This is a genomic window from Aurantiacibacter sp. KMU-128 (assembly GCF_056933515.1).
In genome coordinates, this window is the sequence record NZ_JBXORT010000001.1 from 1,748,857 (window position 1) to 1,804,450 (window position 55,594).

The following is a 55,594-nucleotide window of genomic DNA, read 5'->3' on the forward strand; positions in this document are numbered from 1 at the left end:
GGCGGGCGATCCGCACCGATCCTGCGCGGCCCGACAAGGTGGCCAATATCTGGCACCTCGCCACCCGCGATCCCACCGCGCTGGAAGGCCATGGCGGCGATGTGACGCGGCTCGAACGGCGGTTTTCCATGTTTGACGGGATTGCCGAGGATGGCAGCGCGGTGATCGAGAACGGGATCGCGCGGATCGGGCTCGATCTTTCACAGCCCGCAGCGACGCTCAACGAAGACACGCTGCGCCGCGCCTATGTCCGGCGCATTACTGCCGAAAGCTGGCAGCGTTCGCTTGGCGCAGGCACCGCGCGGGCGCAAACGCGCGAGGTTGCCGAAGTCAGCGGCGGCACCGGCAGCGCCAGCACCTACGTGCGCGGTACGATCCAATCCACCATGCTCGCCAGCATCGGCGGTGCGGTGATGACAGCGGGGCTGAGCGTGCGCGGGCTGACCGATCTGGGCACGGTCGCGGCGATCGGCGGCGGGGCGGGAATGCTCTACGCCCTGCCCGGCCTGTGGAACTCGGCGCGGCTATGGCTGCGCAACGGCACGCTGGAGCGGCGGCTGCGGCAAGTGGGCGAAGTGCTGGTGGAGGGCCTCGCGCAAGTAGGCGAGCTGTCGCGCGGCGCCGATGCCTACACGGTGCGGGTCGAGGAAAGCCTCAAGGGCAAGCACGCGGTCACCATAGAAGGCGGCACGCGCGCTGACGGGCACGCCTTTGTCGCAGCCTTTGCCGAATTGCTCGGCCCGGTGCAGAATCCGCGCTACATCCTGAAACGCGAGGACAAGGCGCTGGGCTTCCACCGTATCGATTACCACACGGTGCCGCAGGCGCTCGCCAAAAGGAAAGAGGATGCGGAGGATTTCCTCGCCCTGTGGCGCCGCCATATCGGCCCGGCGCGGGTAATCTTCACCCGCTCCAAACACGGCCGCCGCGTGCTGCTGCGCGCCCGCGCCAAATCGCTCGCGGCAGGGCTGCGCAGTCCGGTCGAGCGGCGCAGTATGTGGTTGTAAGGCAGCCACAACCGCGCCCGAATTGTATCACAGCGACATTCTGCCAACCGTGCACAAATCACGATTGCTTGCGGCGGAAATTTGTTCAATACCCTGCCCACCTAATTCTTGAGGGGACTACCAAAAATGAAAATCAAGGTCGCAGCCGCGCTTGCTATCGCATCCGTCGGCCTTTCGGGTTGTGCAACTGTTCTCAACGGCGTGAATATGCCGGTGGACTTCATGTCGGAGCCCGATGGCGCTTCGGTCGAAATCCTTGACGGACGCACCTGCACCGCTCCCTGCACGTTCGAGATGCGTCGTGGCAACGATACCATGGTCACCTTCACCGCCGCCGGATATGACCCGGTCACCATCTATATGCAAAGCCGCACCGGCGGCAGCGCGGCGGGTAACCTTATCGCAGGCGGCATTATCGGCGGTGTGGTGGATGCCAGCAACGGCGCATCCAACTTCCTCGCTCCGCGCCCGGTCTACATCCGCATGGCGCGCGCCGGTTCGGGCGAACCCGCGCTGCTGCTGGACGAGGACGGCGAAGTGATCTCGACGGTTTCGGAATTCAACGCCGAAGTGGCGGAAGACGTGCGCCAGGGTCTGGTCGGCCAGGGCCTCTACGCCACTGTGGACGATGTTCCGCCTGCTGACTGAGCCAACCGGACACAGGCAAAAGCCAGAGAGGGGCGCGACGGGCAACCGCCGCGCCCCTTTTTGCATCCGTGCCTCTCATTGCCCTCGCCCGCTGCCTGCTGTATAGGCTCAGCCAAACGCCCCGGCCCGTGCGCAGCTCTCCGCTACGCTCTGCCGGGGCGCGGTTTTTTCCGGAGGAGCGCGCTCCCCCTCGCTTGAAAGGTTTCGCCCATGTCCCGCCGTCGCCAAATCTATGAAGGCAAGGCCAAAATCCTGTATGAAGGCCCCGAACCGGGCACGATCATCCAGTATTTCAAGGACGATGCGACCGCGTTCAACGCGGAAAAGCGCGGCACGATCAACGGCAAGGGCGTGATCAACAACCGCATCAGCGAACACGTCTTCACCCGCCTTTCGCATATCGGCATCCCCACCCATTTCATTCGCCGCCTGAATATGCGCGAGCAGCTTGTGCGGCAGGTGGAAATCATTCCGCTGGAAGTCGTCGTGCGCAATGTCGCGGCGGGCTCGATTGCCAAGCGGCTCGGCATCGAAGAAGGCGAGATGCTGCCGCACACGCTGATCGAATATTACCTGAAGTCGGACGAACTGGGCGATCCGCTGGTCGCCGAGGAACACATCGCCGCGTTCAACTGGGCGAGCCATGAAGAAATGCAGGACATCGCCGCAATGGCGATCCGCATCAATGATTTCATGTGCGGAATGTTCGCCGCGATCGATATCCGGCTGGTCGATTTCAAGCTGGAATTCGGGCGCATTTACGATGGCGATTACAGTCGCGTGATCCTTGCCGACGAAATCAGCCCCGACAATTGCCGGTTGTGGGATTTCACCACCGGCGAAAAGCTCGACAAGGACCGCTTCCGCCGCGACATGGGGGGTGAGGAAGAGGCGTACCAAGAAGTCGCCCGCCGCCTCGGCCTGCTGCAAAAGGAAGAGGACAGCGGCCCCGGCGACGTGCTGGATATGAGCGCGCACCGGTCAAGACTGCGTCAGGCGCCGCCGAAGCCGAAGAAGTAGGGGTTAGCCGCCCAGCAGTTCCGCGACCCACGGGCCGGATTGCAGGCGGCGATCGGCGAGCGTTTCCTCGACCAAAGCTCGCATCTCTGCTGCGGTATTCGGGCAATATCCGCCGAACGGCGCGCCCGCTTCGTAGCGCGATGCCAGGGCGTTTTCGATTTCAGCGATGACGCTTGCGACCTGTCCATCGCTTTGCAGAAACGCCTCCAGACTGGCCCATTGCTCGGCCGCCAGTTGCTCCTGCGCCTCGCGCAGTAATTCGTGCTGTTGCGGTGGCCAGATGAGGTCGGGATCGCGCGATCCGCCCAAGGCCAGCCGGTATTCGCCCGAGGCATCGAACAGAAGCAACGAACCGCGCGTGGGTTGGAACGCGCCATGCGGGACGTAGCCGCGCTCGACGATGCCACCCAGCACCTCGCTAACCGCGCCGGTACCGGCATTCCGCAATAGCTCCGCAGCCACGAAATCGCGCGTCTCGGCATCGCACCGGCCAGCTACGGTGGCGTAGTCCAAGGCAAACCTATCACGCATAATACGGGAAGCAGACACCACGATGACCCCTTCGCTGTAATCCGCCACGGGTGGAGACGGAAGGGGCGGAGCATTGTCGATATGCTGCTGCAACTGTTGATACAGCCTGTCCGAACCCAAGGGATAGGGGCCGGTATAGCTGCAGGCGTGATAGCTCACGGGCGCCGGATTGGGCATCAGGCTGCTGACGAGCAATTGCGCTTGCCGGAACGGCTCATAGCCGCGCCATTCGGACGCATTCTCTGCCCATCTGGCCCTTTCCTGCGCCGGATAGGCGCGCAGCCATTCGCGGTAATGCACCATACGGCGCGCCCGCTCGCCCTCGTCTATGCCGCGCTCATACGGATCGCCATGTTCCAGCAGCAATTCGCTCGAGAAGGCGATCACGCACCTATCCTCCGCCATCGCCGGAGCGGGGAGCGCCAAAGCGGCTGCTGCAAGGAGAAAGGCTCGCATCATCAATCGCATCTCACGCCCCCAAACCTTGCTCCCCGATGAACGCCGCGCCGCATCGCTGCCACAGACCGGGAAATACCGCAAAAACAGCCACTCCGCCGCACGATACAGGCCTTTGCCCTGTTGCGCATAGCCGCCCTCCCTTGCATAGTCTTGTGCAACGAAGGCGCCGTGCATCCGCACGCGCCATTACCGTGATCGCTATTCGAGAGGACCTCCCCCCATGACCATCCGCCGCGCGCTTCGCGCCAGCATTTCGACCGCCGCGCTTGCCCTTACGCTTGGCCTCGCCGCGCCTGCTTTTGCGCAGTCGGCATGGGGCACCGAGCCGACCGATGTGGTGGAGGATGACAGCATCACCTATGGCGTGCTCGAAAACGGAATGCGCTACGCCATCCGCGCGAATGACGTGCCCGATGGCTCCGCCTCCTTCCGCCTGCATATCGACTTCGGCTCGCTCGCCGAAAGCGAGGCGGAACAGGGACTTGCGCACTTTATCGAACACATGGCCTTCAACGGCACCACCAACGTGCCCGAAGGCGAGATGATCCCGCTGCTCGAACGGCTGGGCGCCAGCTTCGGGGCTGACACCAATGCCTACACCAGCTTTGAAGAGACGGTGTATATGCTCGACATTCCCAACGCGAACGCGGAAGGTGTCGAGACCGCGCTGTTCCTGATGCGCGAAACGGCGAGCGAAATGCTGTTCACCCCCGAAGCGGTGGATCGCGAGCGCGAGATCATCGTCAGCGAACGCCGCGTGCGCGACAGCGCGGGCCTGCGCAACTTCCGCGACCTGTTCGATTTCCGCATCCCCGGCACGCGCTATGTCAGCCGCTTCCCTATCGGCACCGATGAAACCGTGCGCGCCGCCACGCCGGAAATGTTCCGCAGCCTCTACCAGCGCTTCTACCGCCCCGAAAACGCCACGCTGATCGTGGTCGGCGATGTCGATGTAGCAGCGATCGAGGCGGACATTATCGCGCGCTTTTCCGACTGGCAGGGCGTCGGCGAGCCTGGCGTCACCCCGCCGCTGGGCGATGTCGATTTCGACCGCGAAACGCAGTTTGACACCTTTGTCGATCCCGCCCTTGGCGAAAGCATCGCGATTTTCCAGCTGCGCCCCTACACCGATCCGGCGGACACCGTGGCGGAGCGTACCGAGGGCCAGCTGCGCGGCCTCGCCAGCATCATGTTCAACCGTCGTATCCAGCGCATCGCCAACCAGCCCGACAGCCCGATTTCGGGCGGCGGCTTTGGTGTGGGCAGCGATGAGGGCGTGGCCGATTACACCTCGCTCAGCATCAGCACGCGCGACGGAGCTTGGCAGCAGGGCCTCGCGATTGGCGAGCAGGAACTGCGCCGCGCGCTGGAGCACGGCTTCACCCAGGCCGAGCTCGATTATGCGCTGACGCAGACCGAAGCGGGCTATGAACGCGCCGCCGCGCAGGCCGATGCGCGGCAGAATCCGCAGCTGGCGATGGCGCTGGTGGGCGCAGCCACCGAGAATGACTTCATCACCACCCCCGCCTACCGGCTCGAACTGTTCCGCCAGATGCGCCCGCAATTGACGCTGGAGGCGGTCAACGCGACCTTCCGCGAGGCATGGAGCGAAGGCGCGCCGCTGGTGCGCGTTACCGCGAAGCTGGATTTTGGCGGCAACGAAGCGGTCGCCGCAGCCTATACGGCGAGCACGCAGGTTGCGGTTGCGCCGCCCGCCGATAGTGACGCGGTGATCTTCGCCTATGATGATTGGGGCACGCCGGGCACCGTGGTGTCCGATACCTTTATCGAGGATCTCGGCATCCGCACCGTGGTGTTCGACAACAATGTCCGCCTGAACATCAAGCAGACCGATTTCGAACCGGGGCGCGTCCGTTTCAACGTGGCGATGGATGGCGGCAGCTTCGCGCTGGGTGACACCAACGCCACGGCGGCGAGCATCTATCTGCAAATCGCCTCCGATGTCGGCGGCACGCAGGCGCATAGCGCGGACGATCTGCAGGAAGTGACGGCAGGGCGGCAGATTTCGACCGGCATTGGTTCGGGCACGGACACTTTCAATACCGGCGGCGTTACCACGCCAGCCGATCTGGACTTGCAGATGAAAGTGAGCGCAGCCTTCCTGACCGATCTCGGCCTGCGCCCCGAAGCCGACGCGCGCTTCAATGCGGTGATCGAACAAGTCTGGGGCTCGCTGCTCGCGCAGCCGTCCTCGGTGTTCGGCTTCAATTCCGATGCCCTTATCGCTGAAAGCCCCTACACCGCCTTTCCGACGCGCGAGGAACTGGCGGCAGTCGACCGTGAGGCGCTGCTCGCAGCGGTGCAGGCAGCGGCGGAGAACGGCGCGATCGAAATAGGCATTGTCGGCGATATCGATCCCGATGCGGCTATTGCTGCGGTGGCACAAAGCTTCGGCGCGCTGCCCGCCCGCGACGCCGAATTTGCCGAACGCGCCGAACAGCGCGTGCTCGCCTTCAACGATCTGTCCGACGATACGGTCGCCGATTTCACCCATACCGGGCAGGCAGATCAGGCGCTGGTCGGCAGCATATGGCGCACCACCGATGATAGCGATTTCCGCGAAGCCGTGGGCCTGAACCTGCTGGTTGGCCTGCTGCGGCTGAAGGGGATCGAGACGCTGCGCGAAGAAGTTGCCGCGACTTACAGCCCGCTCGTCAGCGGCTCGACCAGCAGCGACTTTACCGGTTTCGGGACGATCAGCATGGCGGCGGTGATTGACCCCGCGCTGACCGATGATGTGCTTGCGCTGATCCATCGGCTTGCGGGCGAATTGCGCGATACGCCGGTAAGCGAAGACTTCCTGCTGCGCGCGCGCCAGCCGCTGATCGAGAACATCCGTCAGGCGCAGGAAAACAACGGTTACTGGATGGGGCTGGTCAGCGATGCGCAGAGCAACCCCGAAGGGCTCGACCGCGCGCGCGCGCAGGTGGATGTGCTGATGAGCTTTACCCCGGAAGAGCTGCAAGCCCTCGCCCAGCGTTACATGACTCCCGAACGCCGCGCCGATGCACGGGTGTTGATGGAGAGCGAAGGGGGAAGCGGGGAGTAACACTCTCTCCCTAATTCCGATTGTCCTGAGCCTGTCGGAAGCGAAGCTGGCCAAAGGCCTACGACTGCTTTTCCTTTTTGCGAAGCACCAAGTTTCAAAGAAAAGGACAGCCCTTCGACAGGCTCAGGGTGATCGGTCGTTCAGGAAATCTCACTCCACCAGCGTAGAGTGGATGTGCAAATCGCCCTCTATCGTCCGGTGAACAGGGCATTTGTCGGCGATCTCCATCAACCGTGCGCGCTGTTCCGGCGTGAGATCGCCGGTCAATTCAATCGCGCGGTCAATCACCTGGATCGGCTCGCCATCCTTGTCGCAATCCATGCAATCCGTGTGGTGGTCGCGCGAGTGTTCGAGATCGATGCGCACCTTCTCCAGCGGAATGCCCTTGCGCTCGGCATACATCTGCATCGTCATCGCGGTGCATGATCCCAGCGCGCCGAGCAGCAAATCATAGGGCGTCGGCCCGTCATTGCGCCCGCCATAGCTCGCGGGCTCGTCGGCGATGAAAGCGTGGCTCGGCGTGCGCACCCATTGCGCGAATTTGCCGCCGGCGGTGGAGACTTCGACCGTGCCCGCCAGTTCGCCCCGCGGCTGCGCCATTTCAGCCAGATGCGGGCCCGCCCAGGCCGCGATCATGTCGGCAGCGAAGCGCGCGCGTTCGGGATCGGTGAGCAAATGATCGGCATGGTCGAGCGTGACGAAGCTCTTGGGATGCTTGGCCGCGCTGAAGATCGCCGTGGCGTTTTCGATCCCGACCGTGTCGTCAGCAGGCGCGTGCAGCACCAGCAGCGCCTTGCCCAGCTTTGCCAGCCGCTCGGCCTGCGGCTGTTCGCGCCCCTGCTCCAGAAAGTCGCGGCTGACGGTGAAATCGCGCCCGGCGATGGAGACATTGGCCTGCCCTTCCCGCTCGATTGCCTCCACCGCATCGCCGAAATGGTGAAAGACGTGCGTGGTATCGAAAGGCGCGCCGATGGTTGCCACCGCGCAGGCCGAAGCAATCCGCTCCGCCGCCGCGATCACCGCGGCACCGCCCAGCGAATGGCCGATGAGCAGTACAGGCGGAAGACCGGCTGCGGAAAGCGCATCCGCCGCCGCCACCAGATCATCGACATTGCTGGCAAAACCCGCATTGGCAAAATCACCCTCGCTGCCGCCAAGGCCGGTAAAGTCGAAGCGCAGCACCGCAATGCCCTTCGCCGCGAGCGCCGAGGCCACCAGCGTCGCCGCGCGGCTCTGCTTGGTGCAGGTGAAGCAATGCGCGAAAATCGCCGCACCGCGCGGCTGCGTGTAGAGCGGTTTTTCAAGGCGCCCGTCGAGCGTCTGCCCGTCTGCGCCGGTGAAGGTGAATGTCTCGGTTCCGATCATCTGTTCGCTTTCCTACAGGCTGCCCGATGGAGCAAGCCGCGTGTCATGCAGACCATTCGCCCCCTCTTCTCCCACGGTTTCGCCTCTCGCCCAATGCAGCGCGGAATCTTTGCCCCTGGACTGTGTAACAGGTGTAACAGGTTGGCGTTATTATAGGACGCATACCCAAGGGCGCTAAACCGATGTGGCTGTGGAAACTTTTGTAGCGCCGCCCTGTTGCGTTTTGCGGAGGCGGCGCTATATGTAAGAAATGGACAGTGATTCCCCCTCCCCCGCTATCGCTCTTCTTGAAGAGGCAATACATGACGCACAGTCTGTAATTGTCCAAAAAGAGCGCATGATCGCCGAATTTAAGAAGGCATTGGCAGCAATAAAGGGTGAGGCTGTGCCCGCGCCCAAACCTACGCAGCGCAGCCACACGATGAATGTGGGCGAGGGTATTGTGTATGCCGTTAATCAGGGCTGCACCACGCCGACAGAGGTTCTCGCCTATCTGGAACGCGAGCTAGGGATTAGCTCTACGCTCAATTCCGTTCGCGCCCGCCTTTCTCCTTTGAAAAAAGAAGGCAAGATTGGGCATGACGGGAAGGGGTGGGTTCCTGTGAATAAAGATATTTTGATTTGATGTGGGGGTGGGATGGCTCCAGCCGCTGGCTTCCTATCCGTGCGCTTCGGGTTCGATTCCCGACACCTCCACACCCCCAAGTTCACTGCTGGGTTGACCGCCAGCGCCCCTGTGCGAAATCCGTAGCAGCGAATTTCGTGCCAGCCATGACCATCCGTAAAGCCGGATGGGGGAGGTGGTGCATGAGGTAGGATAACCGCATGACCAGAGCTAGTTGGGTGGTCTCCAACTGGCTCTGGCATGGCCTAAATCACTGATGTTGTCAAGAGTCCTTGCCTTTTGGCGAGGCCTTTTTTTGTGATTCCAGCAGGGATTCCAAGGCTTTTTCGGCCTTTGCGGGGTTTAGAGCGCCAGCGGCGATTAGCTTTTCGGCCTCCGCCTTGAACCTTGCGCTCTGCTCGGATGCGGTCTCGCTTCGCTTTTTCTTCGGCATCACACCCTCGCACTAGCCCTTTCGTAGGTGAGGCGCTTACCTACCACACCTCGCAAGATCAGGTCACTACGCTCGGTATCTTCAATCCCAATCGCGCTACGATTGTTATAGCGAAACTCAAATTCTGCCAGATAGCGGTGCAGGTGCTGCTCGCCACAGTGCTGGTAAATGCCCTTCATGCCGCGCTTGAAGATCGAAAATGCGCCTTCGATTGTGTTGCTGTGGATGGTGGGGTCTTGCGGGTCAACGTATTGGTCTAGCGTGTGTTTCGTAGTGCCGTGCTCGGCAAATTCCTTGCCGATACCGGAATACATACGTGCTTCGTCAGTCATAAGGCGCGCTTCGCGGCTGATGTTGGCGCGGATAATCGGGTGAATTTCCTCTTTGCGATACTTGTCGAATACGAACGTCCGCATTTGCTTCGTATCGCGGTCAATAAGGCCGAGAACGCCATACATATGTGCGGTGCGGCGATAGCGGGGCGATTTAACCTTATTGCCAATGTAAGTTTCGTCAGCCTCTACGGCTCCACCGTTAATGCCGAACGGAACGTCCAGATCACCAGCGCGCATAGCTTCACGAATGCGGTGCGACATAAACCACGCGGTTTTGAGCGTGACACCAAGAATCCGGTGAAGCTGGTTGCTGGACATACCCTTTTTGCTGCCAGCGATAAGGTAAATCGCCTGCAACCAGACACGCATCGGAACCTTGCTGTCCTCAAAAATGGTGCCAATCTTTACGGTAAAGGGCTTGCGGCATTCGTAGCACTTCCAAAGGCCGGTGCGGGTGGTTTTACCCTTTAGCTTGCCTACACGCTCCATACCGCCACAGTGGGGGCATACAGCGCCCTGCGGCCAAAGACGCGCTTCGATATATTCGTAAGCAGCTTCTTCGTTGTGAAAGTGGGGGCTTGAAAAGCTCGACATTCTCTTAACTCCTTGAATCGGTTATGAATCATGGAAGTGGGTATGTCAAGTATAATAACGCCAACAGGTTGCGCGCCTTGCAACACGCTGACTCGCCGCCATTGGGCATTGCTGCCCTGGCACCTCTTGCCGTTGCAGGGCGGTTTCGCCATAGGCTGCGGCACGACTCCCACGCTTCAAAAGCGCGAAAGGCACCTTGCATGAAAGTCCGCATCCACGTCTCGCTCAAACCCGGCGTTCTCGATCCGCAGGGCCGCGCGGTGCATCACGCGCTGGAAGGTCTCGGTTTCGCAGGGGTCGCCGATGTGCGCATCGGACGCACCGTGGAACTCGACGTGGCCGACGACACCTCGGACGAAGCGCTCGCCGATATGTGCGAGAAGCTGCTCGCCAATACCGTGATCGAAAACTACGCGATCGAGAAGGTCGCATAATGAAGACCGCCGTCGTCACCTTCCCCGGCTCCAATTGCGACCGCGATATGTGGGTTGCGTTGCGCGATGTTTCGGGGCGCGATCCGGTCAAAGTCTGGCATGGCGATGCCGATCTACCCGATGGCTTGGACTTCATCGCCCTGCCCGGCGGCTTCTCCTATGGCGACTATCTGCGCAGCGGCGCGATGGCGGCGAATTCGCCGATCATGCGCAGCGTGATCGCGGCGGCAGAGCGCGGTGTGCCGGTGCTGGGCGTGTGCAACGGCTTTCAAGTGCTGACCGAAGCGCGGCTGCTGCCGGGCGCGCTGATGCGCAATGCCGGGCAGACCTTCATCTGCCGCACCGTGCCGCTGGTGGTGGAAAATGCGGACAGCGTGTTTACCCGCGCCTACGCTGCGGGCGAGACGATCCGCATTCCGGTCGCGCATCACGACGGCAACTTCTTCGCCGACGCCGAAACGCTCGACCGCCTCGAAGGCGAAGGCCGCGTGGCCTTCCGCTATGGCGAAGAGGTCAACGGCTCGCAGCGCCGGATTGCGGGCGTGCTGAACGCCAAAGGCAATGTGCTCGGCATGATGCCGCACCCGGAGCGTGCGATTGAAGAGGCACAGGGCGGCAGCGACGGACGGCGGTTGTTCGAGAGTGTGCTGGGAGTTCTCGCTAGCGCTTAGCCAACGTCCTTCGACAGGCTCAGGACGAGCGGAAGAGCGGGGGTTGGGATAAGCGCTGAAATCGGGAGCGCAGCGAACGACCGAGCGCACGCGTGCGACCCGCAGGTGCCGCGCAGCGGGAGCGAAGCCCCTGCGGAGCGAATAGCACCGAGGACGCTCGCCCGGATGGGCGAGCGAAACGAAAACTAGGCCGCGTGCCGCCGTTTCACGACCAGCGAATGCGCTTCGGTGGCGTTCATCGGGCGGCCGAAATAGAAGCCCTGGATCTTGGTGCAGCCCAGTTCGCGGATCAGGTCCGCCTGGTCCGCCGTCTCTACGCCCTCAGCCGTGGTCGACATTTCCAGCGACTGCGCCATGGCGACAACCGCGCGGATAATGGCAAGGCTTTCCGGACTGTCCTTCACCGCACCCTGCACAAAGCTGCGGTCAACCTTGATCGTCGAGAAGCGCAGATCGCGCAGGTAACCGAGCGAGGAGTAGCCCGTCCCGAAATCGTCAAGCGCAATCGAGCAGCCCAGCGCCATGATCTCTTCCAGGGTCTGGTTGGCAATCCGCGCATCACGCAGGAACACGCTTTCGGTCACTTCGACTTCGAGCCGGTGCGCCGGAAGGCCAGTGGCCGACAGCGCTTCGACAATGGTCTTGGCGAAGTCCGGTTCGAGCAACTGCTCGCCCGACACGTTGACCGCAACCTTGATATCTTCCGGCCAGCGCGCGGCCTGACGGCACGCTTCGTGCAGCACCCAGCGGCCGATGGGGACGATAAGGCGGGTTTCCTCGGCCAGCGGAATGAACTTGCCGGGGCTGACCGAACCGTGCTCTTCGCTGTTCCAGCGCAGCAAGGCTTCGAAACTCACCGCCTGTTCGGTCTTGGCGTTCACCACCGGCTGGAAGTTGAGCTCCAGCTCGCCATTGGCGATGGAATTGCGCAAGGAAAGTTCAAGCCTGCGGCGTTCCTCGGCATCGGCGTGCAACGATGGTTCGTAGGTGCGGTGCACCCCACCGCCCTCATCCTTGGAGCGATACAGCGCCAGATCGGCATTGCGCATGATCATCTCGACGCTCTGCCCGTCGCGCGGGCCGATGGCGGAGCCGACGCTGGCGCCGATGTACAACGTGTGATTGTCGACGACATAGGGATGCGAGAGGTGTTCGATGATCGTCTCGGCCACCCGGTCAACGCGGGTGTGATCGCTCGCTTCGCGGATGACCACGGCGAACTCGTCTCCGCCGAGACGGCCGCATTGCTCGTTGTCGGTACACACCTGTTGCAGGCGTTCGGCCACACGTTCCAGCAAGCGGTCGCCAATGAGATGGCCGAGCGAATCATTGACCTGCTTGAAGCGGTCGAGGTCGATCATCAGGAAGGCGCAGCGGGTGCGCCACTGCTCGGAGTAACGCATCGCTTCACCCAGCGCCTCGGTCAGCATCAGACGGTTGGGCAGGCCCGTCAGCGTGTCATAGCGCGCCAGATAGGCGATCTTCTCATCGCTCTCGCGCTGTTCGGTCACGTCCGAACCGACCCCGCGGAAGCCGACATAATTGCCCGAACCATCGCGCATCGGCGTGCCCGACAGCTCCCACCAGCGCATCTCTTCGGCGATATGCACCTGCACCAGCAGGTTGGAGAAACTTTCGCGCCGCTTCAGGCGCTCGGCGAGATCGTGCAGACTGCGCGGGACTTCGCCGGTGTCGAACGTCTTGCCAGCGAGCAGACGAATGAAGCGTTCGCCTTCCACATCGCTCGGCTCGCGGCCCAGGGCAAAGGCGAAACGCGGGCTGACCGAACGGAGGCGGCGGTTGTTATCGACCTGCCAAAGCCAGTCCGATTCCTTCTCCTCGAACTCGCGCAAAAGCAGCGAGACGACCTCGTCCTTTTCGGCGACGCCGGCTTCGGCGATACGCGCGGAAAGGTTCGTGCGTGCCGAACCCACTGCGCCTGCCACAATCGTCGCAACGAAGGCGAGGCTGGCGACAGCGAAGAGATATTCGCCCGTAATGATGAAGGAGGCTGCCCCAGCGACACCCACAACCAGATCGAACACCACTGTAGCGACCGGCGGAGAGGCATTGGTCGCCGCACTTCCGGCAATCAACATTGCTGCCAGCGTCCACAGTCCGAAATGCTGCGCAGGGCTGCCCTGCGGCACGAACAACAGCAGCGCGACAATCCATGGCACAGCGCACATCGCGATCGCGCCCGCATGCTGGCGGAACTCGATCTTGGTCATCGAACGCCGCTCGATTTCGGCAAAGCGGCGGTTCAGCCGTCCGACATTGAAAATGGTGCCAACGGTCGCCAGCAGCCAAGCCGCCAGCAGCCACGCCGGCAGAGTACCGAGATACAGCGTCACCGCCATAATCCCGGCAATACCGTGCGCCGCCAGCCGGATACGCGATGCCTTGTACAGTTCCGAATATTGCAGCGCGCGCAGCCGCGCCCAGTCGCCTTCGGCGGGGTCGCGCAATCCGATAACCTGCAATGCAGTCAAACGCAGCGGAAGTTTCGGGAGGCCGGTCTGGTTCTTGTTCACCCTGACGCCATAAGCGCAGAATGGTTGCCACGGGGTAAAGGCCGCACAAATCCGCCAGTTTTTACAATTCTCGCTACTCGACGGTCACCGATTTCGCGAGGTTGCGCGGCTGGTCGACATCGGTACCTTTGGCCACCGCCACATGGTAGGCAAGCAATTGCACCGGCACGGCGTAGACCAGCGGCGCGATCAGCGGGTGGACCTGCGGCATTTCGATGGTCGCCATGCAGCCTTCGCCCGCTTCGGCGATACCGGCTGCATCCGAAATCAGCACCACCTTGCCGCCGCGCGCGCGCACTTCTTCCATGTTGGATACGGTCTTTTCGAACAACGGTCCTGACGGCGCGAGGCAGATCACCGGCACCGCTTCGTCGATCAGCGCGATGGGGCCGTGCTTCATCTCGCCCGAAGCGTAGCCTTCGGCATGGATATAGCTGATTTCCTTCAATTTCAGCGCGCCTTCCAGTGCCAGCGGGAAGTCCGCACCGCGCCCGAGATAGAGTACGTCGCGCGCGGGCGCGATCAGATGCGCCATCCCGGCAATGTCCTGGTCATGCGCAAGCGCGGCGTTGAGCGCGGCGGGAGCCTCGATCAAATGGCGGACGATCTCGGCCTCCTCGGCCTTGTCGATCCGTCCGCGCTTTACCGCCATATGCGCTGCGAGCGCGGCCAGTACGGCGAGCTGGCAGGTGAAGGCCTTGGTCGAAGCGACGCCGATTTCAGGCCCGGCATGGGTGGGCAGGAGCAGATCGGCCTCACGCGCCATCGAACTGGTGGGGACGTTGACGACCACCGCAATGGTCTGTCCGTTTTCCTTGCAATGGCGCAAAGCCGCTAGCGTATCGGCGGTCTCGCCGCTCTGGCTGATGAACAGCGCGAGGCCGCCCGGCTCCAGCACCGGATCGCGGTAACGGAACTCGCTCGCCACATCGATATCGACCGGCAGGCGGGCGAATTGCTCGAACCAGTATTTGGCGACCATGCCCGCGTAGAACGATGTGCCGCAAGCGACGATGGTGACACGGTTGATGCCCGCCAGATCGAAGTCGATCTGCGGCAGCGCCACGGTGTTGTCCTCGCGCCGGATATAGGAGGAGAGCGTTTGCGCCACGACGGTGGGCTGCTCGAAAATCTCCTTCTGCATGAAGTGGCGGTACGGCCCCTTCTCGATGGCAGCGGCAGACGCGCCCGACGTGGTGACTTCGCGATCCACCGCATTGTTGTCGCGGTCAAAAATCTGCGCGCCTTCGGCGGTGACGACCACCCAGTCGCCTTCTTCGAGATAGGCGATCTTCTGCGTCAGCGGCGCGAGCGCCAGTGCATCGGAACCGAGATAGGTCTCGCCCTCGCCATAGCCGACCACGAGCGGAGAACCGAGCCGCGCGCCGATCAGCATATCGGGATGCTGGCGGAAGGTAATGGCAAGCGCGAAGGCACCGCGCAGGCGTGGCAGCACAGCTTTCACCGCCTCTTGCGGGGAAGCGCCTTTCTCGACCTCCTGCGACACAAGATGCGCCACCACTTCGGTATCGGTCTCGCTTTCGAAGACGCGGCCCTTCTCCTCAAGTTCGGCACGCAGCGTACGGAAATTCTCGATAATGCCATTGTGGACGAGCGCGATTTCGCTGGTGGCGTGCGGATGCGCGTTCTTCGCCGTGGGCGCGCCGTGCGTGGCCCAGCGGGTGTGGGCGATACCGATCGTGCCGGGCGCAGGGTTGCGCTCCAGCTCGGTGGCGAGGTTGAACAGCTTGCCCTCCGCCCGGCGGCGCACCAGTTCGCCTTCGTGCACAGTGCAGACGCCCGCGCTGTCATAGCCGCGATATTCCATCCGCCGCAGCCCCTCGACCAGCCGGTCTGCCACGGGTTGATTGCCGACGATTCCAATAATTCCGCACATTTGGGAGGGGTTCCTGTCAAAGAGTATAGGGGACGCGGATGCCCGGCATATTTGCCGGAAAATCCTTGGTATTTCGTGTAATCAGCACGCGCCCGCGGGTGAGCGCGGTGGCGAGGATAATGGCGTCGGGCGATTTCAGCCGCGGCCTCTCTCGGCGAAGGGCCGCAGCGCGCAGGGCGATCTCTTCGTCGATTTCGTCGACACCGAACCGCATCAGGAAGTTTTGCGTTTCCCGCACGATCTTGTCGTCGCCTTTCGAGAGCACTTCGACCCACGCCATGCGGCTGATCCATGGGCGCGCGCCTTGCGAGACCGCGCGCTGCAATTCGGCGCGCGCCGGCGGATGTCCCGCCAGCGCGTCGATCAGGATATTCGCATCAAAGCTGAAACCGCTCACTTCGGCTTGCCAGACTTGGGTTCAGGGTGTTTTCCGGCGAGCATATCGAGATAGATCTGCCGCTGGCGATCATCCTCCTCGTCAAACATATCGGGCGATTCGGCGCGGACTTCTTCGTAATCATCGTCCCAATAGCGCGTCCATTCGGCCCTCCGCTTGCGCTCGTATTCCTTCACATCAAACGTGCTTCCGTCGCGCGTCCAGAGGCCAAAGGCCGCATCGATCCAGTCGGTATCGGCAGACGGCTGCTCCGCCCGGTATGCGCTCACCGCCTCGCGCAGCAGCGACGCACGGCTCTTGCCTTGCTCCTTGGCGAGCTTGTCGAGCCATTCGATGTCGTCATCGGGTAAATCTGCGAGTACGCGTGCCATAGTGATATACTGATATCATATCATGATATCATTGCAAGCGCTAATGCGGGAATTTCTGGTCGACGAATGTCACCGCGAATTTCACCGGATCGGGCGCGTCCTGGCCAGCGGCGGCAAAGCGCGCCTTGCCGCTTTCCCACAGCTCGCGGATGGCATCCTGCATACCGGCGGGAAACTGCATCTGCGCTGCAACGATGTCCTGCCAACTCCCCTCGCCGCCATAGGTGGCGCGCAGATGCGGTTCCGACGCCGTGAGCCATTCGGAATTGGCATCGTCGAGCGCGCCGATGGCATCGAGTACGTAGGAATCGAGCAGCCGCAGGAAGGGCTTGCCATCGTAGCGGGTGCTCACTTGCCCGCCTTTTTCTTCTTCATCGCATCGTGGAAGCGGTCGGCCCAACCCGGCTTTACCAGCTGCTCCGCGCGCACCATGCGCAGTTCGCCCGCATCGACGTCGCGGCTGACCGCGCTGCCCGCCGCGACGATGGCGTCGGCGCCGATCTTCACCGGTGCAATCAGCGAAGAATTGGAGCCGATAAAGGCCCGCTCGCCGATCACGGTCTGGTATTTGAAATAGCCGTCATAATTGCAGGTGATCGTCCCCGCACCGATATTCGCGCCCGCGCCCACCGTCGCATCGCCGAGATAGGTGAGGTGGTTGGCCTTTGCCCCCTCGCCCAGCACGGCCTTCTTCATTTCGACGAAATTGCCGACCTTGCTGGCCTTCTCCATCACCGCGCCGGGGCGCAGGCGGGCATAGGGGCCGACTTCGCAGCCTTCGCCCACGCTCGCGCCTTCGAGATGGCTGAACGCCTTGATATGCGCGCCGCTGGCGACGGTTACGCCGGGGCCGAAGACGACATTGGGATCGATCGTCACATCGGGCGCGATTTGCGTGTCCCAGCTGAAGAACACCGTCTCCGGCGCGCGCAGGGTGACGCCCGCATCCATCGCTTCCTGCCGCTTGAGCGCCTGCCACTGCGCCTCTGCCGCCGCCAGCTCGGCGCGCGAATTGATGCCGGTGACTTCATCAGGCGTATCGGTGGTGACGACGGCGCAGCTATGCCCGTCGGTAATCGCGATATTGACGATATCGGGGAGGTAATACTCGTCCTGCGCATTGTCGTTCGACACGCGATTGAGGAGCGCAAAGAGATTGTCCGACCGCGCCGCCAACAGGCCCGAATTGCACAAGGTACAGGCGCGCTCTTCCTCGCTCGCATCCTTCCACTCGACCATTTTCACGATCTGCCCCTGCTGCGCGATCACGCGGCCATAACGCAGCGGGTCTTCGGGCTCGAAGCCGAGCACTACGGCGGCGGGGGTGTCTGCTGCGTTCAGCCGTTCGATCATCGCCTGCATCGTCGCGGTGCTGACAAAGGGCACATCGCCGTAGAGCACCAGCACATCGCCTTCGAACCCCGCCAAGGCCTCCTCGGCCTGCTGCACCGCGTGGCCGGTGCCCAGCTGCGGCTCCTGCACCGCGAAAGCGCAGCGCTCACCCAAAGCCGCGTGCAATTGCTCGCGCGATTCGCCGACAATGGTGACGAGTTGTGCAGGCTCGAGCGCCTCGACACTGGCGAGCAGGTGGTCGATCATCGCCCGCCCTCCCACTTCGTGCAGCACCTTGTGGCGATGACTCTGCATCCGCGTGCCTTTTCCGGCGGCGAGGATGATGGCGGCGATGGGGCGTTTCTCACTCATGGCGTGCGCTTTGCCAGCAATTTGTTGCGGATTCCATATCGCTCTCTATTGCCCCGCCGCGATGAGCAAATTTCCTTTCGATATCGTCCTGTTCGACCTTGATGGCACGCTGGTCGATTCCGCGCGCGACCTGTGCCCTGCGGTCAATCACGCCCTCAGCACGATAGGGCGCGGCCCGGTGAGCGAGGATGCGACGCGCAACATGATCGGCGGCGGCACCGACATGATGCTGACCCGCGCGCTGGAAGCGACCGGCGGTATGGTGGCCAAACCCGATTATGTCCGCATCATGGACGCGCTGCTGGAGCATTACTGGGCGAATATCACCACCAATACGGTGCCCTTTGAGGGCTGTCTGGAAATGCTCGACGCGCTGATTGCCGAGGGCGTGAAGCTGGCGATCTGCACCAACAAGTCGGAGGCTCCGGCGCGGCAGCTGCTCGATGCGCTCGACATGACGCGGCGGTTCAGCGCGATCTATGGCGGCGACACTCTGGGGCGCGAGAACGCCAAGCCCAAGCCCGATATGCTGCACGCGGCGGCCAGGGATTGCGGCGGTGGTCGCGCGGCGATGGTGGGCGATTCGACCTACGATATGCGCGCCGGACGCGCGGCGGGCGTTCCCGCCATCGCCTGCTCTTTCGGCTATCACGATGTGCCCGTGGCCGAACTGGGCGCAGATGCGGTGATCGACAGCCTTGGCGAGCTGGTGGCGGCGCTGGAGCGCCTCGGCTAAGCGTCCACCACCTTCACCAAGCGCCGTTCTATCGGTGCCAATACGCTCGCGAGCTCGTGCCCGCGTTTGAGCACTTGTCCCTGCTCGCCGAACAGCGCCCACATCCCTTGCCGGTTGCGCAGCGCGGGGCGTTTTTCCAGCCGCATTTGCGGGACTTCGGCGGTGCGCCGGAAGGCGGCGAAGGTCGCGCAGTCCTTGTCGAACTCCATCGCGTAATCGCGCCATTCGCCAGCGGCGACCATACGGCCATAAAGATCAAGAATGCGCGCCAGCTCGCGCCGGTCGAAACCTGTTTGCGCAGGCGGGCGCTGGCCGGGAAAACTGACGATGTTGGAGCCTATGGGAGGCAGCCCCATTATGCCTTGCCGCCCGTCTTGCGTTCGGCGAACAGATCGGGCGTCACCGCTTCCTTGGCCGGCGCGGCGAGCGATTTGCGCATCGCCTCCAGCTCTGCGCGCAGCTCGGTAATGTCACGCTCCAGCTTCTCAACACAGTCGCGCCCAGGCCCTTCCTCGCACGGATCGTCGCAGGGCGTGCCATAGGGGATGAACTCGCGCATCCATTCCTCGGCAGGCATTAGCGTAGAGCGCGCCTTGAGCCCGATCATCGTTGCGCCATCGGGCACATTGTCGGTCACCACCGCATTGGCCCCCACACGCGCGCGCTCGCCCACGGTGATAGGGCCGATAATCTGCGCGCCAGAGCCGATGATGACATTGTCCAGCAGCGTCGGATGGCGCTTGCCCCCCACGCCATTGGTCGGGTTCGTCCCGCCCAGCGTGACGCATTGGTAGATGGTGACATTGTCGCCAATCTCCGCCGTCTCCCCGATCACGGTAAAGCCGTGGTCGATGAAGAAATTCTTCCCGATCTTGGCGCCCGGATGGATGTCGATCGCGGTGAGGAAGCGGCTGAAATGGTTCACCATGCGGGCGAGGAAGAACATATCGGCTTCGAACAGCCAGTGCGCGACCCGGTGCAGGCCCAGCGCCAGCACGCCGGGATAGAAGAGGATCTCCCAGCGCGAACGCGGCGCGGGATCGCGGGCATGGATCGAGTCCAGATAGCTGATCAACCGATCAAACATGGCAAACTCCGGTTTTCCATCAAAACCCGCTCAAAGCAAGGTCGGCTCGTCCGGCCCGTGGACCGCTTCCAGCGCGGCGCGCCAGATTCCCTGGTGAGGTGGGGCCTTTCTTTCCAGAGACAAGCGGTCGATTGTCGCCACCAGCTTTTCCAGGTCCGCCTGCGAGCGGGTGGCGCGCGGGATCAGATAATCGGCGGCATCATGCGGCAGCGGCAGGCCGCGCTCTGCGGCCAACGAAAACAGCAGGTCACGCGCCATCTCGTCATCGGGCAGGCCGATATCGAGCTGGAGTGACCCGCCGAGGCGCGATCTGAGATCGGGCAGGCTGATATCCCACGGCGGTTCTCCACCGATAATCAGCAGCGGCGTGCCTTCTTCCTGCGCCCGGTTCCAGCGGTGGAACACCGCATCCTCTTCCATCGCCTGCGCATCGTCGAGCGCCGCGCCCTTGCCGCTTTCGGCGAACCAACGCGCGAAGAGCGATTTGCCCGAACGCGGCGGACCGGTGAGCACGGCGGTGCGGAACGGCCAGCTTTCGGGTGCGAGCAGCGCCTCGGCGACATGGCTATTGGCGTTGCCCAGCACGATCTGCGCTGGGCCTTTTCCGGCTGTCAGAGGAAGGGCAATCTGCTCCATGGCGCAAGACACCTTAGCGCGAAATGCCGAGCGCGTTGGCTCCCTGATTGACCGCCCAGCCGCGCGAGCGCAGCGCGCCTGCGAGGGCACCGATATCGCCCGCATAGGTCACTTGCAGCACCGAAACGCCGCCCAACGCGGTCGAACTGATCGAAACCCCGCTGACACCCGGCGTGCCGCGCAGATTGCCCAGCGCCGTGTCGAGCGAGGCCGCATCAGGCGTTGCAACTTGCACCACATAGGTCGCCGAAGTGGCCGCCGGTTGCTCGGTGGCAGTTGCCTGATCCGCTGGCGTTTCCGCCGCGGTTCCGGCCGCTGCGCCATTGTCCGGCGCCTGCGCGGCTTCGGCTTCCCCGCGCCGCGCCTGTTCCAGCAGTGCGCGGATTTCGGGGCTCAGCTCGACATTGCCCAGCGACAATGTCGGGTCAGGACGCAGGCGGCCATCGGCCAGTGCCCGCGTGTAGATAACGTCAAACCTCTCCACCGCTTCGGTCAACATTTCGTCCAGTGCCTCGGCATTCGGAGCACGCAGGGTGAAGCTATCGAGATAGATATTATCGGGGCCATAACGCGCGGTGAAGCGTCCGGTGACGGGGCCACCCGGATAATCCCAGCTGAGATTGGCAATCGGCACCACCACATCGGCGGCGCTGAACTGGTCGAGCACGGTGTTCCACCATGCGCGGCTGCGGCGCTGGGTCTGGCCGTAGGTGAGCAGCAGCGATTCGCCGCCCGCGCCCGAAGGCCGCACATAATCGATCGCGCTGCCGCCGAACTGGTATTCCGCCCAGGCGCGCTGCCACGGATTGCGCACTTCGAACATGGTCTGCGTACCGCCCGATATCAGCACCGGCAGCGTCAGCATGGGGGCAGAGCGCGCTCGCGCACCGGACGAACCCAGCAAAGCACCCGCGCGCTGCCGGTCAAAAATCACACCAAGGGTCGCCACATAGCGGCGCGGGCCGATGCTCTCACGTTCGACAACAATCGCCGATACCATCGAATCGAGCCGTGCATCGTCAATTGACGGCCCGCCTAACTGCTCCCACGCCATGCGTTGCGCCAAACGCCAGCCATTGGTGCGGGCGTCCTCCGCGCTGTCGCCCGTCACATTCACCTCGATACCGCTGACCTGGATATCGGTGCTGCTCGCGACGGGCGCGATACCGCGTTCGCCCGAAACCTGCGCCATCAGCGATGCAATCGCGACCAGCAGCAGACAGGCAAAGCCGAGGGCTCCGATCAGCGCGGGTGAAGGCTTGGCAAGCGGGCGAAAGGGGAGAGAAAGTGTGCTCATGGGGGAAATCGCCAGCCTTTTGCCCAAAGCCGAGTGGAAATCCAAGCCCGAAAGACTATGGCGGTGGGTATGAGTTCGAACGACACATCCTACACCTACGAACAGGCAGGTGTTTCCATCGATGCGGGCAACCGTCTGGTGAAGGCCATCGGGCCGCTGGTGAAGGCGACAATGCGCCCCGGCGCGGATGGCGAGATTGGCGGCTTTGGCGGCTTTTTCGACCCCAAGGCGGCGGGGTATAAAGACCCGCTACTGGTGGCGGGCAATGACGGCGTCGGCACCAAGCTGAAGCTCGCCATCGATAGCGGCCGGCACGATACGGTGGGCATCGATCTGGTCGCCATGTGTGTCAACGATCTGATTGTGCAGGGTGCGGAGCCGCTGTTCTTCCTCGACTATTTCGCCACTGGCAAGCTTGACAATGGCGTCGCCGAGCGGGTGATTGCAGGCATCGCAGAGGGCTGCAAACAGGCAGGCTGCGCGCTGATCGGCGGCGAGACGGCCGAAATGCCCGGAATGTATGCCGATGGCGATTACGACCTTGCCGGTTTCTGCGTCGGCGCGGTGGAGCGCGGCGAGCAATTGACAGGCGAGCGGGTTAAGCCGGGGGACTCACTGATCGGACTGGCCAGTTCAGGTGTCCATTCAAACGGTTTTTCGCTTGTGCGCAGGCTCGCCGCTGACAAAGGCTGGAAGCTGGATCGCCCGGCTCTGTTTGACCAAGAGCGCCTTTTGATCGACGTCCTGCTCGAGCCGACAACCATCTACGTGAACGCGTTGCTGCCGATCATTCGTGATAATCTGGTCAACGCTCTTGCGCACATAACCGGCGGCGGCTTGCTAGAGAACATCCCGCGCATTCTGCCGGAAGGTGCCCATGCCGAAATCGACGCAGAGGCTTGGGACCAGTCCGGCCTGATGGCGTTCTTGCAGGCGCAGGGAAATATCGAGCCGGAAGAAATGGCGCGCACGTTCAATTGCGATGTCGGCATGGTGCTTGCTGTATCGGAAGAGAATTATGCCGAGGTCATGGATCGCCTGCATGAGACCGGCATAGGCTATGGCGACATCGGGCTAGTCCAAGCCGGAAAGCGCGGCTGCACCGTGCGCGGCTGCCGTGGCACCTGGGCGGCCAAGGCCGATTGGGTGGCCACCCACAATGCCTGACACGCCGGTGCGGAAAGCCAGGGTCGCGTGCCTGCTTTCCGGCAATGGCACCACCATGTCCGCGCTTTTGTTCCAGTCGCGGCTGGAGGATTGCCCGTACGAAATCGTGCTCGTCGCCTCGAACAATCCCGATGCGCCGGGCCTCGCCATTGCGGAGTCCGAAGGCATCGCCACCTTCGCCCATTCGCACAAGGGGCTGGAGCGCGAGGAGCACGAGGCAATCATGGACGCCGCCCTGCGCGAAAGCGGCGCGGAGTACCTCGCCTTTTGCGGCTATATGCGCATCCTGACTGCGGACTTCGTCAATGGCTGGGAAGGCCGCATGGTCAATACCCACCCCTCCTTGCTGCCGAAATACAAAGGCCTCGACACGCACCAGCGCGCGATTGATGCTGGCGACCAATTCGGCGGCTGCTCGGTGCATATCGTCACATCAGAGCTCGATGCCGGGCCGTTGCTCGGCCAGATGCCGGTGGCGATCCTGCCCGATGATACGGCAGACAGCCTCGCCCGCCGCGTGATCCTTGCCGAATACCAGCTCTACCCGCGCTGCCTCGCCGATTATGTCGGTCGCGCATACCGCGCCGACTGGCTGTTCGAAAAAGTTCGAAAACTGGCGCTCGACCTGCCCGAAGCCGAAGAGCGCGAGAGCCACGGCTCGCCGGGTTTCCGCACCGGCGGCAAATCGGGCAAGTTTTTCGCCCATTTCAACGATCAGCACCACGGCAGCCGCCATATCGCGGTACTCGTCAAAACGAGCGGGGTGGACGAAGTGGTCGGCCTTACCGAAACCGCGCCGGACACCTATTTCAAGCCCGCCTATTACGGCGCGAGCGGTTGGGTCGGGATCATTCTCAACCGTCCGGGCGTTGATTGGGAGAATGTCGCCGAATGGCTGCAGCGCAGTTGGCGCAGCGTTGCTCCGAAGCGGCTGACGAAATTGCTCGATATCGCGGACGAATTCTAACCCCATGCCCCCGCCTCCCCGCCCGCATCCTCTGGCGCGCTCGCCGCACGTGGACAGGGCCATCGGCTGGCTCGAAGGAATGTGGGAGCGCGGGATTGCGACCAAGCCCTCGCTCGATCCGGCGGTGTTGTGGGAAAAGGCGCTGAAGGATTCGCCCGCTGCAGGCGAAGCTGGCGGGCGCAGTGAGGAGGACGTGGCCGATTTCCGCGAGCGGACGATCCGGCTGACACAATCGCTACAGGACGAGGCGCGGCTCAATTCGCTCGGCCTCACCATCGCCCACGGTCAGCTTGTGCGGGTGATCCGCCAGCGGCTGGAACTCGGCGCTTTGTGGCAGGACAAGCCGGAGATCGTCGATCACGCAATGGCGCCGCCGATCATCGTCGTCGGCCAGATGCGCAGCGGGACGACGCGGGTGCACCGCCTGCTCGCCGCCGATCCGGCGCACGCGGCGACGCGCTTTTGCGACAGCTGGCTGCCGGTGCCACGCAGGCCCGATACGCGCCCCGCTTGGTCGGCGCTTTCGCTGCTGTTCGCCCGCACGCTCGATCCGTGGCTCGATTCGATCCATCCTTTCGGCGTGACACGCGCGGATGAGGAGTTGGGCTGGCTCGCCTGCGCGCTCGACCATTGTGCGTATGAGGCGCAGTGGCGCATCCCGAGCTACTCGCACTGGTCGGAAGCGCGCGATCCCGCGCCGGTCTACCGCGAATTTGCCCGCATCCTGCGCACCGATGCGCATTTCCACGGCAATGCGATGAAACCCCGCGTGCTCAAAGTCCCGCAATTCGCCGAGGATGTGCCTGCACTACTCGAACAATTCCCCGATGCACGCCTGGTGATGACGAAGCGCTGCCCCGACGATCTCGCGGCAAGCTCTGCCTCGCTCGTGGCGAACCAGATGACGATCCAGTCGGACACGCCGTGCATCGACTGGATCCGCGGCGAAGTGCAGCGCAAGATCGCGCTGCGGCAGGAACGGATGGAAGAGGCGCGCGCGGCGTTCAACGGGCCGGTCGCCGAAGTCGATTTCCGCGATCTGGATGCGGATTGGGAGGCGGCGATGGCGAGAATCTATGCCGATCTGGGCCTGACTCTGACAGACGATGCGCGCGCTTCTATGCGTACCGAACAGAAGCGGGCGGGCCATTCACCGCACAAGGATCACGCCGCGCAGGTCGCCTGCTTCAACGCCGATTAAACAGCAAAAAGCGGCGCGCCCCGCTGGCGTTCCGGCAGCACCGGAAAGAGCCAGAGGACGCGCCGCTTTTTTTGGATTAGCGGACGCTATGCCAGCCGATTAGCCGACGATTTCGTCGTCGCTGAAGAAGAAAGCGATTTCGATGGCAGCGTTTTCTTCGCTGTCCGAACCGTGGACCGAGTTTTCGCCGATCGACAGCGCATATTCCTTGCGGATGGTGCCTTCGGCAGCTTCGGCGGGGTTGGTTGCACCCATCACGTCGCGGTTGCGCTTCACGGCATCTTCGCCTTCGAGCACCTGCACCACCACCGGCTCGCTCATCATGAATTCGACGAGTTCACCGAAGAAGGGGCGTTCCTTGTGCACGGCGTAGAAGCCTTCGGCCTGTTCCTGGCTCATGCGGATGCGCTTCGATGCGACAACGCGCAGGCCGGCCTCTTCCAGCTTCTTGGTAACTGCGCCCGTCAGGTTACGCTTGGTGGCGTCGGGCTTGATGATCGAGAACGTGCGGGTAACCGCCATGGGAGTTTCCTTCATTGTAAGGGGGGGCAATAATGTTGCGCGCGCCCTTAGCGCCCCGTTACGATGCGGGCAAGCCTGCTGCTTGCGTCAACGCCCTATTGGCTGCCGCGCCCTACCGTCAGCATAATGGTCGACTCGCCGTCTTCACCACTGACATTGACCATAAAAGTGAGCCCGTCCGTGCCCTCGCCCGCGATCATGCGGTTGCCATTGGTATTCATCTCGACGTTGACTTCGATGCCTGCCTCTTCCGCTTCGGCACGGTAATGCGCGATGATGTCCTCGGCCGGATCGGTGGACGTCATCATCACCATATTGCCCGAACCGTCGGCTGCATCGACCATGGTGTTGGAAACCACTGTGGCCCCTTCATACACGCTGAAGCCGTCGGGCAAATCCACCTCGCCGGCGCCCGCATTGCTGGTGACTGTCGCTTCGCTTCCTTCGCCATCCGTCGAGCGCATTTCGACCGTGCCGTCCTCGGTTTCCATGGTCTGCGTATCGCTGCCACCGCAGGCGGCAAGTGTCAGGCCGAGCGTTACAATGACAAGATTGCGCATGATTCCCCCTCGAATGGTTGTGCTGGCAAAGCATCACGTTCCGCGCTGGCGGTCAAGTCCCGCACCTTGCTACGCGGCGAGGCTGACCGCTCAATTTGCCGCCTATTCCCCGGCAACCCGCCCGATCGCAAGGCTGGCACGGGTTGATCCGTCCTCGTAGGTCGAAGCTGCAAAATCGAATTGCAACGCATCCTCGCGCTCCCCATGGATTTGCGCAAAGCCGTCTGCATTCTCGGCGACGGTTAGCGTAAAGCCGCGCTCTTCGGCTTGCCGACGGAAATGCGCCTCTAGCGCCTGTGGCGTCGCCGTGCTTTCCAGCAGGACGACCGTTCCGGCGCCCGCAGCGGTGCTGACCTCTTCCATCGAAGCGATTTGCGTGTCGGCGGGCAGAGTGAAGCCTTCGGGCAGCGACGCTTGCACTACTGCATCGGTTGTCGGCGGCGCAGTAAACGGATCATCGCCGCATCCGGCCAGGAGCATGGGGGCAAAAAGGCACAAAACTGCTCGCATTTACAAACTCCTTCTCATCCGGCCGGGTGCGCATGGCACGCGGACGTTACGGCCCCTCGACCCAGCGGCCGCCCTGCTGCTTCCAGAACTTGCGCTCCATCCCCTCGCGGTCTTGCAGCGCTTTCCACGTCTGGCGGGCATGGTCGCGGGTGGTGTCGTCGAACAGGAACAGCACGCGGGTGAAGCCTTCACCCGGCTCGCGCCATTGGCCGTCAGCGATCAGGAGGAATCGCGCGCCATTGGCGGCATCGACCTCGTTCGAGAGCAAAATCGGCTGGCGCGCATCGTGTTCGTCGCCTGCAATACCGTTGGCGAGGAAGGCTTCGGGCGCGCTTTCCCAGAGCGTTTGTGAGACGGTTTCGAGCAGGTCGAGATCATCGGCGACAACCAGCAACCGCTCCCCCGCCTCGCGCGTCTTGCGGGCCAGTAGCGCGATGGCGGCGGGTGCGGGGTCGGCGGAGAGTAGATAGAAATCCACGCGCATTGTCAGGTGCTACTCCCTTTGCTCCTTCGGCACCGTTCGGAGCAGTAGCGGACATTGTCCCAGTCGCGCTCCCACTTCTTGCGCCATGTGAAAGGCAGGCCGCAGGTCTCGCAGATCTTGCTGGGCAGATCGGACTTTTTCCTCATCCGACCCATTTGTCTGTCCTACCGCTTCGCTGCTTGAGGACGATCACCCCTCCACGCTATCGCGTACGAAGCGGTCGATCAGGCGCGCGCCGTATCCGGTTGCGCCCTTGTCCCAGGTTGCGCCCGGCTTGTCCGCCCACACCATGCCCGCAATATCGCAATGCGCCCAAGCGACGCCGTCTTCGATATAGCGTTGCAGGAACTGCGCCGCGGTGATCGAGCCTGCGCCGCGCGGGCCGACATTCTTCATGTCGGCAATCGGGCTGTCGATCAGCTTGTCATATTCGGGCGAGAGCGGGAAACGCCACAGCTTGTCGCCGCTCGCCTTGCCCGCGCTCAGCAGCTTGTCCGCCAGCGCATCGTCATTTGCGAAGACACCGCCGTGTTCATTACCGAGCGAAATGATCATCGCGCCGGTCAGCGTGGCGAAGTCGACCACGGTCTTGGGGCTGAATTCCTTCTGCACCCATGTCAGCGCGTCGCACAGCACCAGCCGTCCTTCGGCATCGGTATTGATGACTTCGACCGTCTGCCCGCTCATCGTGGTGACGATATCGCCGGGGCGCTGTGCATTGCCGTCGGGCATATTTTCAACGAGACCGCACACGCCGACGATATTGGCCTTCGCCTTGCGCCCCGCGATGGCGAGCATTGCGCCCGCCACAGCGCCCGCGCCGCCCATATCCCACTTCATGTCTTCCATGCCCGCAGGCGGTTTGAGCGAGATACCGCCCGTGTCGAAAGTAACGCCCTTGCCCACGAACACGGTCGGCGCTTCATCGCCGCCACCTTTCCATTCGACCACCAGCAATTGCCCTTCGCGCACCGAGCCCTGGCTGACACCGAGCAGCGCGCCCATGCCGAGCGCAGTCATCTCCGCCTCGTCCAGCACGCGGACGGTCAGACCGGTGCCTTCATAGCGTTCGCGGCACCGCGCGACGAAGCTTTCGGGGTAGATCACGTTTGGCGGTTCGGACACCAGCTCGCGGGTTAGTTCGACGCCTTTGGCGACTGCCTCGGAATCCGCCCACGCGGCATCACTGCCAGCAGGCGCGCCGATGACGTGGATCGTGCCAAGCGACTTCTTCTGTTCGTCGCGCAGCTTGGTGCGGTAGGCGTCCCAGCGCCAACCGCGCAGCCGCGCGCCGAGCAGAACCGATGCGGTTTCCTCTGCCGAAAGCCCGCTGGCACCTGCATCCAGCACCAACGCGGTTTCGCCGCTGGTGAGATATTTTGCGCTCAGCGCCGCGCCCGCTTTCTCCAGCGCCGCGCTGCGGTCTGCCGCGTCGGCCTTGCCCGCTCCGGCCAGCGCCAGCCGCACAACTGCGCCCTCGGCTTCGTAAAACCCTTCGAACAGCTGCCCGGCTTTACCGCTGAAGCGCGAGCTTTCCGCGCCTTCCTTCACCGCAAGGGGCAGATCGGCAGGCAGGCTGTCCTGCGCAATGATCCGCGCGATCAGGCGGGTGGTGTTGGTATCATGGCTGTCACGGAAAAGGATGTTCATGAAGTCTCCCGGAAAACGGTTTGTCTTATGGTGTGACGGCAATGCTATGCCGCGCAAAGCTGTCGTTGCAGTTAGGAGCGGGTGGTGCGATAGGCAAGCCATGCTGCCCGGGTCGCCACAATTGCGATTGATGCCTTCGCTTGCCACTTTACGCCACACGACCGCCGCCGGGGCGCTGGCGTGGCTGGCTTGTGCGGCGCCTGCATGGGCACAGGAAACCGATCCGCCGCCCGCCGATCCGCCGGAGCGCGTTAACGGCACAATTCCTTCTGGCGTGACCAGCGTCCCCGAATTCAACGAGGACGGCCAGCGCCAGATCGGGTTCGAGGCCGATACGCTCGCTTATGACGAAGGCACCGATACGGTCACTGCCGAAGGCGATGTGATCCTGCGCTCGGGCGACCAGTCGCTGCGCGCAGACCGGGTGACCTGGAACCGCCTGACCGGCGAAATCGTCGCCAGCGGCATGGTGCGCGTGGTCGATCCCGACGGCAACCAGCTGTTTACCGACCGCGTGGTGCTGACCGACGAACTGGAAGCAGGCGCATTGCAGAACCTGCTCATCGCCTTCCGCCAGGGCGGGCGCATCGCGGCCGAACAAGCCACGCGTACCGAGGATGGCGACATCACGGCAGAGCGCGCGGTCTATTCTTCCTGCGCGGTGATCGATGCTGATGGCTGCGATCGCAGCCCCAGCTGGCGCATCACCGCCGAGCGCGTCTTTTTCGACAATGAAACGCAGCGCATCCGTTTTCGCGGAGCCTATTTGGAACTGTTCGGATCGCGCATCCTGCCGCTGCCGGGGCTGACCGTGCGCGCGGATGGCAGCGCGGAAACCGGATTTTTCATTCCCAATATCGCGCTCACCGCGTCGAACGGGATCGAAATCAGCGACAGCTATTACTGGCGGATTGCCGACAATCGCGATCTGACGGTGACCGGCTATCTCTACACCGCCGCCGCCCCGATGGCGTCCGCGCAATACCGGCAATTGACCGATAATGGCGCGTTTCAGGTGACCGCATACGGCACCTACAGCTCGCGCATTCCGCTCAACTCCACCACGCCGACGAGCGAAAACCGACTGCGCGGCTATGTCTACGCCAATGGCCGTTTCCAGCTCGACGAAAACTGGACCGCCACCGGATCGATCCGGCTGGCGAGCGACCGCACATTCCTGCGCCGCTACGACATCAGCCGCGAAGACCGCATCCGCTCGGTGGTCGAACTGCAACGGATTGACGACAATTCCTATATCTCGGTCGCCGGCTGGGCGACGCAGGCTTTGCTGGTCAGTAGCGACCAGGGGCAAGTGCCGCTTGCCCTGCCGCTGATCGATGCACGCTATCGGCTAGAAGACCCGTTGCTGCGCGGACAAGTCGAAGTGCAGGCAAACACGCTCGCAATCACCCGTTCCGAAGGGCAGGATACGCAGCGCGCCTTCGCCCGTGCACAATGGGACCGGCGGATGATTACCCCGCTGGGGCAGGAAGTGACGCTGACCGCTCTGGTGCGCGGCGATGTCTACCATTCGGACGAGAATCTGCTCACCAGCGTTGCGAGCTATCGCGGGCAGGAAGGCTGGCAAACGCGCGGCGTGGCCATTGCCGCTGTGGATGTGCAATGGCCCTTTATCGGCGAATTCATGGGCGGCACGCAGGTGCTGACCCCGCGCGTGCAAGTGGTTGCCGCGCCGCAAATCCGCAATCTCGACATTCCCAACGAAGATGCCCGCGCCATCGATCTGGAGGATTCGAACCTCTTCGCGCTCAACCGCTTCCCCGGCTATGACCGTGTGGAGGACGGGGTGCGTCTTACCTATGGTTTCGATTGGGAAGCCAATTTCCCCGGCTGGCGCATCAGCACGACGCTGGGGCAGTCCTACCGCCTGTCGGATGCGCCGAGCCTGTTCCCCAACGGCACCGGCCTGACCGATGAGTTCTCCGATATCGTGGGCCGGACGCAGGTGCGGTATCAGGACTTTATAAAATTCACCCACCGCTTCCGGCTGGACAAGGACAATCTCGCGGTGCGCCGGAACGAGATTGACGCAACCGTCGGCAACAACCGTACCTATGCTGAAATCGGCTATTTACGGCTCAACCGCGATATCGATTTCAGCCTGGAAGATTTGCAGGACCGCGAGGAATTGCGCGTTGCCGGACGCTGGGAGTTTGATGAGCACTGGTCGGTTTTCGGTTCCGCCGTCATCAATCTGACCGACCGTGAGGAAGACCCCTCTTTCACCGCCGACGGGTTCGAACCGCTTCGTACACGATTGGGTATCGCCTATGCCGATGACTGTCTTGAATTCGGCATAACTTGGCGCCGTGACTTTATCGAACTCGCCGATGCGCAGAGCGGCGACAGTTTCCGGCTCTATTTCAACCTGCGTAATCTGGGCTTCTGAAAATGGCCGTCCCCCGCGCAGAGGTGGCCTTGGCTTGAGCAATCGGCTCAGCTAGGGTTAAGCCCGACAGTGCCATGCGCAGCACAACAGGTGACAGATGACAGACCGCGCCCGGTGCGCGCTGCATACAGGATTATGACAACAGTGAATTCCATCGTGCACAAAGTTTCGCGTGCCGCACTCGCCTTGGCGGGTGCGTTCGTGCTGACCTCCCCTTTCGTTTCGACCAATGCTGCGGCGCAAACGTCGGGGATGGAAGCGTTCAACCTGCCCGAAGACATTGCCTTCATCATTGAATCGGGCAACCCGATGGAGCGGCGCGCGGTGGCGCGGGTGAACGGAACCGTCATCACCTCGACCGATATCGATCACCGGTTGGCGCTCATTCTGGCCGCGCAGACGGTGGAATTGCCACCACAGGAAGTTGCCCGCTTACGCTTGCAGGTGTTCTTCAACCTCGTCGACGAGACGATTCAGGCGCAGGAAGCTGCCGCGCTGGAAATGGAAGTCACGACGGACGAAGTGAACCAGGCCTATGCCGAATATGCCGCCAGCCAGGGCCGCGGGCCTTCGGAAATGGACGCTTATCTGGAATCGCTCGGTTCGTCGGGCCGCTCAGTGAGGCGGCAGATCCAGGGCGAACTGGCATGGGACCGGCTGCAACGCCGCAATATCGTGCCCTTCGTCAACGTGTCCGAAGCCGAGGTCACCGAATTGTGGGAACGCCTGCAGGAAAGCCGTGGCGACACCGAATACCGGCTGGGCGAGATTTTTCTCTCTGCCAATGCCAATAACCGCGAACAGGTGCTGGCCAACGCCGTGCAGATTGTCGAGCAATTGCAGCAGGGCGGCAGCTTCGTCGCCTATGCACGGCAGTATTCGGAAGCCAGCAGCCGCGTGACCGGCGGCGATCTTGGCTGGCTTTTCCTGCCGCAATTGCAGCAACCGCAGCTGGAAGCCGCCGCCGCGCAGATGCAGCCCGGACAGCTTGTCGGCCCGCTGGAAATTCCCGGCGGATTTTCGATCCTGTTGATGATCGACCAGCGCCAGATCGGTATGCCCGATCCGCGCGATTCTGTGCTTAGCCTCAAGGAAATTGCCCTTGATATGCCGCAGGACGCCAGCGAGGCCGCGCGTGAAGCGCTCGCCGGCAGCTTCATCGAACAGATGCAGGCGGTCACCTCGTGCGAGCAAGCGGATGTCGTGGCCGAAACGCTCGGCGCGAACACAGTCAACAATCCGCGCGTGACCTTGCGCGATCTGCCCCCTGCATTCCAGCAGATCCTGCTCGAACTCCAAACCGGCCAGATGACACCGCCCTTCGGCGATCTGGCGGACAGCGTGCGGATGATCATGGTCTGCGGTCGGCAATTGCCCGTCGATACTGCCGGTCCTTCGGTAGACGACCTGATGCAACAGCTGGAAGAAGAGCGGATCAACCGCCGTTCGCAAAGCTATCTGCGCGATCTGCGCACCGACGCTGTGATCGAATACAACTGACGCCGTGCCCGACATTCCCCCGCTAGCGGTCAGCCTCGGCGATCCGGCGGGGATCGGGCCGGAGATTATCGCGCATTGTGTCGAGCGGGGCGGTGAGCTGGCCCTTCCCGCTTTTCGCGTCATTGGCGAGCCGGGCGATGCCATCGCCGGAGCACCGACGCTGGCCTCAGCCAAGACCGCCTATGATGCGCTGACCACAGCGATTGCGCTTGTGCGAAGTGGCGAATGTTCGGGCCTTGTCACCGGCCCTGTCTCCAAGTCGCAAATCGCGCAGATCGCGCCCGAATTTATCGGCCAGACCGAAATGCTCGCCGATGCCTGCGACCTGCCGCATGAAGCCTCGGTCATGATGCTTGCCGGGCCATCGCTGCGCACTGTGCCGATGACGGTGCATTGCGCGATTGCCGATGTGCCCGGGCGGCTTAGCCAGCAATTGATCGTCAAGCGCGGCTGCATCGTTGCACGTGCGCTCCATACCGATTTCGGCATCGAGAACCCGCGCCTCGCCGTTTGCGGGCTCAACCCGCACGCGGGCGAAGACGGGCGGATGGGGCGCGAGGAGATCGACATAATCGCGCCTTCCATCGCGCAGCTGCGCACCGAAGGCATCGACGCCACCGGCCCGCACCCCGCCGACACGCTGTTCGCCCCGCACAAGCGCGCGGGCTATGACGTGGCGATTGCCATGTATCACGATCAGGCGCTGGTGCCGCTGAAGACGCTGGACTTTGACGAGGGCGTGAATGTGACCTTGGGCCTGCCGATTGTCCGCACCTCGCCCGATCACGGCACCGCGTTTGATATCGCGGGCAAAGGCATCGCCCGCCCCGATGCGATGATTGCAGCGATCCGCATGGCAGGCGAAATTGCCGCGCGGCGGGCTGGGTCTTGATTTCGTCATTGCGAGGGGCGAAGCCCCGCGGCAATCCAGAGCCGCAGCGCGCTTCGCTCTGGATTGGTTCAGGCAAAGCCTGTGCTTCGCAACCGCTACGCTCGCAATGACGGATTAAATGGAAACACCAAACCTACCTCCCCTACGCGAAGTCATCGCCGCGCATGGTCTTTCTGCCAGCAAGGCGCTTGGCCAGAACTTTCTGTTCGACGAACAATTGCTCGATCGCATCGCCGCCATACCGGGCGACCTTGCGGACAAGGCGGTTCTCGAAATCGGCCCCGGCCCGGGCGGCCTCACCCGCGCCCTGCTGCGCGCCGGTGCCCGCGTCACGGCGATCGAGCGCGACAGCCGCTGCATTCCGGCGCTGGAGGAACTGCAGGCCGCATTCCCCGGCAAACTGCAGATTGTCGAGGGCGATGCGCTGGCGCTCGACCACGCCGGCCTCATGGGTGAACCCTTCGCCATTGTCGCCAATCTGCCGTACAATATCGGCACCCAGCTGTTCACCAACTGGCTCTCGGCCAAGGAATGGCCGCCGAAATGGACAAGCCTGACGCTGATGTTCCAACTGGAAGTCGCCCGCCGCATCGTCGCCGCGCCGGACAATAGCGAATACGGGAGACTGGCCGTGCTCGCCCAGTGGCGCTCCACCGTGAAACTGGCGATGAAAGTACATCGCAGCGCCTTCACCCCGCCACCCAAGGTGATGAGCGCGATTGTCCATGTGACGCCGGCCGAGGCACCCGAAGGGGTTGCCATAGGTGTGCTGGAAAACCTGACCTCCGCCGCCTTCGGCCAGCGGCGCAAGATGCTGCGGCAAAGCCTGAAAGGGCTGCCCGGCGGGCTGGCGGCGCTCGATGCTGTCGGTATTGACCCCACGCGTCGCGCGGAAACTCTCAGTATCGCCGAATTCCTCGCGCTGGCCCGCGCGCTCGATCAGAGAATGAAATAATTGGCGATCAGATAGGCCGTGCTGAGCGCAGTCACTGCCAGCAGGCTATACGCGATAAGCTGCTTTTCGGGTGACCATGCTGACGGGTCGTTGGGCGTTTCGATCTTTTGCGCCTTGAACCGCTGTTCCGGCCCGCGACCGGCCAGCACCGCCTGCACATTGATGCGCCGGTCCGCGCGCATTCCGCAGCGGCGGCCGTTGCTCCACCGCGCTTCGCCAACGATGTGGTGACCGTTGACGGTGATATCGACAATCTCGCCGCGTTCGGGCGGGTGTTCGCACACCACCAGCAGGCCGCGCGGGGACAGATCGCCGATGCGGATATCGCGCGTTCCACGCCGGTCGCGCATCTTGCCGCGCAGCATGGCTGTCGTTCGATTATCAACGCGCGATCTCTCACCACCGGCGAGCATTTCAATTCCCCACAAAGACCTAGACGGGGCACGCCTAGCGCAAAGGTCTTATCTCTGGGTTAAAGGCGGGGAGGCAGGCCGAGGCGCCAGACGGGATTTGACATAGACGCATCGCCTCGCCAGTGCGGTTTCATATGCAACAGCTTTCCGCCACCGAAACCGCGCTGCTCGAAGGCATTGACCAGACCGCCATGCTTGAGCGGACACAAAGCTGGGCGGCAATCAATTCGGGCACCGGAAATCTGGATGGTTTGGCCAAGGTCGCTGCGCTTCTGGCTGACGCCTTTGCTGCCCTGCCCGGCGACGTGACGCTCCGCGATCCGGCGCCGGTAACCGTCGTCGATGCGAGCGGCAAGCAGGTCGAGAAGCCGCATGGACAGCACATGGTCTGCTCGGTGCGACCAGAGGCCGAGCGACGGTTCCTGTTGACCGGCCATATGGACACGGTCTTTCCCGCCGATCACCCGTTCCAGTCGCTCACCTGGCTCGATGACGACACAATCAACGGCCCGGGCACAGCGGATATGAAAGCGGGGCTTTCGATCATTCTGGAGACGCTCAAAGCTTTCGAGACGAGCGAGGCTGCTGGCAGTGTCGGTTACGACGTAATGATCAATTCGGACGAGGAGACGGGCTCGCTCGCTTCCGCCGCCCTGATCGACCAGCTGGCGCGCGGGAAATTTGCCGCGTTGACATATGAGCCGTCTGCCCTGCCCGACGGCACTCTGGCCCATGCGCGGGGCGGAAGCGGGAATTACTCGGCCACCTTCACCGGCCGATCCGCCCATGCCGGGCGCAACCCCCAGGACGGGCGCAACGCGATCGTGGCTGCCGCGGATTGTGTATTACGGCTAAAGGAAATGCAGCATAGCGATCTGCCGATAAACCCCGCCAAGATCGATGGCGGCGCGGCGAATAATGTCGTCCCCGATCATGCCGTTTTGCGCTTCAATATCCGCCCGAAGACGCGGGAGGCTGGCGAGCAATTCGCGCACGATCTCAAATTGATGCTTGCCGAACTGGAAGTGCGACACGAAGTCTCGATCCACCTTCATGGCGGCATTTCGCGTCCGCCCAAGCCGGTCGATGCGAAGGCGCAAAAGCTGTTCGATCTGGTGCAGGCGAGCGGCGCAGCGCTCGGCCAGACCATCGGCTGGCAGCCGAGCGGCGGCGTATGCGATGGCAACAATATCGCCGCCAATCACGTGCCCGTGGTCGATACGATGGGCGTGCGCGGCGGCAAGATCCACTCACCGGACGAATTCATGATCGTCCCCAGCCTGACCGAGCGCGCGCAATTGTCTGCCATTGTCCTGCACCGCCTCGCCACAGGAGACCATTTGTGAGCCACATCATGCGCGCCGCCACGGCGGACGATCTGCAGCACCTGTATGAAATGGCAAAGCTGACCGGCGGCGGGTTCACCAATCTGCCGCCCGACCGCAATTCGCTGCGCGCCAAGCTGGAGGGATCGGACGCGGCCTTTGCGCGCGAGGGCGAGGAAATCTGCGCCGAAACCTTTGTGCTGGTGCTCGAAAACACCGAGACGGGTGATGTCCGCGGCACCTGCCAACTGTTCACAGCGGTGGGCCAGCAATGGCCGTTTTACTCCTACCGCATCACCACGCTGACCCAACATTCGCAGGAGCTGGAGCGCACTGTCACCGCCGAAATGCTGAGCCTGACCAATGATCTGGGCGGGTGCAGCGAAGTGGGCGGGCTGTTCCTCCACCCCGGCGAGCGTGCGGGCGGACTGGGGATGCTGCTGGCGCGCAGCCGCTACCTCTTTATTGCCGCCCACCGCCACCGCTTCGGCGACCGCATTCTGGCCGAATTGCGCGGCATTATCGACGAACGCGGCGGCTCGCCCTTCTGGGATGCTATCGGCGGCAAATTCTTCGGCATGAGCTTTCAGGAGGCCGACGAATTCAACGCGGTGCACGGGAACCAGTTCATTGCCGATCTGATGCCCAAACACCCGGTCTACATCGCCATGCTCGACGAGGCGGCGCGCAAGGTGATCGGTCTGCCCCACCCTTCGGGCCGCGCAGCGATGCGGATGCTGGAGAATGAAGGCTTTGCCTATCAGGGCTATGTCGACATTTTCGATGGCGGGCCGACCATGCTGGCGCAGACCGACCGCGTGCGGGCGATTGCCAAGGCGCATCATGGCGTGATCGAGAGCACTTCGCTGGAAAAGGGCGAGAAGGCGCTGATTGCCACTGGCCAGATGGCGGATTTCCGCTGTTGTTACGGCGCGCGGGAATTGCGCGGAGAGGGCATCACGATTGACGCACGGGCGGCAGACCTGCTCGGCGTGGGTGAAGGTGATACGGTGTGGAGTATCGGGCGGTGAACCTGCAAGAAATCAATTTCGACGGCATTGTCGGCCCCAGCCACAATTATGCGGGACTCAGCCTCGGCAATCTCGCCGCGACAAAGAATGCGGGCGATACCTCCTATCCGCGCGCGGCGGCGTTGCAGGGCATTGCCAAGATGCGCGGTAATATGGCGATGGGGCTGGCACAGGGCTTCTTCCTGCCGCTCCCCCGCCCCAATAATGCTTGGCTGGAAGTGCTTGCCGCCGATGACAGCACCGACCCTGCGCTGGTTGCAGGCGCATGGTCGGCGAGTTCCATGTGGACCGCCAATGCGGCCACCGTCTCGCCTGCGCCCGATACGGCGGACGGCAAGTGCCACCTGACTGTCGCCAATCTCGTTACCATGCCGCATCGCAGCCAGGAATGGCCCGATACGCTGGCGCAATTGCGCCTCGCCTTTGCCGATGCCGCGCATTTCGCGGTGCACGAACCCGCCTCGCCCTGCTTCGGCGATGAAGGCGCGGCGAACCATATGCGCTTTGCGCCGAGCCATGGCGAACCGGGCCTCGAAGTCTTCGTCTATGGCCGCCCCGGAGGCCGCTTCCCCGCGCGCCAGCACGAGCAGGCGAGTCGCCTGATCGCGCGCAAGCACGGCCTCGATCCCGAACGCTGCCTTTTCGTCGAGCAGGCACCCGAAGCCATCGCGGCGGGCGCGTTCCACAATGATGTGGTGGCCGTGGCAAATGAAGGGGTGCTGTTCACGCACGAGCAGGCCTTTGCCGATCCGGCGGGCACTTATGCCGCGATCCAGGCGAAATGCCCCGGCGCGCAGGTGGTGGAAGTGCCTGCCAATGCTGTGAGCCTTGCCGACGCGATCAGCTCTTACCTGTTCAACGCGCAGCTCCTCACTCCGCCGTCGGGCGAGATGACGCTGGTGGTGCCGGAAGAATGCCGCGAGAACAGCGCGGTGTGGAACTGGTTGCAGGAAATGCTCGCGGGCAATGGCCCGATCCGCCACGTCAATGTCGTCGATGTGCGCCAGAGCATGGCCAATGGCGGCGGCCCCGCCTGCCTGCGCCTGCGCGTGGTCGCAGACCCCGCAACGGTCGATCCGCGCTTCATGCTCGACGATGCGAAGGCGACGCTGATCGAGGGCGTGATTGCCGAATATTGGCCGGAGAGCATCGACGCCGCGCAAATCGGCGATCCCGCGCTGGCAGAGACCGTCCGCACCGCGCGCGCCAAGCTGCTGGACGCGCTGGGCCTTTCCGAATTGCTATAACCGGCGCGCGGCCTGTCGGATTGTTTTACATCCGCCAATGGCTTAACCATCGTCTCCCGCAGATTAGCGCGGCTGGCACGGCGCTTGCTGTGTAACGCGTTAAGAAAGGTTACGAATGCTTCGCAAGATCGGCAGACTGTTTGTCATCAAGACCCGCTGGGAAGCGTTCCTGATCATCTACGCGCTGGCACTGGGCGCGATGGACCGCGGCAGCCACTATCTGGCACAATATCCGGGCTGGGGCGGCTGGCTGCTCTTCGCCGCGTGCAGCGGAGCGGTGTTCTTGGGCGGCGCGAAGATACTGGACTGCCTGAAATACGAAGCCGCGGAGCGTGAGGCTGGGCTTCCAAAGAAATAAGTTATCACACGAAGACACAAAGGCACGAAGATGTCGGTGGAACACGAACTCGAAGCACTAGCCACTGCCGTCATACAGTGCGGTTTTGAGCTTCACCGCGACCTTGGTCCGGGACTGTTCGAATCGACCTATGAATTGCTCATGGCCGAATTGCTTGGGCGCGAGGGGTTTGCGGTGCAGCGGCAAGTTCCCCTTCCATTGCGATACAAGGGCGTTCTCGTAGAGAACGCATACAAAGTCGATCTATTGATCGATAACCGCCTGCTGATTGAGCTCAAATCCGTAGAGCGCTTGATGCCGGTGCACGGCAAGCAGGTTCTTACGTATCTCCGCGTCGGCAACTTGCCGTTGGGATTGCTCATGAATTTCGGTGACAGCCTGTTCAAGAACGGCCTGCGGCGCATAGCGAACGACTACTATCGCGCATAGATCGACGGCGTGGCACAAGCCTCTTTGTGCCTTTGTGTCTTCGTGTGAAAACTTCTCTTTAAGATCGAAAATGGGGAGATTCTGTTGCTAGCCTCTCCCCGGGGCCCCGGAATCCGCTTCTGTTGCCCGGTGGGTCCAACCGCGCTTTAGCCTTGTAAGATCAGTCCGTTAGGACGTCAGATTACGCAGCGATTGCGAGTGCTTCGTTATCGTTGGCACTTATAGGTTTTGAACAGTTTTACGGGTTACTCAGCCCGGGCAAAAACACCGTCTTTCAGCACACGTCGATCCTGGTTCGGCCCCGTCAGAAATGGCGGAATACCGCCAGTTTTGGTGGAGCCGCCGGGTACTGCCCCCGGGTCCGCTGTACCTATTACACGGCGCAGTTTATCGCCATATCCCGCAAAAACGGGCAGGTCCTATATAGGCCCTGCCCGCTTAATGTGAAGTGTATTAGGGCTGCGCAAGCGCGCTGCCTCTTATTTCTTGAGCGCGTCGCGAATCTCGGTCAGCAGCTCGATCTCGGTCGGGCCGGCAGGCGCCTCTTCGGCCTTCGGGCCTTCCATGCGGGCTTTCACCTTGTTGGCGTAGCGCACCAGCAGGAAGATGACGAAGGCGAGGATCACGAAGTTGATGATCGTCGTAATCAGTGCGCCATAACCGATCATCGCCGCGCCCGCTTCTTTCAGCGCCGCATAATCGGTCGTGCTGCCGGTGTAGCCTTCAGGCGTGGACAACAGGATGAAATAGCTGGAGAAATCCGCCCCGCCGAAGATGAAGCCGACAAGCGGCATGATGATGTCGGCTGTCAGCGAGGTGACAATCGTGCCGAAAGCGCCCGCGATAATCACCGCGACCGCCAGTTCCATCACATTGCCCTTGGCAATAAACTCCTTGAATTCTGCAAACATAGACCCGTTACTCCCCTGTGTTAAAGTGGTATTTACCCTCTGCCACGGCGCGAAATCGCCTGCAAGTAACACGCTGTTTCCTTGAACAACGCCGCTGCCGTGCTATATCAGCAACACACCTTTTCCGGTTGGGAGGATTATCCAAAATGCTGAAGCGTCTGAGCACCCTGTTCGCCCTCGTTTTCGGGAGCCTCGCGCTCGCGTCTTGCGGCATCAATTCGGTGCCCACCAAGGAAGAAGCCGCCAAGGCACAATGGGCCAATGTCGAAGCCGCGCTGCAACGCCGGTCGGACATTATTCCCAACCTCGTGGCAGTGGTAGAAGCGGCCGCTGTGTCGGAGGAAAACATCCTGACCGGAGTGATCGAAGCCCGCTCGCGCGCCACCTCGATCAACATCACCACCGATGATCTCTCCAACCCGGAGGAGTTCCAACGGTTCAACGAATCGCAGAACCAGTTGACGCAAGCGCTCGGCCAGTTGCGCACGATTGTGGAAGCCTATCCGCAATTGCAGAGCAATGCCCGCTTTGCCGATCTGATGGTGGAGATCGAACAGTCGAACAACATGATCAACACCGAAATCGGCCGCTACAACGAAAGCGCGCGCGACTATAACACCGAAATCCGCACCTTCCCCTCCTCCATCGGCGCGAATGTGATCCACGGTTCCGAGCCGCTCGAATATTTCGAAGCCGCCGAGGGCGCGCGGGAAAATCCGGATGTCGAGTTCAATAACATCACGGGTGACGAAGGCTAAGGCCGGCGCGGCAGGTGTCGCGCGTGATGCGTATCGTGCTGGCGGCAGTCTTGCTGCCGCTGGCTGCGTGCCGCGCCGACGCGCAAAGCGAGCCTGACGTTGCTGCGGCCGATCGGCCAAGCTCACCCGTTATCGATGAAGCCGCGATTATCCCGCCCGGGATCGAGGCGGAGTTGACACAACGCCTAACCGAATATTGGAATACTGAACAAACCGCCATTGTCGTGAACACCATTCCAAGCCTCGCCGGACAATCCATTGAGGATTATGCCTTCACCACGTTCAACCGTTGGGGAATTGGCGCTGCCGAGACGGATCGCGGGGTGCTGATCGTGGTGGCGCGCGATGATCGCCGCTTACGCATCGAAGTGGGTTGCGGTCTGGAAAGCGTGCTGACCAATGAGGTCGCGGGCGAGATTATCGAGGATGCGATGGTGCCCGAATTCAGCAATGGTGATTTTCCCGGCGGGATCGAGGCAGGCGTCGATGCCATTATGACAACGCTGGACGAGAGCGTCACCGCACCGCGACCCACCTCGCCTGCGTGTCTGGAGGCCGCTGCATGAGGCGGATTTTTCTCCTGCTGGCAGCCCTGTTCGCCGCGCTGGCGAGCCCTGTGTTCGCGCAGACCTACGACTTCCCGCCCGCGCCGAGCGGTCCGGTGCTCGACAGTGCGGATATGCTTTCGCCGCAGGCGGAGGCCGCGCTCGATCAGCGGCTGCGCGATTACAACCGGGAAACCGGCCGCGCGATCATTGTCGCCACGGTGCCGGTGCTGCAGGATGCCAGCGGTCGTTCGGTGGAGATCGAGCCATACGCCACCGCGCTCTTTGCCGAATGGGGCATTGGCGGGGCGGAGCGGGATATCGGCCTGTTACTGCTCATCTCGCGCGATGACCGCCGGATGCGGATAGAAGTCGGATACGGCCTGCATCCGTGGTTCGGCGGTATCATGGCCGGGCGGGTGATCAATGATGTGATCTCTCCCCGCTTCAAGGCGGGCGATTTTGATGGCGGCGTCACTTCGGGCGTCGATGCCATTCTTGCACACCTCGCCACCAGCCCGGAAGATGCAATTGCTATCGAAGAGGCTGCACAGGCAGCAGCCGCGCAGGAACGCAGCGAAGGCGGTTTTCCCATCGGCACGCTGATCTGGCTCGGCTTCCTGTTCTTCTTCTTCATCCTTCCGATGCTGGGCGGCAAAGGCCGGCGGCGGCGCTATCGCAGCGGCATCGGCGGCGTTGTCGGCGACATCATCCTGTGGGAGGCGGGCAAAGCGATTGCGCGCGGTATCACCGATAATGATGACTGGGGCGGCGGTGGCGGCTTCGGCGGCGGCTTTGGCGGCGGCGGTGGAGGCGGCGGCTTTGGCGGCTTCGGCGGCGGTATGTCCGGCGGCGGCGGCGCGAGCGGAGGCTGGTGATGGGGTATCTGAACGAAGCACAGCACCAGCTTGTCTCCGCAGCCGTAGCCGAGGCAGAGCTGTCCACCAGCGGCGAGATCGTGCCGGTCATCGCCGACCGCTCGGATGGCTATACCGACGTGATCCTCGTCTGGGCGATTGCAGCGGCCTTCACCGCGATGAGCATTTTCGCCGCCTTCCCCGATGTCTTCTTGTCCATGGTCGACTGGCTGCTGGGCGGATGGACGCATGAATGGACGTATGGCGAAGTCATCGCCTGGGCGGTGGGTATCGGCCTCGTGACATTCGTCGCCGTGTGGGCGCTGCTGAGCTGGGATGCGCTGCGGTTCGTTTGTGTCCCCTCGCCGATCAAGGCGCAGCGGGTGCGGATGCGGGCGGTGCGGCATTTCAAGGTCGGCGCAGAGGGGCGAACCAAGGGCAAGACGGGGATTATGCTCTATCTCTCCATGCGTGAACACCGTGCGGAAATCGTCGCCGACAATTCCATCGCCTCGCTGGTGCCGGCAGAGGTTTGGGGCGAAGCGATGGCGGATATGCTCGCCGAAATCCGCAAGGGCTGCGTCGCGGAAGGGATCGCCGCCGGTGTGCGCGACGTGGGAAAAGTGCTCGCCGAACACTTCCCGCGCGGCGAGGATGACGACAACGAACTGCCCGACCGCTTGATCGAAGTGTGAGCCGCCGCTAGCGCCGCTCACCATGAGCACACCCGATCACGATGCGCCGGAAGAAATCGTCTGGCAAGGCGACTGGATCACCGCAAAGAAGCGCGGTCGCTGGGAATATGTCGCGAGAGCGCGGGATATCCGTGCGGCGGTTATTCTGGCGCTGGATGGCGAGCACATCATCTTGGTCGAGCAATATCGCGTGCCGCTCGGCCAGCCTTGCCTTGAACTGCCCGCCGGGCTGATCGGCGACGATGACAGCGCGCCAGGCGAAGATCCGCTGGCGGCGGCCAAGCGCGAATTGCTCGAAGAGACGGGCTATGAAGCTGCGCATTGGGAAGTGGTAGGCGACTTCTTCTCCTCCCCCGGCATGGTGAGCGAGGGCTTTACGCTGCTCAAAGCCACCGGCCTCACCAAGACTGCGCCGGGCGGCGGAGTCGAGGGCGAAAACATCATCGTCCACCGCGTCAAACTCGCCGATTTTGCCGCCACCATCCGCGATTTCCGCAAGGGCGGTGTCGGCATCGACACGCGGATGCTGATCGCGCTTGGCCCGGAACTTTTGCGCACTACATAAGCCGCCATGACCATCGAAGAGCTGATCGCCGCCGAACGCCTGCCCGATGATTATGCCGCGATTGTGGAGGCGCACTGGAAACCCCTCGCCACGCAAATCGCCCGTCGCGCCGCCAGCCGGACGCCGCTGATCGTGGGGATCAATGGCGCGCAGGGAGCGGGAAAGACGACCGTGTGTCGTTTCCTCGAACTGCTGCTGCAACAGCGCGGCTTGCGCGCGGTCACTCTCTCGCTCGACGATCTCTACCTCACCCATGCCGAGCGGCTGCAACTCGCCGCCGAAGTGCATCCGCTGTTTGCCACGCGCGGGGTGCCCGGCACCCATGCGGTGGGCATGGCGTTCGGCATTATCGAGGATGTGCTGGCGGGCCGTGCATTCGAAATGCCGCGCTTCGACAAGGCGTTCGATGATCGCAGCAACGAAGTGACGCGCATCACTGGGCCAGTCGATGTCCTACTGTTCGAAGGCTGGTGCGTCGGCGCCACGCCGCAGGAGCCGGAAAAGCTCAAACGCCCGATCAACGTTCTCGAAGCCGAGGAAGACAAGGACGCGGTGTGGCGCACGCTCGTCAATCACTGGCTAGGCGAGGATTACGCGCGGCTGTTCAAGCTTATCGATATGCTGGTGATGCTGAAGGTCGACAGTTTCGATGCGGTCATCGCCAACCGGCGGCGGCAGGAGGAAAAGCTGGCTGCGCTCAATCCGCTCGGCCCCGGCGTGCTGGATGAAGACGCGCTCTCTCACTTCGTGTCGCATTACGAACGGCTAACCCGCCATATGCTCGAAGAAATGCCCGCACGCGCCGATGTGGTGATCCCGATCGACCGCGATCAACGGCCGATTTCAACATAGGCTGTTGCCGAGCCCGAAAACGATGGGGGCATCGCAGCCGGAACGGGTGGGATGGAGGGAGGAAACGAGGTGGGAGGGGGAACCTCGGTGCTCCAACTACGATGCATCTTGCGCAATACAGCGTTTGTGGAAATCCAAAATATGGGCTTTGGGCCAGTTTGTATCGACCGCGCAGCTAGATGCCCGCTTCAACCGCCAGCCGGATCATGTCCGCGCTGCTTTGCGCGCCCAGCTTCTCCATCGCCAGCCCGCGATGCATCTTGATGGTCTTTTCCGAAAGGCCGAGCTCGTAAGCGATCTGCTTGTTGCGCAGGCCGCCTGCCACCATTTTGAGCACTTCGAGCTGGCGCTTTGAGAGGGCCTTGATTTTCTCTGCCGCGCGGGCCCGGCGCGTGACCATGGGGGTATCCGCGCCCTCCTCCAGCTCGACCTGCGATCCGTGGAAATAGGCGAGTTCGCCGGCATCATCGAAAATCGGCGCAACCACCACGGCGTTGCGGAACGGGGTTCCATCCTTTTTGTAATTCAGAATTTCAACCAGCACCGCCTTGCGCTCCCGCACGCCTTCACGGATCGCTTCGGTCAGCCACGGCTCGGTACCCGGTCCGGAAAGGAAGCGGCAATTGCGACCGAGAATTTCGTCTTCGCTATAGCCAGTGAGGTCGATAAATGCCTGATTGCACGCGATAAGCGGGTTGTCCGGCAGTTTAGGATCGCTCACCACGGAGGCGATCGGCGAGCTCGCAATCAATTCCCCGGCGTCGGGGTCTGCGGTGAAGACGTGATCGTTTACCACGGGGTGCTTTTAACCAGACTGACAAAATTACGCAAAAAGGAAACTTGAAGCGCGGCGCTTTGTTCCCCGATTTTGCAGCAAACCGTGGCGATGAGGCGTGGCTCATGCAGGATGAGCGGTCGCAACCTGCCCGCCAATCACCCGAATGGTCTGATCGGCGCTGCCTGCCGCGTTTAGCGAGTGCGAGATAAGCAGGACGATGCGCTGGCCAATGCTCTCGCGCAAGCCACTGACAATGCGTCGTTCCAGCTCCGGATCCATCGCTGACGTCGCCTCGTCCAGAACGAGCAGGCTCGCCGGGCGCAGCAGCGCGCGGGCGAGGCAAAGCCGCTGGCGCTCCCCACCCGAAAGCCGCGCCCCGCCATCAAGCAATTCGTGGTCAAGGCCATCGGGCAAGCCGCGCACCAGTTCATCTGCCTCGCACTGCTCCAGCACCTGCCAAATTGCGGCATCGTCCACGTCGAGATTGGGCCAGAGGAGGTTGGCGCGCACGCTGTCATCAAACAGGAACGGCTCTTGCGGGGCAAAAGAGACCGTGGATTGCCAACCGCGCCGCGTCTCTACGGTAAGATCCACTGCGCCGCGCGACACGCTGCCATCGGCGGGCAGATGCAGTCCTGCGATCAGCTCCGCCAATGTCGATTTGCCTGCGCCGGAGGGGCCGGAAATATGCGTCAGTGTGCCCGGTGCAAATTGCGCCTGCGCGCAATGCACCAACTCCACCTCGCCGCCACCCTCGGCAGGCACGCGGACGCTGGCATTGCGCAGGATCAGCAGCGCATCGGGCGGCGGGATATGCGCGGGGGCCACGGGCGCATCGCTCTCCTGCCCCCCTTGCGCGGCAAGCAGGGCGGCCTCGGTCTCGCGGATCGAGGTGAAGGCAGGCAGTGCGTGGGCGATGGTCTGCAAACCACCGAAAGTGGCGATAAGATTGGGCGCGAGACGCAGTACAATCGCCGCCATCACCAGCAGCTCGCCGCCGCTCAGCCCGACCACACCATAGCCGACCAGCAGCGTCAGCAATGCCGCCACCGACGCGCCCACCTGCACCGCATTGCGCAGCCGCCCCTGCTGCTGCACGAATTCGACCGCAATCGCGCGGCTCTCCGCAATCCGCGCGTCGAAGCGCTGCGTCAGCTCCGCCTCGGCGCGCGCGGCCTTGGCGGCCTTCATCCCGTCGAGAAAGCGCGTGGTTTCCTGCAAAACGCCCCGATTGGCGCCGGTCAATTGTGTGCCCAGCCGGTGGCTGCGCCGCGTCCAGATAATCGCCGAGACCAGCCCGAAAGCGGTCAGGCCAAGCAGCACGCCGCCCAGCAGCGCGCTGACGAAGAATGCCGCCACCAGATAGGCAAGCGCCATCGCCACCGTGATAAGCCCGCGGGTCAATGCGCTCATCGTGGCGGCGAGGCGGGCGATATTGGTGGTCATCGTGCTCAGCAACTGCGCCTTGCGGAACCGCTTGATCACCGGCCAGTCGGTCTGCGCGAGCAGAGTGAAGAAAGATCGGCGCGTGTGATCGACAAAGCCCTGCGACAGCCGCATCATCACCACATCGCGCTTCAGCAGCACGGCCGCGCGCAGCAAAACGATCAGCAGAAAGCCGCTGCCCATCACGGCCAATTGCGCGGTCACCGCTGTGACGCCCGCACCCTCCAGCAGCGTGCGTAGGCTGGCGGTCAGGCCCGATTGTCCGCCCGTTTCCTGCGCGAACAAGGTTTCCGCCACCGGCAGCAGCAGCACCAGCCCCGCTCCTTCGAGCACAGCGGCGAGCGCAATGATAAGCAAGGTCGCCGTAATCCTGCCGCGAGCGAAATCGTGAATCGCGCGCAGCAGGTCGCGGAAACTCGCCAAGGGGCGTTCGGCTTCGGGCGCAGACTCAGGCGGTGGCATCGCTCTGCCCTGCCCGTGCCATCACCTGATGCGCCTCCGCCTCACTTGCGCCGATCACGACTTCGCCGCCGACCAGCAGCCATGCGTGGAAATGCATCGACCCGTCCGCATCCTCGCGGCGCGAACCGATGACGATGCGCGAGGGGATACCGCGCCGTTCCAGCACCCAGCGCGCCGCCATCGCCTGTGGCAGGCAGACCGCGTCGAACAAGCGCACCTTGCGCGCGACATAGGTGACTATCCGCCCGACACCTTGCGCCTGCTCGATCCGCGCTGGCGGCAGGTCTTCCCCAGCGCGCGCGTCCATGTCGCCGAGCAAATGCTTCCACCGCCCCAGCCGCACAAAGCGGGTGAGAAAGCGCGCCCAGGCGAGGCCGAGCCATATCTCGGCAAAGAGCGCGCGCCGCCGGAGGAATCGCATCACCTGCATCGCGCCACCGCCTATCAGAGCTTTGCCGCAAGCCAAAACAGCGCGTTGTCCATCGTGCTGCGCAGGCGCGGCGGATGGGTGCTGAAAACGGGGGGATTGCGGCGCAGACCCGTGTTGCGAAGCACCCGCTGTCCGAGGGGCGCGCGGCTATTCTGGTTCAAGCGCTCTACGATCATATTGCTGTGCGCGTGCATCAGCGGATTGTCCGCCGCAACGCGGCTCTGCGCCAGCCAGTCCGCGACCAGTTCCTCGCCCCAAAGCGCGCCCACCATGCGCAGCCCTGCCACGATAGCCTCCTCGCAGTGCAGGAGGCGCGCATTGGCGAGGACGACGGGGATCAGCGCCCTCTCCACCCGCTGCGCCAGCATCGCGCAATCGGCGAGCCATTTGAGCCTATCCCAATAGGTCCATGCGCCGTGGATCAGCAGATAGAGGACATATTCGGGATTGCCGAGGCGCGGCCAGTCGGTGTTGGCGGGTTCAGGGTCGCTCCAATAGGCGGAGGGATAGGCCAGCAGGCGCGAATGCAGTTCGATTTGCACACCATATTCCGGATCGCCGACGCCGATTTCCTTGAACCGCCCGACCAGCAGCCGCGCCTTGCGCAGGCCCTGACGTGCAGGCCTGCCGGAAATGAGAAAGCCGTTCTCCGCCGCAATGCCCAGCGCGTCCGCCATCGCGGGCAGGCCGATCAGCAGGTCGATATCCTTGGAATAGCGCAGGCCCGGATCGCCATAGAGCGCCGCGCCCAGCTCCCAGCCCTTCACCACCAGCGCGCTGTGCCCCCACTCGCCCAGCCAACCGCTGAACCTTTGCCTTGCCGCACGGTGGCGCAGTTGTCGGCGGACATTGCGTTCGTAAGAGGCGCGAAGCAACTGATCGACCGCCGCATCGCTCTCACCCCACCCCGCCAGCGCGTGGTGCAACAGAGGACCAACACGGTGGCGGCGCATCGCCCACTCGGCCTGCGCCAGCGCGAGCGGCGGTGCCTCTCCAGCCGTCAGGCCGAGAGCAGGTCGCAAATGCACAGCGAGCAGCCGGATTTCGGGCGCGATTGCCGTCATCTCTCCCCCGCCCGCTTTTGCTCTCAGCCGCCTAGTCTTCCCACCAATAGGGTGCCCGGGTGCTGTCGCCACTCGCGACTTCGTTGAGCGTCGCTGCATCATAAGCGCGTCCGCCGATCACCACCGTCTCAACCGTTTCGGTGTTGCGGATATTCTCCAGCGGATTGCCCGTCAGGATCACCAGATCAGCGAGCTTGCCGACTTCCAAAGAGCCGATCTCGCTATCCATGCCGAGCGAGCGCGCCGCGCCGATGGTGGCCGTTTCCAGCGCATCGACTTCGCTCATCCCGCCGCGCGCGAAGCTCCAGATTTCCCAGTGGATATCGATCCCTGCCTGCTGACCATGGCCACCGGCGGCGACTTCGACGCCGCGTTCGGCCACGCGGGCGGCTTCGCGGGCGATATCGTCGTCGACGAAATTGCTCTCCGGCGCGGTCGTCCGGCGCGAAGTTTCGGCGCGCAGGATGGCAGGCGGCGTGTGCGCTTGCAGCAGCGGCTGCTCGAACGCATTGGTCGCCTGCCGCCAATAGGGATCGCCTGCCAGACCGCCATAGCCGACCACCAGTGTCGGGGTGTAATTGGTGTCCGCTCCGGCCATGAATTGCAGCACGTCTTCATAGAAATACTCGACCGGAATATTGTGCTCCAGCGTCGAATTGCCGTCGGCGATCAGGTTGAGGTCCATGCCGAAGAGCGAGCCGCCTTCAGCCACCACCAGCATATTCTCGCGCCGTGCAGCCTCGACCACCATCTGCCGCTGTTCACGGCGGGGCTGGTTGTAGTTCTTCACGCTCGGCGCGCCCTCTGCCCGCAGGCGGCGGACATGGTCGAGCGCGTCCTCCAGACTGTCGATCTGCGCATAGGCATAGGGGCTGCGCGCGCCGTAGATAATGCGCCCGGTACTGAACATACGCGGGGCGAGCAGATCGCCGGTGCGCTGCATATCCTCCGCCACGAAAAACGCGCTTTCGGTGGAGGGGTTGTGGATCGTCGTCGTACCCAGCGCCAGCGCCTGTTGCAGCGCCCAGTTCTGCTGCGGCACCAGTTCATTGGTGGCGACAGGGCCGTGCGCGTGGGCATCGATAATGCCGGGAATGATCGTGCGACCGGTGGCGTCGATGGTGGGCGTGCCCGCCGGAATGCTGACCTCTCCCGCCGCGCCGATGGCCGCGATCATGTCGCCTGCGATCAGGATGGTTCCGTTTTCGATCACGCCGCCATTGTCATCCGCCATGGTGACAATCCGCGCGCCGGTGATGGCGAGCCGACCATCGGCGCGATCCGCCGCCACGGTGCGCAGCATCGACACGCCGCTTTCGGGCTGGGTGTAGGCGCGGCTCTCGACCTCGGCAGGCGGGGCGGAGGGGAAGAGTTCGCTCACTTCGGCGGTGTAGAGCGTCGGCCCAAGCGACCAGTGCAGCCGCTCCCCGCCGCTCGCCCAGTGGACATAGGCCGCGCCGCTATCGGAGACCTCGACCACCGGCAGAGCGCGCGCACTTCCCGACAAGGTCACCGTCTGCCCGCCCGGCATCAGCGGGACGGCGAAAGCGTCATAATTCTCGGTAAAGGCGACATAGCGGCCATTGGGTGCGACGTGATAGCTTGTCACCATCTCGCCCGTCGCATGGGTGCGCTCGGCCTCTCCGTTGAGATCGGTGGAGACGAGCACCTGATTGCCGCCGGAGGAGCCGGTCATGAAGATGCGGTCATTCTCCGCGCCGAAATGCGGCAGGCTGTGCTCGCGGCTCACCAGTGTCATCGCGCCGCCGCTGGCGGGCATCCGGTAGACGCCGGGATTGTCGCTATATTCGGGCGCGGTCAGATAGCCGCCCTCGCCCCGCTCGAACAAGATGGTCTGCCCGTCGGGCGAGAATTGCGGGCGGGAGTAGTGGCCGGGCTGCGACGTGACCGTCCGGCTGCCCGAACCATTGGGCGCAATCGTGCGGATTTCGCCAAGCCCGGCATCGGTCCAGTGGACATAGACGATGCGCGATCCGTCGCGGCTCCAGCTGGGGAAGAGCTCGCGCGCCGCGCCACCGCCGCCGCTGGTGAGCCGTCGCGGGGTGCCGCCGCTGGCGGGCATAGTGTAGAGGCGGCCAAGGCTCTCGAACACCACGGTGCGCCCATCGGGCGAGACGGCGGGGAAGCGCGCCATCGTCACTTCCACCTGATCCACCGCCACAGGAATTTCCGGACGCGGCGCGGGCAGCACGCCGCGCGTGTCGTTGATGGCGAAGGGAATCTGCGCGAACCCCGTCCCGTCGGCATTGATGCGGTTGATATGGCCGCCCGACCAGAACACGATTGAGCGGCTGTCGGGTGTCCAGTCCATATTCGGATAGACGCCGGTGACCGCCCAGGTCTCCATCACATCGCGGTCAAGATTGTCATAGATGCGGGTCGTCTCCCCGCTCGCCAGATTGCGGACATAGAGACCCGTCTGCATATCCTCGCGCCGGACGAAAGCCAGCATCGTGCCATCGGGCGAAGGCGTGGGCCGCACCGCGCCGCCGAGGCCCGACACCGCCGTCGTCACCTCCCCCGTCGCCATGTCATAGCGTTCGATATTGAACAGGTCGGTGTTCGAATCCTGCGCGTAGATAAAGGTGCCGCCCGGCGTGATGTTGCGCGTGTAATAGACCGCGCTGCCATCGGGTGCGAAGATTGGCTCGCCCAGCTCCTTCTGGTGCTGTTCGTTGGGCCGCGCGACCAGTTGCACGCCCGCGCCGCCGGAAATGTGATACATCCACACCTCGCCCGTGCCGAGGCTGCGGCCGGTGGTGAAGTGCTTCTTGGCGACGATAAACTGCCCGTCGGGCGACCAGCTGGGCTGGTGCATCAGGCGGAAATCCTCATTGGTGAGCTGCCGCGCATCGCTGCCATCGGCATTCATCACCCAGATATTGTCCCCCCCGCCGCGATCAGAGGTGAAAGCAATGCGGCTGCCATCGGGAGAGAAACGCGGCTGCACTTCCCACGCCAGCCCCTCGGCAATGCGCGTTGGCGTGCCGCCGCTAATCGGCATGGTGTAAATATCGCCGAGCATGGAAAAGGCGATGGTCTGCCCGTCGGGAGAGACGTCGACATCCATCCACGTGCCTTCATCGGTGGCGATAGGCACCTGCGTGATTTCGACACCGGGCGGATTGTTGACATCCCATTCCGTGCTCTCAGCCTCGTCCGCCGCCTCCTCCTGCGCAAACGCCGCGCTGGCGGCGAAAAGACTGGTGGCGGCGAGAAGCGAAGCAATGCGGCGCATGGGCGTGTCCTGTGTTCGTTACAATCGATGCGCCTTCATACTGCACAGGGGGCGCGGTGCAATGTGTGGTTGGCTTCAGATTGCCCCAGAAAACCACAGCGAGCATAAAGGGGCAGCTCAACAAACGTGGATGCACTTAGGGCTTGCGTTGATGCCAATTTCAAAGACCGAGCAATTTGCCTCTCTGGATTACAGCAATCCTTTGCTCTTCGCTCAGATGTGACAACGAGGTGAAGACACTTGAGCTGCCCTCTTTGCGCCAAACAGGGTCGTCAATCATCTCAGCGGCCGCATGAGGCCCGAGCATTGCAAAAAGGAAGTCTTCTCCACCTTTGAACTCGCACAAGAATCGTCGAAGGGCGAACGCACAAGCATCTGCCAGTTGCAGCAGCGGAGCCTCATGCCTTTGCGCAAAATTTGGCACATCCAAGATATTCTCAATCTTAGACGTATGTGGCGGAGGAATTTCGCCTAAGAGCTTTTGAGCCTTCGACAGGTTCATACCTTCCGATGGTATCGTGACGCTAATCTCTCGGAATAATAGTCCAAACCTTCTCAACAATATTCTCTTTTCGTTTACGTCCTCTGCAATTACGATCGCCTTTTCCTTGCCCCCAAGATATTTTCGCAAAAAGTGATCTGCTCGTTCCATGCATTGAGAGAACGCCATAAGATGCTCCCATGCCGCCTGACCAAGCTTCTTTTCTTGGAGAAAATTCAATGTCTTCGCATCGACCGGTGCGACATCCTTACGGATTGATCCAAAGACAATCGGGATGTCGTGCACCATCGGTAGGCAAAGCACCTCTTTGATGAAATCTAGTCGTTCCTGAAAGGGCCAGTCTGCATACTTGTCCTTTTTCTTGGGCGATGAAAAAAGATCTTTGGCGTGGAAAGTGAATCCTTTCCGGTACTGCTGCGGCACCCTCTCATCAAAAATGCGTTCCATCTCCGATAGTAAGAGAGGTGCTTCGCGATCTGGCTCAACGATTATTGCCGCTACCACACGGAAAGGCTCCGCGGCACCAGTTCCGGCTTCATCTGCATAGATTATTCGCATCGCATTCACCTTTGCATTGACTGAAGCAAATTTCCGAATGAAATTCGGGGAGTATAACAACTCAACCGTTCCTCCGTTTCCGTCGCCACCTCAACTCTGGAGCAAAAATTCCATCTTTCAGACCGTATAATTCCCCCGTCGACAAGTTTCGCCATTATCTCGCGCTTTACCGCATTGTTCCTATATGACGCGAACAGTCCGGAGACTTGCGCTTGCTTGCCCAGTTCACTCTTGCCGGTTGGGGGGCATATCGCCCTGCTAACACAGTGCCTTCGACTACGCTCGATGCAGCGGGCGGGCAGGCGGCTGGCTGGACGCAGGCGCAATTCGGCATTGCTGAGCGCGCTATCGCTGCTCCGGACGAAACAAGCAGCATGATGGGCGCGGCGGCCTGTGCTGCGGCGCTGGAGCGGGCTGGCTGGGACGACGGCGCATTTGATGTGCTGATCGGCGGATGCGGGGTAATGGAGCAGCCTATCCCCTCCACTTCCGCGCTGGTGCAGGACAGGCTCGGCCTTGGCGCGTCGGGCATTCGCAGCTTCGATGTGAACCAGACCTGCCTCGGTTTTATGGCGGCGCTCGATATGGCGGCGATGGGGATGGCTTGCGGGCGGTGGCGGCGGGCGCTTGTGTTCGCATCGGACATCGCGACCGCAGGCCTCGATCCGGCAGTGGCCAAGACCCGCTCGATTTTCGGCGATGGGGCGGCGGCGGTGGCGATTGAAGCCGCTGACGGGCCAGCAGGGCTGCTCGCCAGCCGGTTCGTGACATTCGGCCAGCATCACGCGCTGGCGCAGCTCCGCTCCGGCGGCACGAGATTGCGTGTGACCGAGGGGTATGAGGCGCTGGTCAAAGGCTCCTATTTCGAGATGGACGCCTTCGGCATTTTCAAAGCCGCCGCAAAGGCTTTGCCCGATGTGATCGACGGCGCATTGCGCGATGCCGGGATGACCCGCGACGACCTCGATTGTGTCATCTGCCACCAGGCGAGCGCGCCCGGTGTCGAACACGTGCGCCGCCTGTTCGCGCCCGATGAGGATCGCGTGATCAATATCTTCGCCACTCACGGCAACCAGATCGCGGCCTCGATCCCTGTCACGCTCGCCCATGCGCTCGATAGAGGCGCGGCGAAAGCGGGCGACCGGATCATGCTGCTCGGCACCGCCGCAGGCATCAGCGCGGGCGCGATGGTGGTGCAATTGTGAGCGTCTCCAAAGTCCTCATCACCGGCGCGACCGGCGGGCTAGGCGGGGCCTTGCTGCGCGAAGCGAAAGCGCGCGGGTGGAGCATCAGGGCGACGGGACGCTCGGCTTTCCTTGACGAGAGCGTAGAATACCTCCCCGCCGATCTTGGCGACCCTAAGCATGATCTCGCGCCGCTGGTTGCTGGCTGCGACACAGTCATCCACGCCGCCGCTCTGGCAGATAGCTGGGGCGCTGCCGAGCTGTTCGAAAAGGCCAATGTCGCCGCCACGCGGCGCTTGCTGGAGGCGGCGCGAAATGCAGGCGTGCGCCGCTTCGCCTTCGTCTCCTCCCCATCGATCTACGCACGGCTGGAGGATCAGGTCGGCATCACCGAGACCACACCGCCTGCCGAGCCCGCACTCAACCATTATGGCCGCACCAAGCTTGCCGCCGAGCGCATGGTCTTCGCCGCCGCGAGCGAGGAATTCGCCACCTGCGCCATCCGCCCGCGCGCGCTGGTGGGCGAAGGCGACCGGGTCATCATGCCGCGCCTCATCGAAATCGCGCAGCGCCCGCGTGTGCCCTTCCCGCGTGGCGGACGGGCGCTCATTGAAATGACCGATCTGCGTGATGTCGCCTGGGCGGTATGCGAAGCGGCGGAGCGGTGCGCAGCGATCAGCGGCAAGGCGGTCAACATTTCGGGCGGAAAGCCGATGCCGGTGGCGCAGGTCGCGCAAGCAGTGGCGGATGCGATTAGCACCTCGCCGAAACTGGTCGACCTCCCCGTGCCCGTCGCCACCGCGCTGGCGACCGTACTCGAATATGGCGCGCGCGCTTTTCGCTCCGCCAAGGAACCACCGATCACCCGCTACACGCTCTCCACCATGGCCTATTCGCAGACATTCGACCTTGCGGGCGCGAAGGCGATGCTGGGTTACGAACCGCGATATGACGCGCTCGAAACGCTGCTCGCCGAAGTGAGGAAAGTGCAATGAAGCGCGTCGGCTTCCGCTGGCTGGAGCGCGGATCGTGCCGCCATCCCGAATTCGGAATGATCCAGGGCGGCACCCTGTGCCCGGTGGATTTCCCCGCGCTGGTGGGTGTGATCGCGCATCCCGAGCGCGGACTTTTCCTGTTCGACACCGGCTATGACGCAGCTTTCGTCGAAGCCACAGAGCCCTTCCCCGAACGCCTTTATCGCTGGATGACGCCGGTGACGATCGGCGCGGGCGAGGAATGGCGGGCGTGGCTGGCCG

The 55,594-nt window shown here is 62.9% G+C and carries 57 protein-coding genes and 1 other RNA gene (2 of these 58 running past the window's edge); 29 read left to right on the forward strand and 29 right to left on the reverse strand.

Annotation, left to right across the window (positions count from 1 at the left end):
- The 3 genes from ACS0VV_RS08740 to purC form a co-directional block, all read left to right on the forward strand.
- Positions 1-1,007: the end of a DEAD/DEAH box helicase family protein gene (locus ACS0VV_RS08740; RefSeq protein ID WP_483532326.1), read on the forward strand. It extends 1,612 nt beyond the left edge of the window; 1,007 of the gene's 2,619 nt are visible here — the last part of the coding sequence; the start codon falls outside the window, past its left edge; its stop codon occupies positions 1,005-1,007.
- 126 nt (positions 1,008-1,133) lie between these two features.
- Complete coding sequence (locus ACS0VV_RS08745) at positions 1,134-1,655, forward strand: hypothetical protein (RefSeq protein ID WP_483532327.1); 522 nt, start codon at positions 1,134-1,136, stop codon at positions 1,653-1,655.
- Positions 1,656-1,865: 210 nt separating this feature from the next.
- A complete protein-coding gene (gene purC / locus ACS0VV_RS08750) occupies positions 1,866-2,675 on the forward strand; it encodes a phosphoribosylaminoimidazolesuccinocarboxamide synthase (protein WP_483532328.1) in 810 nt (269 codons plus the stop codon).
- Positions 2,676-2,678: 3 nt separating this feature from the next.
- Here purC and ACS0VV_RS08755 read toward each other — a convergent pair whose 3' ends face one another.
- A complete protein-coding gene (locus ACS0VV_RS08755) occupies positions 2,679-3,611 on the reverse strand; it encodes a hypothetical protein (protein ID WP_483532329.1) in 933 nt (310 codons plus the stop codon).
- A gap of 274 nt (positions 3,612-3,885) precedes the next feature.
- On the opposite strand from ACS0VV_RS08755, the gene ACS0VV_RS08760 reads away from it, so the two are divergent.
- On the forward strand, positions 3,886-6,735 hold the full coding sequence (locus ACS0VV_RS08760; RefSeq protein ID WP_483532330.1) for a M16 family metallopeptidase: 2,850 nt from the start codon (positions 3,886-3,888) through the stop codon (positions 6,733-6,735).
- A 150-nt stretch (positions 6,736-6,885) separates the two neighbouring features.
- On the opposite strand, the gene ACS0VV_RS08765 is transcribed toward ACS0VV_RS08760, so the two are convergent.
- On the reverse strand, positions 6,886-8,100 hold the full coding sequence (locus ACS0VV_RS08765; RefSeq protein ID WP_483532331.1) for a bifunctional alpha/beta hydrolase/OsmC family protein: 1,215 nt from the start codon (positions 8,098-8,100) through the stop codon (positions 6,886-6,888).
- A gap of 250 nt (positions 8,101-8,350) precedes the next feature.
- Between ACS0VV_RS08765 and ACS0VV_RS08770 the strand changes: the two genes are divergently transcribed.
- A complete protein-coding gene (locus ACS0VV_RS08770) occupies positions 8,351-8,725 on the forward strand; it encodes a hypothetical protein (RefSeq protein WP_483532332.1) in 375 nt (124 codons plus the stop codon).
- A gap of 262 nt (positions 8,726-8,987) precedes the next feature.
- Here ACS0VV_RS08770 and ACS0VV_RS08775 read toward each other — a convergent pair whose 3' ends face one another.
- Together ACS0VV_RS08775 and ACS0VV_RS08780 are read right to left on the reverse strand one after the other, a co-directional pair.
- A complete protein-coding gene (locus tag ACS0VV_RS08775) occupies positions 8,988-9,158 on the reverse strand; it encodes a hypothetical protein (RefSeq protein WP_483532333.1) in 171 nt (56 codons plus the stop codon).
- Positions 9,158-10,087: an IS1595 family transposase gene (locus ACS0VV_RS08780; protein ID WP_483532334.1), complete on the reverse strand. Its 930-nt coding sequence runs from the start codon at positions 10,085-10,087 to the stop codon at positions 9,158-9,160. Before ACS0VV_RS08780 ends, ACS0VV_RS08775 begins: the two co-directional genes overlap by 1 nt.
- A gap of 200 nt (positions 10,088-10,287) precedes the next feature.
- Between ACS0VV_RS08780 and purS the strand changes: the two genes are divergently transcribed.
- Together purS and purQ are read left to right on the forward strand one after the other, a co-directional pair.
- The gene (gene purS, locus ACS0VV_RS08785) at positions 10,288-10,521 is read left to right on the forward strand and encodes a phosphoribosylformylglycinamidine synthase subunit PurS (RefSeq protein ID WP_483532335.1); all 234 of its coding nucleotides are present in this window, start codon (positions 10,288-10,290) and stop codon (positions 10,519-10,521) included.
- Positions 10,521-11,192 (forward strand): phosphoribosylformylglycinamidine synthase subunit PurQ, encoded by a 672-nt coding sequence (purQ, locus tag ACS0VV_RS08790; RefSeq protein ID WP_483532336.1) that lies wholly within the window; start codon positions 10,521-10,523, stop codon positions 11,190-11,192. The genes purS and purQ overlap by 1 nt, the downstream gene beginning before the upstream one ends.
- A gap of 185 nt (positions 11,193-11,377) precedes the next feature.
- On the opposite strand, the gene ACS0VV_RS08795 is transcribed toward purQ, so the two are convergent.
- From ACS0VV_RS08795 to glmU, 6 genes are all read right to left on the reverse strand, one after another.
- Positions 11,378-13,726: a putative bifunctional diguanylate cyclase/phosphodiesterase gene (locus ACS0VV_RS08795; RefSeq protein WP_483532337.1), complete on the reverse strand. Its 2,349-nt coding sequence runs from the start codon at positions 13,724-13,726 to the stop codon at positions 11,378-11,380.
- 73 nt (positions 13,727-13,799) lie between these two features.
- Positions 13,800-15,623 carry a glutamine--fructose-6-phosphate transaminase (isomerizing) gene (gene glmS, locus ACS0VV_RS08800; RefSeq protein WP_483532338.1) on the reverse strand — a complete coding sequence of 608 codons (1,824 nt, stop codon included), beginning with the start codon at positions 15,621-15,623 and terminating at the stop codon, positions 13,800-13,802.
- A 16-nt stretch (positions 15,624-15,639) separates the two neighbouring features.
- Positions 15,640-16,020: a PIN domain-containing protein gene (locus tag ACS0VV_RS08805; RefSeq protein ID WP_483532339.1), complete on the reverse strand. Its 381-nt coding sequence runs from the start codon at positions 16,018-16,020 to the stop codon at positions 15,640-15,642.
- Complete coding sequence (locus ACS0VV_RS08810) at positions 16,017-16,391, reverse strand: ribbon-helix-helix domain-containing protein (protein WP_483532340.1); 375 nt, start codon at positions 16,389-16,391, stop codon at positions 16,017-16,019. Before ACS0VV_RS08810 ends, ACS0VV_RS08805 begins: the two co-directional genes overlap by 4 nt.
- A gap of 40 nt (positions 16,392-16,431) precedes the next feature.
- Positions 16,432-16,743: a hypothetical protein gene (locus tag ACS0VV_RS08815; RefSeq protein ID WP_483532341.1), complete on the reverse strand. Its 312-nt coding sequence runs from the start codon at positions 16,741-16,743 to the stop codon at positions 16,432-16,434.
- A complete protein-coding gene (glmU, locus tag ACS0VV_RS08820; protein WP_483532342.1) occupies positions 16,740-18,095 on the reverse strand; it encodes a bifunctional UDP-N-acetylglucosamine diphosphorylase/glucosamine-1-phosphate N-acetyltransferase GlmU in 1,356 nt (451 codons plus the stop codon). The genes ACS0VV_RS08815 and glmU overlap by 4 nt, the downstream gene beginning before the upstream one ends.
- A 61-nt stretch (positions 18,096-18,156) precedes the next feature.
- Between glmU and ACS0VV_RS08825 the strand changes: the two genes are divergently transcribed.
- On the forward strand, positions 18,157-18,831 hold the full coding sequence (locus tag ACS0VV_RS08825) for an HAD family hydrolase (RefSeq protein WP_483532343.1): 675 nt from the start codon (positions 18,157-18,159) through the stop codon (positions 18,829-18,831).
- Here ACS0VV_RS08825 and ACS0VV_RS08830 read toward each other — a convergent pair.
- Genes ACS0VV_RS08830 through ACS0VV_RS08845 form a run of 4 tightly spaced genes read right to left on the reverse strand, consistent with a single transcriptional unit; the run spans position 18,828 to position 21,851 of the window.
- A complete protein-coding gene (locus tag ACS0VV_RS08830; RefSeq protein WP_483532344.1) occupies positions 18,828-19,187 on the reverse strand; it encodes a DUF2794 domain-containing protein in 360 nt (119 codons plus the stop codon). The genes ACS0VV_RS08825 and ACS0VV_RS08830 overlap by 4 nt on opposite strands.
- Positions 19,187-19,918 carry a serine O-acetyltransferase EpsC gene (gene epsC / locus ACS0VV_RS08835; RefSeq protein ID WP_483532345.1) on the reverse strand — a complete coding sequence of 244 codons (732 nt, stop codon included), beginning with the start codon at positions 19,916-19,918 and terminating at the stop codon, positions 19,187-19,189. Before epsC ends, ACS0VV_RS08830 begins: the two co-directional genes overlap by 1 nt.
- A 30-nt stretch (positions 19,919-19,948) precedes the next feature.
- A complete protein-coding gene (locus ACS0VV_RS08840) occupies positions 19,949-20,554 on the reverse strand; it encodes an HdaA/DnaA family protein (RefSeq protein ID WP_483532346.1) in 606 nt (201 codons plus the stop codon).
- A gap of 13 nt (positions 20,555-20,567) precedes the next feature.
- Positions 20,568-21,851 carry a heavy-metal-associated domain-containing protein gene (locus ACS0VV_RS08845; protein ID WP_483532347.1) on the reverse strand — a complete coding sequence of 428 codons (1,284 nt, stop codon included), beginning with the start codon at positions 21,849-21,851 and terminating at the stop codon, positions 20,568-20,570.
- Between the two features lie 69 nt (positions 21,852-21,920).
- Between ACS0VV_RS08845 and purM the strand changes: the two genes are divergently transcribed.
- The 3 genes from purM to ACS0VV_RS08860 are packed head-to-tail and all read left to right on the forward strand — an operon-like array spanning position 21,921 to position 25,186.
- Positions 21,921-23,018, forward strand: coding sequence for a phosphoribosylformylglycinamidine cyclo-ligase (purM, locus tag ACS0VV_RS08850; RefSeq protein WP_483533520.1), 1,098 nt, complete (start codon positions 21,921-21,923; stop codon positions 23,016-23,018).
- Positions 23,011-23,985: a phosphoribosylglycinamide formyltransferase gene (gene purN, locus ACS0VV_RS08855; protein ID WP_483532348.1), complete on the forward strand. Its 975-nt coding sequence runs from the start codon at positions 23,011-23,013 to the stop codon at positions 23,983-23,985. The genes purM and purN overlap by 8 nt, the downstream gene beginning before the upstream one ends.
- Positions 23,986-24,034: 49 nt before the next feature.
- Positions 24,035-25,186 carry a sulfotransferase family protein gene (locus ACS0VV_RS08860; RefSeq protein ID WP_483532349.1) on the forward strand — a complete coding sequence of 384 codons (1,152 nt, stop codon included), beginning with the start codon at positions 24,035-24,037 and terminating at the stop codon, positions 25,184-25,186.
- Between the two features lie 99 nt (positions 25,187-25,285).
- Here the strand turns inward: ACS0VV_RS08860 and ndk are convergent, their stop codons facing one another.
- The 6 genes from ndk to ACS0VV_RS08890 all read right to left on the reverse strand — a co-directional run bounded on the left by ndk (position 25,286) and on the right by ACS0VV_RS08890 (position 28,912).
- Positions 25,286-25,708 (reverse strand): nucleoside-diphosphate kinase, encoded by a 423-nt coding sequence (ndk, locus tag ACS0VV_RS08865; protein ID WP_483532350.1) that lies wholly within the window; start codon positions 25,706-25,708, stop codon positions 25,286-25,288.
- Positions 25,709-25,803: 95 nt separating this feature from the next.
- Positions 25,804-26,268, reverse strand: coding sequence for a hypothetical protein (locus ACS0VV_RS08870; RefSeq protein WP_483532351.1), 465 nt, complete (start codon positions 26,266-26,268; stop codon positions 25,804-25,806).
- A gap of 102 nt (positions 26,269-26,370) precedes the next feature.
- Positions 26,371-26,748: a hypothetical protein gene (locus tag ACS0VV_RS08875; protein ID WP_483532352.1), complete on the reverse strand. Its 378-nt coding sequence runs from the start codon at positions 26,746-26,748 to the stop codon at positions 26,371-26,373.
- A gap of 76 nt (positions 26,749-26,824) precedes the next feature.
- Positions 26,825-27,262: a DNA polymerase III subunit chi gene (locus ACS0VV_RS08880; protein WP_483532353.1), complete on the reverse strand. Its 438-nt coding sequence runs from the start codon at positions 27,260-27,262 to the stop codon at positions 26,825-26,827.
- A 2-nt stretch (positions 27,263-27,264) separates the two neighbouring features.
- The gene (locus ACS0VV_RS08885; RefSeq protein WP_483532354.1) at positions 27,265-27,417 is read right to left on the reverse strand and encodes a DUF2256 domain-containing protein; all 153 of its coding nucleotides are present in this window, start codon (positions 27,415-27,417) and stop codon (positions 27,265-27,267) included.
- Positions 27,418-27,451: 34 nt separating this feature from the next.
- Positions 27,452-28,912 carry a leucyl aminopeptidase gene (locus ACS0VV_RS08890; protein WP_483532355.1) on the reverse strand — a complete coding sequence of 487 codons (1,461 nt, stop codon included), beginning with the start codon at positions 28,910-28,912 and terminating at the stop codon, positions 27,452-27,454.
- Positions 28,913-29,042: 130 nt separating this feature from the next.
- Between ACS0VV_RS08890 and ACS0VV_RS08895 the strand changes: the two genes are divergently transcribed.
- The 4 genes from ACS0VV_RS08895 to rsmA all read left to right on the forward strand — a co-directional run bounded on the left by ACS0VV_RS08895 (position 29,043) and on the right by rsmA (position 34,669).
- On the forward strand, positions 29,043-31,322 hold the full coding sequence (locus ACS0VV_RS08895) for an LPS-assembly protein LptD (protein ID WP_483532356.1): 2,280 nt from the start codon (positions 29,043-29,045) through the stop codon (positions 31,320-31,322).
- A gap of 135 nt (positions 31,323-31,457) precedes the next feature.
- Entirely contained in the window at positions 31,458-32,822 is a 1,365-nt protein-coding gene (locus tag ACS0VV_RS08900) for a peptidylprolyl isomerase (protein WP_483532357.1), read from the forward strand.
- Between the two features lie 4 nt (positions 32,823-32,826).
- On the forward strand, positions 32,827-33,714 hold the full coding sequence (gene pdxA, locus ACS0VV_RS08905; RefSeq protein ID WP_483532358.1) for a 4-hydroxythreonine-4-phosphate dehydrogenase PdxA: 888 nt from the start codon (positions 32,827-32,829) through the stop codon (positions 33,712-33,714).
- Between the two features lie 118 nt (positions 33,715-33,832).
- A complete protein-coding gene (gene rsmA, locus ACS0VV_RS08910) occupies positions 33,833-34,669 on the forward strand; it encodes a 16S rRNA (adenine(1518)-N(6)/adenine(1519)-N(6))-dimethyltransferase RsmA (protein WP_483532359.1) in 837 nt (278 codons plus the stop codon).
- Here the strand turns inward: rsmA and ACS0VV_RS08915 are convergent.
- A complete protein-coding gene (locus ACS0VV_RS08915; RefSeq protein WP_483532360.1) occupies positions 34,654-35,034 on the reverse strand; it encodes a hypothetical protein in 381 nt (126 codons plus the stop codon). The genes rsmA and ACS0VV_RS08915 overlap by 16 nt on opposite strands.
- Positions 35,035-35,216: 182 nt before the next feature.
- Between ACS0VV_RS08915 and ACS0VV_RS08920 the strand changes: the two genes are divergently transcribed.
- The 5 genes from ACS0VV_RS08920 (at position 35,217) to ACS0VV_RS08940 (ending at position 39,472) form a co-directional block, all read left to right on the forward strand.
- A complete protein-coding gene (locus ACS0VV_RS08920) occupies positions 35,217-36,428 on the forward strand; it encodes a hydrolase (protein WP_483532361.1) in 1,212 nt (403 codons plus the stop codon).
- Positions 36,425-37,438 carry an arginine N-succinyltransferase gene (locus ACS0VV_RS08925; RefSeq protein ID WP_483532362.1) on the forward strand — a complete coding sequence of 338 codons (1,014 nt, stop codon included), beginning with the start codon at positions 36,425-36,427 and terminating at the stop codon, positions 37,436-37,438. Before ACS0VV_RS08920 ends, ACS0VV_RS08925 begins: the two co-directional genes overlap by 4 nt.
- The gene (locus ACS0VV_RS08930) at positions 37,435-38,685 is read left to right on the forward strand and encodes an N-succinylarginine dihydrolase (RefSeq protein WP_483532363.1); all 1,251 of its coding nucleotides are present in this window, start codon (positions 37,435-37,437) and stop codon (positions 38,683-38,685) included. Before ACS0VV_RS08925 ends, ACS0VV_RS08930 begins: the two co-directional genes overlap by 4 nt.
- Before the next feature lie 115 nt (positions 38,686-38,800).
- A complete protein-coding gene (locus ACS0VV_RS08935) occupies positions 38,801-39,043 on the forward strand; it encodes a hypothetical protein (protein ID WP_483532364.1) in 243 nt (80 codons plus the stop codon).
- Between the two features lie 30 nt (positions 39,044-39,073).
- Positions 39,074-39,472: a GxxExxY protein gene (locus tag ACS0VV_RS08940; RefSeq protein WP_483532365.1), complete on the forward strand. Its 399-nt coding sequence runs from the start codon at positions 39,074-39,076 to the stop codon at positions 39,470-39,472.
- 108 nt (positions 39,473-39,580) lie between these two features.
- On the opposite strand, the gene ssrA is transcribed toward ACS0VV_RS08940, so the two are convergent.
- Both ssrA and mscL read right to left on the reverse strand, forming a co-directional pair.
- Positions 39,581-39,924, reverse strand: a transfer-messenger RNA (tmRNA) gene (gene ssrA / locus ACS0VV_RS08945).
- Between the two features lie 27 nt (positions 39,925-39,951).
- On the reverse strand, positions 39,952-40,383 hold the full coding sequence (gene mscL, locus ACS0VV_RS08950; protein ID WP_483532366.1) for a large conductance mechanosensitive channel protein MscL: 432 nt from the start codon (positions 40,381-40,383) through the stop codon (positions 39,952-39,954).
- Between the two features lie 146 nt (positions 40,384-40,529).
- Between mscL and ACS0VV_RS08955 the strand changes: the two genes are divergently transcribed.
- From ACS0VV_RS08955 to ACS0VV_RS08980, 6 genes are read left to right on the forward strand one after another with little or no spacing between them, the layout of a single operon-like run.
- Complete coding sequence (locus tag ACS0VV_RS08955) at positions 40,530-41,141, forward strand: LemA family protein (protein ID WP_483532367.1); 612 nt, start codon at positions 40,530-40,532, stop codon at positions 41,139-41,141.
- Between the two features lie 26 nt (positions 41,142-41,167).
- Positions 41,168-41,707, forward strand: a complete 540-nt coding sequence (locus ACS0VV_RS08960) for a TPM domain-containing protein (protein WP_483532368.1) — start codon at positions 41,168-41,170, stop codon at positions 41,705-41,707.
- Positions 41,704-42,564 carry a TPM domain-containing protein gene (locus ACS0VV_RS08965; protein ID WP_483532369.1) on the forward strand — a complete coding sequence of 287 codons (861 nt, stop codon included), beginning with the start codon at positions 41,704-41,706 and terminating at the stop codon, positions 42,562-42,564. Before ACS0VV_RS08960 ends, ACS0VV_RS08965 begins: the two co-directional genes overlap by 4 nt.
- Positions 42,564-43,238, forward strand: a complete 675-nt coding sequence (locus ACS0VV_RS08970; RefSeq protein WP_151975435.1) for a TPM domain-containing protein — start codon at positions 42,564-42,566, stop codon at positions 43,236-43,238. Before ACS0VV_RS08965 ends, ACS0VV_RS08970 begins: the two co-directional genes overlap by 1 nt.
- 22 nt (positions 43,239-43,260) lie before the next feature.
- The gene (locus tag ACS0VV_RS08975; RefSeq protein WP_483532370.1) at positions 43,261-43,803 is read left to right on the forward strand and encodes an NUDIX hydrolase; all 543 of its coding nucleotides are present in this window, start codon (positions 43,261-43,263) and stop codon (positions 43,801-43,803) included.
- A gap of 6 nt (positions 43,804-43,809) precedes the next feature.
- Entirely contained in the window at positions 43,810-44,655 is an 846-nt protein-coding gene (locus tag ACS0VV_RS08980; protein ID WP_483532371.1) for a kinase, read from the forward strand.
- Between the two features lie 175 nt (positions 44,656-44,830).
- On the opposite strand, the gene ACS0VV_RS08985 is transcribed toward ACS0VV_RS08980, so the two are convergent.
- From ACS0VV_RS08985 to ACS0VV_RS09010, 6 genes are all read right to left on the reverse strand, one after another.
- Positions 44,831-45,376, reverse strand: a complete 546-nt coding sequence (locus tag ACS0VV_RS08985; RefSeq protein ID WP_483532372.1) for a response regulator transcription factor — start codon at positions 45,374-45,376, stop codon at positions 44,831-44,833.
- Between the two features lie 177 nt (positions 45,377-45,553).
- On the reverse strand, positions 45,554-47,341 hold the full coding sequence (locus ACS0VV_RS08990; protein WP_483532373.1) for an ATP-binding cassette domain-containing protein: 1,788 nt from the start codon (positions 47,339-47,341) through the stop codon (positions 45,554-45,556).
- The gene (locus ACS0VV_RS08995; RefSeq protein WP_483533521.1) at positions 47,328-47,762 is read right to left on the reverse strand and encodes a lasso peptide biosynthesis B2 protein; all 435 of its coding nucleotides are present in this window, start codon (positions 47,760-47,762) and stop codon (positions 47,328-47,330) included. The genes ACS0VV_RS08990 and ACS0VV_RS08995 overlap by 14 nt, the downstream gene beginning before the upstream one ends.
- Before the next feature lie 23 nt (positions 47,763-47,785).
- Positions 47,786-48,835 (reverse strand): nucleotidyltransferase family protein, encoded by a 1,050-nt coding sequence (locus ACS0VV_RS09000; protein ID WP_483532374.1) that lies wholly within the window; start codon positions 48,833-48,835, stop codon positions 47,786-47,788.
- Positions 48,836-48,866: 31 nt separating this feature from the next.
- Entirely contained in the window at positions 48,867-52,094 is a 3,228-nt protein-coding gene (locus ACS0VV_RS09005; protein ID WP_483532375.1) for an amidohydrolase family protein, read from the reverse strand.
- A gap of 160 nt (positions 52,095-52,254) precedes the next feature.
- Positions 52,255-53,154: a DUF3800 domain-containing protein gene (locus tag ACS0VV_RS09010; RefSeq protein ID WP_483532376.1), complete on the reverse strand. Its 900-nt coding sequence runs from the start codon at positions 53,152-53,154 to the stop codon at positions 52,255-52,257.
- A gap of 266 nt (positions 53,155-53,420) precedes the next feature.
- Here ACS0VV_RS09010 and ACS0VV_RS09015 point away from each other — a divergent pair, with 266 nt between their 5' ends.
- The 3 genes in view from ACS0VV_RS09015 to ACS0VV_RS09025 are tightly spaced (each overlapping or abutting the next) and all read left to right on the forward strand, a layout consistent with a single transcriptional unit that may run on beyond the window.
- Entirely contained in the window at positions 53,421-54,359 is a 939-nt protein-coding gene (locus tag ACS0VV_RS09015) for a 3-oxoacyl-[acyl-carrier-protein] synthase III C-terminal domain-containing protein (protein WP_483532377.1), read from the forward strand.
- Positions 54,356-55,333, forward strand: a complete 978-nt coding sequence (locus ACS0VV_RS09020) for an NAD-dependent epimerase/dehydratase family protein (protein ID WP_483532378.1) — start codon at positions 54,356-54,358, stop codon at positions 55,331-55,333. The genes ACS0VV_RS09015 and ACS0VV_RS09020 overlap by 4 nt, the downstream gene beginning before the upstream one ends.
- A protein-coding gene (locus ACS0VV_RS09025; RefSeq protein ID WP_483532379.1) for an MBL fold metallo-hydrolase crosses the window boundary here: on the forward strand, positions 55,330-55,594 show its 5' end (the start). 584 nt of this gene lie beyond the right edge of the window; only the first 265 of its 849 coding nucleotides appear in the window; its start codon is at positions 55,330-55,332; its stop codon lies off the right edge, out of view. Before ACS0VV_RS09020 ends, ACS0VV_RS09025 begins: the two co-directional genes overlap by 4 nt.

Coding starts and splice junctions, on each gene's coding strand:
- ACS0VV_RS08745 (WP_483532327.1), top strand. CDS start 1,134: ATGAAAATCAAGGTCGCAGCCGCGCTTGCTATCGCATCCGTCGGCCTT.
- purC (WP_483532328.1), top strand. CDS start 1,866: ATGTCCCGCCGTCGCCAAATCTATGAAGGCAAGGCCAAAATCCTGTAT.
- ACS0VV_RS08755 (WP_483532329.1), bottom strand. CDS start 3,611: ATGGCGGAGGATAGGTGCGTGATCGCCTTCTCGAGCGAATTGCTGCTG.
- ACS0VV_RS08760 (WP_483532330.1), top strand. CDS start 3,886: ATGACCATCCGCCGCGCGCTTCGCGCCAGCATTTCGACCGCCGCGCTT.
- ACS0VV_RS08765 (WP_483532331.1), bottom strand. CDS start 8,100: ATGATCGGAACCGAGACATTCACCTTCACCGGCGCAGACGGGCAGACG.
- ACS0VV_RS08770 (WP_483532332.1), top strand. CDS start 8,351: ATGGACAGTGATTCCCCCTCCCCCGCTATCGCTCTTCTTGAAGAGGCA.
- ACS0VV_RS08775 (WP_483532333.1), bottom strand. CDS start 9,158: ATGCCGAAGAAAAAGCGAAGCGAGACCGCATCCGAGCAGAGCGCAAGG.
- ACS0VV_RS08780 (WP_483532334.1), bottom strand. CDS start 10,087: ATGTCGAGCTTTTCAAGCCCCCACTTTCACAACGAAGAAGCTGCTTAC.
- purS (WP_483532335.1), top strand. CDS start 10,288: ATGAAAGTCCGCATCCACGTCTCGCTCAAACCCGGCGTTCTCGATCCG.
- purQ (WP_483532336.1), top strand. CDS start 10,521: ATGAAGACCGCCGTCGTCACCTTCCCCGGCTCCAATTGCGACCGCGAT.
- glmS (WP_483532338.1), bottom strand. CDS start 15,623: ATGTGCGGAATTATTGGAATCGTCGGCAATCAACCCGTGGCAGACCGG.
- ACS0VV_RS08810 (WP_483532340.1), bottom strand. CDS start 16,391: ATGGCACGCGTACTCGCAGATTTACCCGATGACGACATCGAATGGCTC.
- glmU (WP_483532342.1), bottom strand. CDS start 18,095: ATGAGTGAGAAACGCCCCATCGCCGCCATCATCCTCGCCGCCGGAAAA.
- ACS0VV_RS08825 (WP_483532343.1), top strand. CDS start 18,157: ATGAGCAAATTTCCTTTCGATATCGTCCTGTTCGACCTTGATGGCACG.
- ACS0VV_RS08830 (WP_483532344.1), bottom strand. CDS start 19,187: ATGGGGCTGCCTCCCATAGGCTCCAACATCGTCAGTTTTCCCGGCCAG.
- epsC (WP_483532345.1), bottom strand. CDS start 19,918: ATGTTTGATCGGTTGATCAGCTATCTGGACTCGATCCATGCCCGCGAT.
- ACS0VV_RS08840 (WP_483532346.1), bottom strand. CDS start 20,554: ATGGAGCAGATTGCCCTTCCTCTGACAGCCGGAAAAGGCCCAGCGCAG.
- ACS0VV_RS08845 (WP_483532347.1), bottom strand. CDS start 21,851: ATGAGCACACTTTCTCTCCCCTTTCGCCCGCTTGCCAAGCCTTCACCC.
- purM (WP_483533520.1), top strand. CDS start 21,921: ATGAGTTCGAACGACACATCCTACACCTACGAACAGGCAGGTGTTTCC.
- purN (WP_483532348.1), top strand. CDS start 23,011: ATGCCTGACACGCCGGTGCGGAAAGCCAGGGTCGCGTGCCTGCTTTCC.
- ndk (WP_483532350.1), bottom strand. CDS start 25,708: ATGGCGGTTACCCGCACGTTCTCGATCATCAAGCCCGACGCCACCAAG.
- ACS0VV_RS08870 (WP_483532351.1), bottom strand. CDS start 26,268: ATGCGCAATCTTGTCATTGTAACGCTCGGCCTGACACTTGCCGCCTGC.
- ACS0VV_RS08875 (WP_483532352.1), bottom strand. CDS start 26,748: ATGCTCCTGGCCGGATGCGGCGATGATCCGTTTACTGCGCCGCCGACA.
- ACS0VV_RS08880 (WP_483532353.1), bottom strand. CDS start 27,262: ATGCGCGTGGATTTCTATCTACTCTCCGCCGACCCCGCACCCGCCGCC.
- ACS0VV_RS08885 (WP_483532354.1), bottom strand. CDS start 27,417: ATGGGTCGGATGAGGAAAAAGTCCGATCTGCCCAGCAAGATCTGCGAG.
- ACS0VV_RS08890 (WP_483532355.1), bottom strand. CDS start 28,912: ATGAACATCCTTTTCCGTGACAGCCATGATACCAACACCACCCGCCTG.
- ACS0VV_RS08895 (WP_483532356.1), top strand. CDS start 29,043: ATGCCTTCGCTTGCCACTTTACGCCACACGACCGCCGCCGGGGCGCTG.
- ACS0VV_RS08900 (WP_483532357.1), top strand. CDS start 31,458: ATGACAACAGTGAATTCCATCGTGCACAAAGTTTCGCGTGCCGCACTC.
- rsmA (WP_483532359.1), top strand. CDS start 33,833: ATGGAAACACCAAACCTACCTCCCCTACGCGAAGTCATCGCCGCGCAT.
- ACS0VV_RS08915 (WP_483532360.1), bottom strand. CDS start 35,034: ATGCTGCGCGGCAAGATGCGCGACCGGCGTGGAACGCGCGATATCCGC.
- ACS0VV_RS08920 (WP_483532361.1), top strand. CDS start 35,217: ATGCAACAGCTTTCCGCCACCGAAACCGCGCTGCTCGAAGGCATTGAC.
- ACS0VV_RS08935 (WP_483532364.1), top strand. CDS start 38,801: ATGCTTCGCAAGATCGGCAGACTGTTTGTCATCAAGACCCGCTGGGAA.
- ACS0VV_RS08940 (WP_483532365.1), top strand. CDS start 39,074: ATGTCGGTGGAACACGAACTCGAAGCACTAGCCACTGCCGTCATACAG.
- mscL (WP_483532366.1), bottom strand. CDS start 40,383: ATGTTTGCAGAATTCAAGGAGTTTATTGCCAAGGGCAATGTGATGGAA.
- ACS0VV_RS08955 (WP_483532367.1), top strand. CDS start 40,530: ATGCTGAAGCGTCTGAGCACCCTGTTCGCCCTCGTTTTCGGGAGCCTC.
- ACS0VV_RS08960 (WP_483532368.1), top strand. CDS start 41,168: ATGCGTATCGTGCTGGCGGCAGTCTTGCTGCCGCTGGCTGCGTGCCGC.
- ACS0VV_RS08965 (WP_483532369.1), top strand. CDS start 41,704: ATGAGGCGGATTTTTCTCCTGCTGGCAGCCCTGTTCGCCGCGCTGGCG.
- ACS0VV_RS08970 (WP_151975435.1), top strand. CDS start 42,564: ATGGGGTATCTGAACGAAGCACAGCACCAGCTTGTCTCCGCAGCCGTA.
- ACS0VV_RS08975 (WP_483532370.1), top strand. CDS start 43,261: ATGAGCACACCCGATCACGATGCGCCGGAAGAAATCGTCTGGCAAGGC.
- ACS0VV_RS08980 (WP_483532371.1), top strand. CDS start 43,810: ATGACCATCGAAGAGCTGATCGCCGCCGAACGCCTGCCCGATGATTAT.
- ACS0VV_RS08990 (WP_483532373.1), bottom strand. CDS start 47,341: ATGCCACCGCCTGAGTCTGCGCCCGAAGCCGAACGCCCCTTGGCGAGT.
- ACS0VV_RS08995 (WP_483533521.1), bottom strand. CDS start 47,762: ATGCGATTCCTCCGGCGGCGCGCGCTCTTTGCCGAGATATGGCTCGGC.
- ACS0VV_RS09000 (WP_483532374.1), bottom strand. CDS start 48,835: ATGACGGCAATCGCGCCCGAAATCCGGCTGCTCGCTGTGCATTTGCGA.
- ACS0VV_RS09005 (WP_483532375.1), bottom strand. CDS start 52,094: ATGCGCCGCATTGCTTCGCTTCTCGCCGCCACCAGTCTTTTCGCCGCC.
- ACS0VV_RS09010 (WP_483532376.1), bottom strand. CDS start 53,154: ATGCGAATAATCTATGCAGATGAAGCCGGAACTGGTGCCGCGGAGCCT.